We start from the raw sequence: 51,994 nt of genomic DNA on the forward strand, positions 1-51,994 counted from the left end.
GGAGAAGGGAGTGATGGTCAGCTCGGCGTACCGCACCTGCTGCCGGGCCAGGTCCCGGGCCACCTCGTACGTCAGCAGCCGGACGTCCTCCGGGGTGCGGATCAGGTCGACGACGGACAGGTACACCTCGATGAAGTGCGCGAAGTCCGTGAACGTGAAGTAGTCGGCCAGGGCCTCGGGGTCGGTGGGCACCTTGGAGTCGGGGTGACGGGCGGCCAGTTCGGCGACGATCCGGGGAGAGGCGGAGCCGACGTGGTGCACGTGCAGTTCGGCCTTGGGCAGTCCGGCGATGAAGGCGTGCGGGTCGCGGACGCCGGGTACGGCGGATACGGCGGCGTGGTCGGTCAAGGTTCCTCCCCGGGAACGGCGTCCCCGGCCGCGGGTGGCGGCGGGACGCGGGTGATCGGCTGATCGGTGACTCGGGGATCATCGTATGCCGGGCCCACACGGCAGATGCCAGGGCCGTAGCATGCTTCACGGCACGCACGACAGAGGGGACCCCCGCGCATGTCCGACGACAGGCAGCCGCCGACAGCGCCGGAGGTCGGCGCCGCGCCCGCGTCGGCGGGGCGGGACGACGGCGTATCCGGTGCGGCGGCGAGCGGTGGGGCCCCGAGTGGTGCCGTGCCCGGCAGTGCGGCCGCCAGTGGTGCGGTCCCGGGTGGTGCGGTCGCGGACGGCCCGGCGCCCGGCGGTGCAGTGCCCGGTGATGCGGTACCCCGCGACCCGTGGGCGCCGCCGCAGCGGTCGGCGTACGACGGGACGCCCGAGGTCGTGTTGGACAGCGGCGCCATTCCGGAGGTCCAGCAGGACCGGGACACGGCGTTCGGCATATCGCAGGTCGGCGAGACGGTGCCCCTCGTGCCGTCGGACGGGGAGGCCTCGCCATCGCCGCGGACCCCGCACGATGCGGACGCGGCCCGGCAGGGCACGCCGCCGCAGGTCCCCCTCGACAAGCACCCCGCCGCAGCTCCCAGCCCTGAGCCGACCCCCTGGGCACCCCCGGCGAACGACGTCATGGGCGGCCCCGGCGACACGATCGCGTCGAGCGGACCCGTCACCCCGGCCGGCCCCTCCGTCCACGACCAGCAGACGATCACGTCCCTGCCCGCCGCGGACAGCCCCCCGGCAGCCCAGGCCCCGCAGGGATGGGCAGCACCGACCGCCCCGTCGACGGGCGCACCCCAGCAGGCGTGGGCCGCCCCGACCGTGCCGCCCAGCTCAGGCGGCCCGCACGATGCGTTCCCGCCGTCGGCCCCCACCGCCGGCAACCCGTTCGCCGCGCCCACCGCAGGTGTCCTGCACCCCCAGGACGGCGCCGTCCCCCCTCCGCCCATAGCCCCCGACGGCCCCGGCCAGGTTCCGTACGGCTACCCCGGCGGCCACGGCTACCCGGGCGGGCCCGGCTACGGCGGTCCGCCCACGCACGGCGCCCAGGGTTACTACGGTTGGCCCGGTGCACAGGCGATGCCCAGCAACGGGCTCGGCACGGCCGGGCTCGTGGTCGGCATCGTGGCCGCCGCCGGCTTCTGTCTGTGGCCGGTGGCGATCATCCTGGGCATCCTGGGCGTGATCTTCGGAGCGGTCGGCCGCAGCAGGGCGAACCGCGGCGAGGCCACCAATCCCGGCCAGGCCCTGGCCGGGATCATCTGCGGCACCGTGGGCATCCTCCTCGGCGCCGGCTTCGGCATCCTGGTGCTCATGACCCCGTAGGGCTACGACCAGTTACGACCCGGCGCTGCCCGCAGCGCTCCGCAGCCTCTCCCGCGCCTCCATCAACGCGAACCCCAGGAGATTCGGCCCCCGCCACCGCTCCGGATCCGACGCGGCCTCGTCGTCCGCGGCGAGCCCGATGCCCCAGATCCGGTCCACGGGGCTCGCCTCCACCAGTATTCGCTCCCCGGTGTTCAGCAGGTACTCCCGCAGCTCCGCATGCGCGCCGAACTTGTGCACGCTCCCCTCGACCACGATCCCGAAGCGCTCGCGCTCCCATATCGACCCGTCGAAACCGCGCACGAGCCGCCCCGCCTTCTTCGCCTGCGCGGGATGCGCAACCGCCAGCACCCGGCGCTCCGCCTCCGCGTCCTCGAACAGCCGCGCCTTGGCGGCCATCATCCAGTGCTCCGCCGTCGCGTACTCCACGCCGTCCACCGTGAACGGCGACGGCCACCACTGGCTCAGACAGCTCGGACCCACCCGCCCGTCCGACCGTGGCCGGTGCCCCCAGAAGTGCAGATACTTGATGTGCGCCCCCGCGCGGACCTCCCTGACCAGGGCGTCCACGGAATCGATCTTCCCCGTGATCCTCTCCATGCATGCGAGTCTGGCAGGCACCACTGACAGTCCGTCCCTCCTTTTCCATGCCGACTCGACACCTGGTCGACAGATTCCGTCGCGTAACCAAAAGGAAACAACGGAATCACTTGTTGGACGCCCATGGCTCTGTCAGGATCGGCACTCAAATCGAGCTGGAGCTACGCCACCCACCCCGTGAGCAGCGGGGCGACGGCGGAGGAGAGCGACATGCACAAGCCGGGCAGGATCACCCCGGAACGATTCCCCGCCCAGGACCTTTTCGCGGACGGCGCGCAGTACATCGCCGGCCGCCTGACGAAGGGCACGTCCGGTCGTACGCACACGGTCGTCGACCCGGCCACGGGTGAGGACGTGTACACCTACGAGCTGGCCGGCCCGGACGATGTGGACGCGGCCGTCGCCGCCGCGCGCGATGCCTTCCCCGGCTGGTCCGGCGCGACCCCTGGCGAACGTTCCGACGCGCTGCACCGCTTCGCGGCGGTACTCGCCGACCGCGCAGAGGACTTGGCCCGCGCCGAGTCCCTGCAGTGCGGCAAGCCGCTGAAGCTGACCCGGGAGTTCGACGTGCCGGGCACGATCGACAACACCGCCTTCTTCGCGGGTGCCGCACGGCACCTCCAGGGGCAGTCCGCCGGCGAGTACTCCGGCGACCACACCTCGTACGTCCGCCGCGAGCCCATCGGTGTCGTCGGCTCCGTCGCGCCCTGGAACTACCCCCTCCAGATGGCCGCGTGGAAGATCCTCCCGGCGATCGCCGCGGGCAACACGATCGTGCTGAAGCCCGCCGAGCTCACCCCGCTGACCTCCCTCCTCTTCGCCCAGGCCGCCACCGACGCCGGAATCCCCGACGGTGTCATCAACATCGTCACCGGCACCGGCAAGGAGGCCGGCGAGCACCTGGTCGGCCACCCCGACGTGGCCATGACCTCCTTCACCGGCTCCACGGCCGTCGGCAAGCGGGTCGCCGAGATCGCCACCGCCACCGTCAAACGGCTCCACCTGGAGCTGGGCGGCAAGGCACCCTTCGTGGTCTTCGACGACGCCGACCTGGAGGCGGCCGTCCACGGCGCGGTCGCGGGCGCCCTCATCAACACCGGGCAGGACTGCACTGCCGCCACGCGCGCGTACGTACAGAGGCCGCTCTACGAGGCGTTCGTCGAGAAGACCGCCGAACTGATGGAAACCGTCCGGCTGGGCGACCCCTTCGCCCCGGGCACCGACCTGGGCCCCCTCGTCTCCCACGCCCAACGCGACCGCGTCGCCGGGTTCGTGGAGCGGGCACGTGCCTACGCGCGCGTGGTGACGGGCGGCGAGGTACTACAGGGGGACCTCGAGGACGGCGCGTACTATCGCCCCACCCTCGTCGCGGACGCGCCCCAGGACAGCGAGATCGTCCAGTCCGAGATCTTCGGACCGGTCCTCGTCGTCCTGCCGTTCGACACCGACGACGAAGGCATCCGGCTCGCCAACGACACCCCGTACGGGCTGGCCGCGTCCGCCTGGAGCCGGGACGTCTACCGGGCGGGCCGCGCCACCCGCGAGATCAAGGCGGGCTGTGTGTGGATCAACGATCACATCCCGATCATCAGCGAGATGCCGCACGGCGGGTACCGGCAGTCCGGCTTCGGCAAGGACATGTCCGCGTACTCGTTCGAGGAGTACACCCAGATCAAGCACGTCATGTTCGACAACACGGCGGTGGCCCGCAAGGACTGGCACCGCACGATCTTCGGGGACCGATAGCCACAACAGGCCGCCTGACCCGCGGCCGCCGACCCTCCCGAAAGGGCACCACGCGCATGGAGCAGTACGAGCCCGACCGCCTGTCCGCGGCCCAAGCGGCCGCCATACGGCGCAGCCTGCGCAGCGGCAGGGCCTCCCTCACCCGCCGTTCCCTGCTGCGCGCCTCCGCCGGCGGCGCGCTCGCGGTCGGCGGCCTCGGGGCGCTGAGCGCCTGCGGCATCCCCCCGGCGGCGAAGACGTCGGGCGTGTCGTCCGAGGACCACTCGGCGAAGGAGAAGACCGTCAACTTCTCCAACTGGACCGAGTACATGGACGTCGACGAGAGCGAGAAGCGCCACCCGACGCTCGACGAGTTCAAGCGGCGTACCGGTATCACGGTCAAGTACACCGAGGACATCAACGACAACGTCGAGTTCTTCGGCAAGATAAAGCCGCAGCTCGCGGCCGGCCAGGACACCGGCCGCGACCTGATCTGCGTGACCGACTGGCTCGCCGCGCGCCTCATCCGCTTCGGGTGGGTCCAGAAACTGGACCCGTCCAACCTGCCGCACGCGTTCGCCAACCTGTCCCAGCAGTTCCGCAGCCCCGACTGGGACCCGGGACGGGCGTACTCGTACCCCTGGACCGGCATCTCCACGGTCATCGCCTACAACAAGAAGGCGCTGGACGGCGTCGAGGTGAAGTCGGTCTCCGACCTGCTCGACAATCCCAAGCTCAAGGGCCGCGTCGGCTTCCTGTCCGAGATGCGCGACAGCGTCGGGATGACGCTGCTCGACATGGGCAAGGACCCGGGCAAGTTCACCGACGACGACTTCGACGCGGCGATCGCCCGCCTCCAGAAGGCCGTCGACAAGGGTCAGATCCGCCGCTTCACCGGCAACGACTACACCTCGGACCTCACCAAGGGCGACTTCGCGGCCTGTCTCGCCTGGGCCGGTGACGTCGTCCAGCTCAAGGCCGACAGCCCGGACGTCGACTTCCTCATCCCGGACAGCGGATACATGACGTCGACGGACAACCTGCTGGTGCCCAACAAGGCCCGGCACAAGACCAACGCCGAACGTCTCATCGACTACTACTTCGAGCCCAAGCCGGCCGCGCAGCTCGCCGCGTACATCAACTACGTGTGCCCGGTCGACGGGGTGAAGGCGGAACTCGCCAAGATCGACGAGGACGCGGCGAACAACCCGCTGATCCTCCCCGACAAGGAGATGGCCGCCAAGTCTCGCGCCTTCCGCTCCCTCAGCTCGAAGGAAGAGACGGCCTACGAAGAGAAGTTCGCGAAGCTCACAGGGGCGTGACGACGATGACGACGACCAACAGCAGCGGCGACGTCCGCCTCTCCGGAATCAGCAAGACCTACGGCTCCTTCACCGCCGTACACCCACTGGACCTGACCGTGCCGCAGGGCTCCTTCTTCGCCCTGCTCGGCGCGTCCGGCTGCGGCAAGACCACCACCCTGCGCATGATCGCGGGCCTGGAGGAGCCGACGTCGGGCACCGTCTCGCTCGGCGACCAGGACGTGACCCGTCTGCCGCCGTACAAGCGGCCGGTGAACACGGTCTTCCAGTCCTACGCCCTCTTCCCGCACCTCGACATCTTCGAGAACGTCGCCTTCGGCCTGCGCCGGCGCGGCATCAAGTCGGTGAAGAAGCAGGTCGAGGAGATGCTCGACCTGGTCCAGCTGGGCGAGCAGGCCCGCAAGAAGCCGCACCAGCTCTCCGGCGGCCAGCAGCAGCGCGTGGCCGTAGCCCGGGCGCTGATCAACCATCCCGAGGTGCTGCTCCTCGACGAGCCCCTCGGCGCCCTCGACCTGAAGCTGCGCCGCCAGATGCAGCTGGAGCTCAAGCGCATCCAGACCGAGGTCGGCATCACCTTCGTCCATGTCACGCACGACCAGGAGGAGGCCATGACGATGGCCGACACGGTCGCCGTGATGAACGCGGGCCGCGTCGAGCAACTCGGCGCCCCCGCCGACCTGTACGAGAACCCGCGGACGACGTTCGTCGCCAACTTCCTCGGCACCTCCAACCTGATCGAGGCCGAGGTCGACACCAGGAGCGGTGCGGAGATCGTCCTCAAGGCGGGCGGCGGCAAGCTCACCCTGCCGTCGGAGCGCTGCTCGGCGCCCACCACGACCGGCGGCAAGGTGCTGGTCGGCGTACGCCCCGAGAAGATCTCCCTCACGCACGCCGACGACGCCGGCGAGATCCCGGACGGCCGCAACCGCGTCACCGGCAGGATCGCCGACGCCAGCTTCACAGGCGTCTCCACGCAGTACGTCATCGACAGCCCCGCCGGCGCCGAACTCGCCGTCTACGTCCAGAACGTCGACCGCGACACACGCCTCGCCCCCGGCGCCGAGGTCGTCCTGCACTGGAGCCCGGCGCACACCTTCGGCCTGGACGCGTCCCAGGACATCGAGGCGGGCGTCGAGAAGGTCGAGGAGGAGACCTCCTGATGGCCGCTGTCACCGAAGCGCCGCCTCTGGCGCCCGTTCCGGCGAAGAAGCCGCCACGCAAGAGGGGCCGCTGGACGCCGTACCTGCTCCTGCTGCCCGGCATCCTCTGGCTGCTGGTCTTCTTCGCGCTGCCGATGGTCTACCAGGCCTCCACGTCCGTGCAGACGGGCTCCCTGGAGGAGGGCTACGAGGTCACCTGGCACTTCGCCACCTACTGGAACGCGCTGTCCGAGTACTGGCCGCAGTTCCTGCGCTCGGTCCTCTACGCCGGCACCGCCACGATCCTGTGTCTGCTGCTGGGCTATCCGCTGGCGTACCTGATCGCGTTCCGCGCGGGCCGCTGGCGGAACCTGATCATGATCCTGGTGATCGCGCCGTTCTTCACCAGCTTCCTGATCCGTACGCTCGCCTGGAAGACGATCCTCGCCGACGGCGGCCCCGTCGTCGGCGCCCTGAACTCCCTGCACGTCCTGGACGTCACCAGCTGGCTCGGTATCACCGCAGGCGACCGGGTGCTGGCCACCCCGCTGGCGGTGGTGTGCGGTCTGACGTACAACTTCCTGCCGTTCATGATCCTGCCGCTCTACACCTCCCTGGAGCGCATCGACGGCCGGCTGCACGAGGCCGCGGGCGATCTGTACGCGCGCCCCTTCACGACCTTCCGCAAGGTCACCTTCCCGCTGTCGATGCCGGGCGTCGTCTCCGGCACCCTGCTGACGTTCATTCCGGCCACCGGTGACTACGTGAATGCCGATCTGCTCGGCTCCACCGACACCCGCATGATCGGAAACGTCATCCAGTCGCAGTTCCTGCGGATTCTGGACTATCCGACGGCGGCGGCCCTCTCCTTCATCCTGATGTTCGCGATCCTCATCATGGTCACGCTCTACATCCGCAAGTCGGGGACGGAGGACCTGGTTTAAATGGCCTTCGTCAACTGGCTCAAGCGCCATCTCGTCGTCATCGTGGGACTGTTCACGCTCGGATATCTCCTGCTTCCGAACGTCGTCGTCACGGTGTTCTCCTTCAACAACCCGAAGGGCCGTTTCAACTACGAGTGGCAGGAGTTCTCCACGGACGCCTGGACCGATCCGTGCGGGGTCGCCGACCTGTGCGGCTCGCTGTCGCTCAGCCTCCAGATCGCGCTCTGGGCGACACTGGGGGCGACCCTCCTGGGCGCGATGATCGCCTTCGCACTGGTGCGGTACCGCTTCCGCGCGCGCGGGGCCGTCAACTCGCTGATCTTCCTGCCCATGGCGATGCCCGAGGTCGTCATGGCGGCCTCGCTGCTCACCCTCTTCCTCAACATGGGTGTTCAGTTGGGATTCTGGACGATCCTGATCGCCCACATCATGTTCTGCCTCAGCTTCGTCGTGACGGCCGTCAAGGCACGGGTGATGTCGATGGACCCGAGGCTGGAGGAGGCCGCCCGGGATCTGTACGCCGGCCCCCTTCAGACCTTCCTCCGGATCACCCTGCCGATCGCGGCACCCGGAATCGCCGCGGGCGCACTGCTCGCCTTCGCGCTCTCCTTCGACGATTTCATCATCACCAATTTCAACGCGGGCTCGACCGTCACCTTCCCCATGTTCGTATGGGGCTCCGCGCAGCGCGGAACGCCCGTTCAGATCAATGTCATCGGTACGGCCATGTTCCTCATCGCCGTACTGCTCGTACTGGCCTCCATGGTCATCAGCAGCCGGCGCGCCAGGCAAAAGGCATAAACCCTGTAGGGAGTTGAAATCATGGCCCCAAGCGCCATGAGCCCCAGAAACAACTGGACGAAGTCCCTTTCCGAAGCCCAGCCGGTCGCGTACTGGCTGGACGACCCCGGCAGGCCCCACCCCGAGCCCGCGCTCACCGGCGCCGAGACCTGCGACCTGCTGGTCGTCGGCGGTGGATACAGCGGACTGTGGACCGCTCTGGGCGCCAAGGAGCGCGACCCGCAGCGGGACGTGATCCTGCTGGAAGGCCGTGAGGTGGGCTGGGCCGCCTCCGGCCGCAACGGCGGCTTCTGCGCCGCCTCCCTCACCCACGGCCTGCCCAACGGCCTCACCCGCTGGCCCGACGAGATCCACAAGCTTCAGCAGCTGGGCGCCCGCAACCTCGACGAGATCGAGGCGGCGGTCGCCCGGCACGGAATCGACTGCGACTTCGAGCGCACCGGCGAGATCGACGTGGCGACCGAGACGTACCAGGCGTGGGAACTGCGCGACTGGTACGAGGAGATGGAGCGCAGGGGCCTCGCCGAGGACGTGGAGTTCCTGGACGCCGAAGCGGTGCGGGAACAAGTCGACTCACCGACCTTCCAGGCCGGCCTGTGGGACCGCCGCGGCGTGGCCATGCTCCACCCCGCCAAGCTCGCCTGGGGCCTGAAGCGGGCCTGCCGTGACCTCGGCGTACGCATCTACGAGCACACTCCCGCCCTCACCCTGAAGCCGTACGGCGCCGGCATGGCCGTACGCACCCCCTACGGCGAGGTCCGCGCCCGCAGGGTCGCTCTCGGCACGAACATCTTCCCCAGCCTGGTCAGACGGCTGCGGTCGTACACCGTCCCCGTCTACGACTACGCGCTGATGACCGAGCCGCTCACCGCCGGACACCTCGCGTCGATCGGCTGGAAGAACCGGCAGGGCCTCGGCGATTCGGCGAACCAGTTCCACTACTTCCGCCTCTCCGCCGACAACCGCATCCTCTGGGGCGGCTACGACGCCATCTACCCGTACGGCGGCCGGGTGCGCGCCGAGTACGACGACCGCCCGGAGACGTACGCCAAGCTCGCCGGACACTTCTTCACCTGCTTCCCGCAGCTGGAGGGCGTCCGCTTCACCCACGCCTGGGGCGGCGCGATCGACACCTGCTCGCGCTTCTCGGCGTTCTTCGGCACCGCGCACGGCGGGAAGGTCGCGTACGCGGCGGGCTACACGGGCCTCGGTGTGGGCGCCACCCGCTTCGGTGCCGATGTGATGCTGGACCTGCTGGCGGGGGAGCGCACGGAGCGCACCGAGCTGGAAATGGTGCGCAGGAAGCCCCTCCCCTTCCCGCCGGAGCCCTTCGCATGGACCGGTATCGCCCTCACCAAGTGGTCGCTGGCGAGGGCGGACGCCCACGGCGGCCGGCGCAACCTGTGGCTGCGGGCGATGGACCGGCTGGGCCTGGGCTTCGACAGCTGACCTGTGCTCCGGTTCGCCCTCAACCAGGAGTTCCAGCGGACGTTCGACGGCTGCTTCGGCCGACGAACATCACGAACCCGCCGATCAGCAGCGCACCGAGGCACCAACTGGCCACGACGTCCAGTGGCCAGTGGTAGCCGCGCCGGACCAGCCCGTAGCCGACGCCGAGATTGACGGCGAGGCAGCAGAGCACGAGCGCACGTCTGACGTACGTGCCGTGCAGCCGGGGGAGGAGGAGCAGGGCCGCACAGCCGTACGCGACGACTGCGGTCGCGGTGTGACCGGAGGGGTAGTAGCCGGTGCCGGGCGGGACGACCAGGGTGCCCGGGCGGTCGGTCAGCTCCTTGAGCGGGACGACGAACGCCGGGACGAGCGCCATGAGGACGGCGGCTGCGACGCCCGGCAACCACCAGCGCTCCGTCCCCGCCCCCCGCGCCCGCCAGGCGGCGTACACCCCGGCGATCGCGAGAACGGGCACGGCCACCTGCACATTGCCCAGATCGGCGAGGAGTTCGGAGCACCGGTCGGGCTGGACGAGCACCCGACTGAGCCGCTCGTCCAGTCCCACCAACGGCCCGTCGGCGACGACCTGCCAGGTGATCAGCGCGAAGAGCACGACGGGCAGGGCGAGCAGCAGAAGAACAGAGAGCACGGGGAACAGCTTCGCAGGGGGGCCGATCGGATTCAGGAACCGCCGCCCGCCCAGTAGGAGGCGCCGGCTGTCCAGACCACTGGCGTCAGCCGCTCCCCACCCCGGACACGCCGAAGGGCCGGCGCAAAGGGGGGGTGTGCGCCGGCCCTTCAGGGGCGTACCGCTCCCAGGCGGCCGTCCGGACCGGAACGTCGCGCGCCCCGGGGGGTCTGGGGCGGGCGACTGTCCGATCGGTGAGGAGATCCGGAGCCTTCAGGCACCGGTTGTGTGCGCGAGGGCACGACCAGGTCGAAGCTGGGGATGCCCCGGCCTGATGTCACCCACAGTCCCCTGTGGGCGGGGTGTATCTCTCATCTGGGTAGAACCTACGACAGGGGGTGCTGGTGCGACAGACGGAATCCCGTCCCGCCATCCACCTCGCACACGTTCTTCACACGCTCTGCCGTGGGGCCTGTCTTCCGGATCGTCCCTGGACCCCGGCGCCGGAATCGCGCCGGGGCGGAGGGCTCAGATGCGGGCGAAGGCCTGCTCGATGATGTCGAGGCCCTCGTTCAGCAGGTCCTCGCCGATCACCAGCGGCGGCAGGAAGCGCAGCACGTTGCCGTAGGTGCCACAGGTCAGGACCAGCAGTCCCTCGGCGTGGCAGGCCTTGGCGAGCGCGGCGGTGGCCTCCGGGTTGGGCTCCTTGGTCGTACGGTCCTTGACCAGCTCGATGGCGATCATCGCGCCGCGGCCGCGGACGTCGCCGATGATGTCGAACTTCTCGGCCATGGCGGTGAGGCGGGCCTTCATGACGGCCTCGATGTTCTTCGCCCTGGCGTTGAGGTCGAGCTCCTTCATCGTCTCGATCGAGCCGAGTGCGCCGGCGCAGGCGACCGGGTTGCCGCCGTACGTACCACCCAGGCCGCCCGCGTGCGCGGCGTCCATGATCTCGGCGCGACCGGTGACGGCGGCCAGCGGCAGACCGCCCGCGATGCCCTTGGCGGTGGTGATCAGGTCCGGGACGATGCCCTCGTCCTCACAGGCGAACCACTGACCGGTGCGGCAGAACCCGGACTGGATCTCGTCGGCGACGAAGACGATGCCGTTGTCGGCGGCGAACTGGCGGATCGCGGGGAGGAAGCCCTTGGCCGGCTCGATGAAGCCGCCCTCGCCGAGCACCGGCTCGATGATGATCGCGGCGATGTTGTCCGCGCCGACCTGCTTGGACATCTGGTCGATGGCCTGTGCGGCGGCCTCCGGGCCGGCGTTCTCCGGGCCGGTCGGCCAGCGGTAGCCGTACGCCACCGGCACCCGGTAGACCTCGGGCGCGAACGGGCCGAAGCCGTGCTTGTACGGCATGTTCTTCGCGGTCAGCGCCATGGTGAGGTTCGTACGGCCGTGGTAGCCGTGGTCGAAGACGACGACGGCCTGGCGCTTGGTGTAGGCGCGCGCGATCTTGACGGCGTTCTCGACGGCCTCGGCGCCGCTGTTGAACAGCGCGGACTTCTTGGCGTGGTCACCGGGCGTCAGCTCGGCGAGGGCCTCGGCGACCTCGACGTACCCCTCGTACGGCGTGACCATGAAACAGGTGTGGGTGAAGTCGGCCAGCTGCGCGCTCGCCCGGCGTACGACGGCCTCGGCGGACGCGCCCACGGAGGTCACGGCGATGCCGGAACCGAAGTCGATCAGCCGGTTGCCGTCGACGTCCTCGATGATGCCGCCGCCCGCGCGCGCGGTGAACACCGGCAGCACGGAGCCCACACCCTGGGCGACCGCGGCGGTGCGGCGGGCCTGCAGTTCCTGCGACTTCGGGCCGGGGATGGCGGTGACGACGCGGCGCTCCTGCGGGATTGCGGTCATGAGGGCTCCCTGATGATCTTGCGTACCGGGCATTCCGGGTGAACCAGAAATTCCGGGTGGGGATTTTCGGACGCTTGCCTTCTTTCTTCGCAGGCTAGAGCCGCGGATCGGACCTGGGCATGCTCCATGTGGGCGTTGTCGCCGGAACGGGTTGTCCGTGGTGGACATGGCGCGGCGCGAACACATCACCGCAGGCCCGGCCGTGTAAGCGGTGAACTCCCCTTGGGAGGGCGTTAGATTGACTCGCTGATGGTGGACGGAGCGGCTGGTCAGGGGGCAGGAGCGATGGACAGCGACGGGACGCGGGACACACGGGGTACGCATGCGAACCCGGTGCCCCGGCCGGCGATGCCGCCGGATCCGCCAGCGGTACCGCCGCGGCCGGCACGCGCGCCGGCGCAGCCGGACGGGTCGGCCTTCCTCACATGGTTGCGCACCGCGCGGCCGGAGGCGGCGCCCGGAGTGTGGCGGTTCGGGCATCAACCCCGGCCGGAGGAGGAACCTGAGCAGATTCCGGCTCGACAGCTGTTGAGCGGGGCGTTGATCGCGTTTCTGGTCGGCTGGCTCATCTGGTCGCTGCTGTGGAACGGCTACCTCGGCGGCTGGTGGCTGCTGCCCCTTTACGCGATGATCCCCGACTCCTGGGCCGAGCCGCACAGCTTCGGCGCCGTCGTGGCCGTCTACGCGTACTACGTGATCATCGCGCTGATCATCATGACCGGCGTGGGCCGGCTCGGCCGGTGGAGCGAGATCTGGCGGCGCTACGGCCCGCCCGCCTGGCGCCGCACCCCCGACCTGGCGAGTCAGCGGCCGCCCACCCCCGAACAGGACCCCGCCGAGTGGCCCGCCCTGCGCGCCGCCGGTGCCGTCGACGCCGCCGACCGGCTCGCCGCCGACGCCCGCACGGGGCTGATGCGGGACGTCGACCACGCCCGGATCGCCCGCGCCTGGCAGGGCGTACGCAGTGGCCGGCACAGTCTCGCCACCTTCACCGGCGCGGTCCTCAAGGACGGCGCCGCCGCCTGCCTGCACCCCTCCGGCGAACGCGACCTGCCGACCCGGCTCGCCCGCCACGACCTGCTCACCGGCCAGGTCCGGCTGGGTACGACCGCCGACGACGCGCGCAACCCGTACGCCTACCGCGGCACCGGCCTCGCCCTCGGCCCCGACCTGCTCGGCACCTCACTTCTCGCCGTCGGCCCGGCCGGCTCCGGCAAGACCGGCACCGTCGTGCGCCCGCTCGCCGAGTCGCTGTGCCTGCAGGCGCTCGCCGGCCGGGCCGCCGTCGTCGTGGTCGGCGCGGCGGGCGCGGGGCTCGGTCCGGCCGAGGCGTACGACGTCGTCGTACGGATCGGGAACCCGGAGTCCGTGTACGACCTCGACCTGTACGGCGGCACCACCGACCCCGACGAGGCCGCGGCCGTGCTGGCCGAGGCGCTGGTCGGGGACCTCGCCGACCCGCACCCGGGCAGCGACAGCCGCCGCTCCACGACGGTCCTGGCACAGCTCCTCGGACCGTTCCGCGCGGTCCACGACCGCTTCCCCTCCGTACCCGAGCTGCGGCAGCTGCTCGACGGCGCGCCCGGACCGCTCGCCGCACTGCGTACCGCCCTCCAGGACGCCGGGCAGGAGTCGCTGCTGCGGGAACTCGACGCGCGGGAGCGGCAGATGGGCCACCCCGGCGATGTGGGCGGGGTGCTGGCCGACCGGGTGGCGCTGCTCGACCGGCCCGCCTTCGCGGGTTTCTTCGACACGTCCGGACAGTCGCGGCCGTTCTCGCTGAAGGCCCTCGACCACCCCGTGCGGGTGCGCATCGACCTGCCCGAACGGGGCCATGCGGACGCCTCGCGGATGCTGGCGCGGCTGGTGCTGGCGCAGTTCACGGCGAGCGTGCCCGCACGGGAGGACCGGTCGCTGTTCGCCTGCCTGATCCTGGACGACGCGACGGGTGTGGTCACGCCGGAGGCCGTACGGGGCATCCAGCGGCTGCGGTCGGCGGGCGCGGGCGCCGTACTGACCCTGCGCACCCTCGACGACGTACCGCGCCCGCTGCGCGGCCCCCTGCTCGGCGCCACCGGATGCCGGGTGGCGCTGTCCGGCCTCACTCCCTGGGACGGGCAGGACTTCGCCGAGGTGTGGGGCAAGGAGTGGACGGAGACGCGGGACGTCACCGACCGGCAGATCATCGCCGAGACGCCTGCGGGCAAGGCCGTGCACATGCTGCGCCGGGTCATCACCGGGAAGGCGCCGACCGCGCGGGCGGTCACCGTCCGCCAGGTCGAGCGGGAGCGGTGGTCGGCGTCCGAGCTCGCGCACGGGGTGCCGCCGGGGCATGCGGTGCTGTCGCTGACGAACGTGAAGGGGGAGCACGCGCCGCCGCTGCTGGTGGATCTGCGCGACTGAGGTTTTTCACGGGCAGCGGGACCGTACGGTGAGGCAGAATCGACACAGGTCGTTCATACGTGGCGGCCAAAAGATCACAATGATCATCCGATCTCCTGACCACAACCGCAGACCGACCTGAAGGCCCCATGCCCCCGACGCTCGCCTCCCTCGTCCACCACTCCGCGCTCAAACTCACCGTGCGGGCGGGCGAGGACCGCCTCGACGTGCCCGTCCGCTGGGCGCACTCCAGCGAGCTCGCCGACCCCGTCCCCTACATGGAGGGCGGGGAACTGCTGCTGATCACCGCGCTGAAGCTGGACGCGGAGGACCCGGAGACGATGCGCCGCTATGTGAAGCGGCTGGTCGGAGCGGGAGTCGTGGGGCTGGGCTTCGCCGTCGGGGTCAACTACGAGGAGACGCCCAAGGCCCTCGTCGACGCGGCGCAGGAGGAGGGGCTGCCGCTCCTCGAAGTCCCCCGCCGCACCCCCTTCCTCGCCATCACCAAGGCGGTGTCGGCCGCCATCGCCGCCGACCAGTACCGCTCGGTCACCGCGGGGTTCGCAGCCCAGCGGGAGCTCACCCGTCAGGCGCTCACCGACGGTCCGGAGGGGCTGCTCGCCGGGCTCGCCGCCCAGGTCGACGGGTGGGCGGCGCTGTTCGACGCCTCGGGTGCCGTCGTCGCCGCCGCGCCGGAGTGGGCCGCCCGCCGGGCCGCCCGCCTCGCCGCCGACGTGGAACGACTGCGCGAGCGCCCCGCGCCGGCGAGTGCCGTGGTCGGCGGACCCGAGCACGAGGACCGCGTCGAGCTGCACACCATCGGCACCGGCCGCCGCCCCCGCGCCGCCCTCGCCGTCGGCACGGCCGCCGCCCTCGGCACCGCCGAGCGCTACGCCCTCCACTCGGCCATCGCCCTGCTCACCCTGACCACCGAGCGCTCCCGTTCCCTGCAGGCCGCCGAGCAGCGGATCGGCGCGGCCGTGCTGCGCATGCTGCTCGCCGGGCAGCCGGACCACGCCCGTGGCGTCGCCGGTGACCTGTACGGCGGCCTCCTCGACGCCCCGTTCCGGATCGTCGTCGCCGAGTGCCCGTCCGGGCAGGCGGGCCTCGCCGGGATCGCCGAGGCCGTGGAGGCGGCCGCGGCCCGGTCGGGGGAGGCGGTGCTGGTCGTTCCCGAAACCGAGAGGGAGCGGCTGGTGGTGCTGGCCGCGGACGAGGGCGCGGCGGTCGCGGCCTGCGGGGAGTACGCGACGGGGCGGGAAGCGGCGCGGGCGGGGCAGGAACAGGCGGCGATGGAGGAGGACGACCTGGTCGTCGGCCTGTCGGCGCCGGCCGGACCGATCGCCGCGGCGGCCGCGTACAAGCAGGCCGAGCAGGCCCTGTCGGTGGCCCGCCGCCGGGGCCGGGTCCTCGTCGAGCACGAGCAGCTCGCGGCGGGCTCGGTCCTGCCGCTGCTCGCCGACGACGCGGTGCGCGCCTTCGCCGACGGTCTGCTCCGTGCCCTGCACGAGCACGACGCCACCGGCCGCGGCGATCTGGTCGCCTCCCTGCGGGCCTGGCTCTCCCGGCACGGCCAGTGGGACGCGGCCGCCGCCGACCTGGGCGTCCACCGGCACACCCTGCGCTACCGGATGCGGCGCGTGGAGGAGATCCTCGGCCGGTCCCTGGACGATCCGGACGTACGGATGGAGCTGTGGCTGGCACTGAAGGCGACGTCACCCGAATCCTCGTAGCCCCGGATCGGCCAAACCGGCGTACCCACCTCCACCACTGCTACGAATCGGACAAGCACCCCCGCGCCCGTGCCGCCCTACCGTGGACGACGACATACACGAGCACCACCAACCACCATCAACGCGGAAGGGCACGGGCCACATCATGACCTCCACCCACGCCTTCTGGCTCGCCGGCCGTCAGGCCACCGGCGAGGACAGCTTCGACGTCACCTCCCCGTGGGACGGCCGCATCGTCGGCAAGGTCAGCGTGCCGACCGCGGACCAGGTCGAGGAGGCCGTGGCCGCCGCGTACGCCGTACGGGACGCCTTCGCCGCCACCCCCGCCCACGTCCGCGCCGCCGCCCTCGACCATGTCAGCAAGCGACTGGTCGAGCGCACCGAGGAGATCGCCCGGCTGATCTCCGCCGAGAACGGCAAGCCGATGAAGTGGGCCCGCGGCGAGGTCGGCCGCGCCGTGTCGGTCTTCCGGTTCGCGGCCGAGGAGGCCCGCCGCTTCAACGGCGGCGAGGCGCAGCGCCTCGACACCGACGCCGGCGGCCAGGGCCGGCTCGCCCTCACCCGGCGCTTCCCGAAGGGTGTCGTGCTCGGCATCGCGCCGTTCAACTTCCCGCTCAACCTGTGCGCCCACAAGGTCGCCCCGGCCATCGCCGCCGGCGCGCCGATCATCCTGAAGCCGGCGCCCGCCACTCCGCTCTCCGGCCTGATCATCGGCGAGCTGCTCGCCGAGACCGACCTCCCGGCCGGCTCCTGGAGCATCCTGCCGGTTCCCAACGAGGCCATGCCCGCCCTGGTCCAGGACGAGCGCCTCCCGGTCATCTCCTTCACCGGTTCCGAGAAGGTCGGCTACGCGATCATGGACTCGGTGCCGCGCAAGCACTGCACCCTGGAGCTGGGCGGCAACGGTGCGGCCGTCGTCCTCGCCGACTACGCCTCCGACGAGGACCTCGACTGGGCGGCGAACCGCATCGCCACGTTCTCCAACTACCAGGGCGGCCAGTCCTGCATCTCGGTGCAGCGCGTGATCGCCGACGCGTCCGTCCACGACCGTCTGCTGCCGCGCATCGTCGCCGCGGTCGAGGCCCTGGTCACCGGCGACCCCTCCGACGACACGACGGACGTCGGCCCGCTGGTCAGCGAGGACGCCGCGAAGCGCGTGGAGTCCTGGGTCGACGAGGCGGTCCAGGCCGGCGCGAAGCTGCTCACCGGCGGCAAGCGCGACGGCGCCTCCTACGCGCCGACCGTCCTCACCGACGTACCGGCCGACGTCACGATCGCCTGCGAGGAGGTCTTCGGCCCCGTCCTCACCGTGCTGAAGGTGAACGGCGAGACCGAGGCGTTCGCCGCCGCCAACGACTCCAAGTACGGCCTCCAGGCAGGCGTGTTCACCCACGACCTCCAGGCCGCCTTCCGCGCCCACCGCGCCCTCGAGGTCGGCGGCGTGATCATCGGCGACGTCCCCTCCTACCGCGCCGACCAGATGCCGTACGGCGGCGCCAAGCAGTCCGGCGTGGGCCGCGAGGGCGTGAAGTTCGCGATGGACGACTACACGTACGAGCGGGTGCTGGTCCTCACCGGTCTGGCACTCTGACGACATCCACAGTCCGACGGCCGGAGCCTGCTGTGCGGGGGCTCCGGCCGTTGTCGCGGGCGGGCGCCCTGGTCGTCCCTTGTCAACCGGGGTGGCCCGGACGGGGGCGCATCAACCGCAGATCCTCGCCCCAGGCGTCCAGCGTGGACCCATGGCCGGCGTCCCGGGCCACCGCCTCAACCTGTGCGAAGAGCCGTCGCTGCACGTCCACGTCACCCGTGCCCGCGATCTGTCCGATCGTGGCCAGCAACACGCCCGTGTTCCATTCCGGCAGAGGGAACCTTTCCAGTTCCCACTCCAGGTACTTGTTGTAGGGGCGCGGACGACGATCGAGGGCGAACAGCAGCTCCAGCAGGAAGCCGATGCTGTCGGCCGCATCGAGACGTGCGGCGAGCAGGTGGCCGTCGCGGGCGTTCTTGACCGACCGATAGAGGGAGTTGGCATAGGCATCCAGCCAGCCGGCTGCCGCTCGCGACGCCTCACCGACGTCGAGTCGTCCCTGGGCGGCGATGATCTTTGAGATCTCACCGTCAAGCCTGTCGAACAGGACGCGGGCCCGAGCGAGGGCGTACCGCTCCCAGCCGCCGAGCCGACGGAAGCCGTCCACCGTCATGACCATGAGGTCCAGCTCGGCGGAACGATGACCGTCGAGACCGGTGAGGTCGGTGTTCGCGTCGTCGGCGAGGATGACGTAGACATCGTGATCGGAGTGCTTGGTGGCCATGCCGTCGTGGGCATGGGAGCCCTTGAGGACAAGCCCGACGACGTCCGGGTCGGCGACGGCTCGGGCGACGAACGTCTCATAGGTCAGCGGGTGCACGGGGTGATCTCCGGTCGGTTCGACGGGTGGGCATGCCTTGCCGCCTCGCCGTCATGCCGACAGCAGGAGGGCCGTTCCGTCTGCGGCAGCCACTGCGCCGCCGCCCTGAAGATCAACGCACGTCCGGCACCATACCCAGCCGTGGCAGTTACCGGCAGCCTCTTTTCTCCGGACCCCTCTGGCTAATGGGAACCATTTTCATGTACGGTGAGGCCCTGGCGACGCGAGCTCGCCGTCCCCGAAGGGGCCCGGCACCGATGCCTTCCGGTGCCGGGCCCCTTCCCTTCGTCGGCCTGGTCCGGACCCTCAACCGGAGAAGCCGACGTGCGCGAGCCGTAGCGGGCCGCGCAGTCTGAGGTGGACGTCGTGTACGCCCTCGGCGACGATGCCGGCGTCCACGGTGGTGTAGTCGTACGGGCCCGAGGGGGGCGTCTGCAAAGTCGCCAGGGTCGGTCCGCCGTCCAGGGACAGCTCGATCGTGCCCTCGCCCGCCACCTGCGCGGAGAGCTCCGTGACTCCGGTGCCGAAGTCGCAGGCGCGGTAGATCAGTTCGCCGGTTCCGCCTGCCACCGGCGTCACCGCATCGCCGGATGTCTTCGTCCGGTCGACGATCTCGGTGCCGCTCTGCTCGTCGAAGTCGGCCGCGTCCAGGCCGAGTTCGGTGACGGGGCGCGGTGCGGCGGGCTCGCCGGTGAGCGTCACGGTCGTGCGCAGGCGGATGTCCTCGCTGGAGGCGCCGACCAGGATGTCGTACGGGCCGGGCTCCAGGCGCCACCGGCCGTGGGTGACGTCCCAGAACTCGAAGGCGGTCAGCGGCAGTTCGAAGGTCAGGTGCGTCGTCGCACCGGGGGCCAGGGTGATCCGCCGGTGCTCGAGCAGTTCGCGGCGAGGCCGGACCACCGTCGGATCGGCGGCGCGCGCGTACAGCTGGGCGACCTCGTCGGCGGTCACGTCGCCGGTGTTGGTGACGGTGAACGAGATGTGGGCGGTGTCGCCCTCGACGTGGGCCTGTACGTCCGCGTACGAGAAGGACGCGTAGGAGAGGCCGTGACCGAAGGGGAACAGCGGTGTCCCCTCGAAGTACAGGTAGGTCTGCCGGCCGCCGATCACGTCGTAGTCGAGGAGGTCGGGCAGGTCGGCGTCGTCGGCGTACCAGGTCTGCGGCAGGCGTCCGGCGGGGGAGACGTCGCCGGCCAGGACGCGGGCGAGGGCGGTGCCGGCGGCCTGGCCGCCGTGCGCGGTCCACAGCACCGCAGGGAGGGGGCCCGGGTCGATCGCGTACGGGTAGGCGGAGACGAGGGTCAGGACCGTGCGCGGGTTGGCCGTGCGGGCGGCGCGCAGCAGGCGTTCCTGGTGGGCGGGCAGCCGTAGCGTCCTGCGGTCCTCCGTCTCACGGCCGTTGAGGTGCGGGTCGTTGCCCGCGACGACCACGACCACGTCCGCCGCCGCGGCGACCCGCGCCACCGCGTCCTCGCCGCGCTCGACGACGACCAGTTCGAAGATCTCCGGGTTCTCCTCGGCAACCTTCACGCCGTCGGCGGCGACAGAGACGGGGTGGCCCGTGCCCAGGTGCCTGAGGAGGTGACCGTTCTCGTGGGGTTCCAGGCGGAATGTCTCCTGGACGATCCAGCCGCCGGGCTGGTCGGCGGAGGCGCGCAGGTAGCCGTCGTCCGCGACGGAGAGGTAGCGGCCGTCCGGTGCGCGCAGGGTGAGGATGTCCTCGCCCCAGTCGACGAGGGCGAACTCCGTGCCGGTGGCGTCGGTGGTCAGCGGCGGAAGGTCGGTGCGGCCGGCGAGCAGCGCCGGGTCGAGGGCGCCCTCGGCGCCGCGGACCTGGTCGTCGCTCTCCTCGGCGGGCGGCACATGGAGGAAGGTGCCGTCGCCCGTCCTGAGCAGCACCCGGTCCACGCCCTCCGCGAACTGCACACGCTCGGCGCCGAACCGCTCGTACAGGCCCTCCAGAGGTGTGGACCGGTGCAGGAGGGTGCCGCTGTACCAGTCGAGCTTGCACTCGTCGGCGAGCAGACCGACGACCGCGATGCGGGTGTCGGGGGCGAGCGGAAGCAGACCGTCGTTCCGGAGCAGGACGATCGCCTGCTCGGCGGCCTCCTGGGCGAGCGCGCGGTGCTCCGGGGTGTCGAAGGCGCCGGTTTCGTCGTATCCGTCGAACTCGCCGAGCCGGAAACGGACCGAGAGCTGGCGGCGGACGGCGGAATCGATGTCGGCCTCGGTCAACAGTCCCTGAGCCAGGGCGTCTTGGACGCGCGCGACGATCTTCGTGCTGTCCGTGCCGTGGTCGGTGAAGCTGTCCACGCCGGCGAGCAGCGCGGCAGCGGTCGCCTCCTCGTGCGTGTCGAAGTAGTGCTCGAAGTCGACCAGGTTGGAGGGGGCGCCCGCGTCCGAGCAGACCAGCAGGTCCTCGTCGGTCCAGGTGCGCAGGTGCTCGCGCAGATACGGCGAGACGTGGTTCGGGCGGCCGTTGACCAGGTTGTACGCCGGCATCACCCCGGCCACCGCGCCCGCCTCGACGGTCTCGCGGAAGGCCCGCAGGTCGTACTCGTGCAGCACGCGCGGGCGGACGGACGACGACGAAGTGGCCCGGTCCGTCTCGTTGTTGTGCGCGAGCCAGTGCTTGAGGACGGGCGCGGTGCGCCAGTACGTGGGGTGGTCACCGCGCAGACCGCGGGTGTAGGCGGTGGCGATCGCCGAGGTCAGCTTGGGGTCCTCGGAGTAGCCTTCCTCGTTACGGCCCCACAGCGGGTGGCGCAGCAGATTCACCGTCGGCGACCAGACGTTGAGACCGACCCGCTCGTCCCGGGCACGCATCGCGCGCACCTCCCTGGACACCGCGTCGCCGACCCGGCGTACGAGGTCCGGATTCCAGGTCGCGCCCAGGCCCACCGCCTGCGGGAACACCGTCGCCGGGCCCATCCAGGCAACTCCGTGCAGCGCCTCCTGCCCGGTGCGGAAGGCCGCGATGCCGAGCCGCTCGACGGCGGGCGCGAACTGGTGCAGGAAGGAGACCTTTTCGTCGAGGGTGAGCCGCGACAGCAGATCGTCGATGCGCTTCGCGAACGGCAGATGCGGATCGCGGAAAGGCGGCGTAGGCGGCGTTTGTGCGGTCACGTGGGGTTCCCCTTGCGATGGAGCGGCGAGACGCTTTCGAAGCGCTTCGATGCTCATTCGGTGCACGGGTGGGTGTCAAGACACCTCGGGGCAACAACTCCGGCTCCCCGTCGACATTGCATGGCGCATATGAGGCCGGTTCGATACCCCAAACCTCGGAGGAATGTTGGGAGCGGACCCTTGTGCACCCCCGGGTGTTCACTTAACCTCGCAGCAACATCGAAGCGCTTCGACGACGAGGGCCCTGCCGCCGGGAGGTGCGCATTCCTCGGCATTCGTCGGAGCACCGCTTCAGCTCAGCCAGTTCCACTCGAGACACCGCAGCCGACGGCCACCGCCGGGTGTCCTGGTGCGCCACGAAGGGTTGACGCAATGACGCCGAACGCCGCTTCCGCCTCCTCCGCCCCGAGCCGGAGAAACTTCCTCGCCTCCACGGCGGTCGCCGCCGTCGCGGTGGGCGGGGGAATGCCGCTGCTGGCCGCCTGTGGCGGTTCGGGCGGCGGGTCGCGTGAGGGAACCACGTCGGGCAAGGACGCCAAGAAGCTGCTGCCGGCGTACGTGGCCAGCAACGTGGTGGCGCCGGACATCCCGTCGAAGAACGGTTCCGCAGCCGGCTTCATCAGCAAGGTGGACCTCGCGGAGCTGAAGACCTCGGTGCCGAAGAAGCTCGGCAAGGGCGGCAAGGTCACCATCATGTCGCCGTTCTGGGGCTCCCCGCCGAAGGGCGACAACGCCTACTACCGGGCCATGAACGACCTGATCGGCGTCGACGTCCAGTGGCAGAACCAGGACGGCAACACCTACGACCAGAAGCTCGGCGCGGTCCTCGCTTCCAGCGACGTGCCGGACGTTGTGGTCGTCCCCGGCTGGAACATGGGCGGGAAGATACCCAGCGCCATCATCAGCAAGTTCGCCGACCTCGGTCCCCACCTCTCCGGGGACAAGGTCAAGGAGTACCCGAACCTCGCGGCGATCCCGACGGACGCCTGGCAGCGGTGCATCTTCGGCGGCGCGCTGCGCGGCCTGCCCATGCCCTCGTCGTACGTCGCCAACATCGTGCCCTTCTACCGCAAGGACATCTTCGACAAGGAGGGGCACGAGATCCCGCGGTCGGCGGACGAGTTCATGGCCCTGGCCAAGGACATCACCAACGCCAAGGCCAAGCGGTGGGCCTGCAACGACATGAAGTGGACCGCCTTCAACGTCTTCGGTGTGATGTCCGGGAGCGAGAAGGCGCTCGGCTGGAACGTCGTCGACGGCAAGCTGATCTACCGCGCGGAAACCGAGGAGTACCTCGAAGCGCTGGAGTGGACCCGCAAGCTCTTCGCCGCCGGGGTCGTCCACCCCGACGGCCGGCTCGGCAAGAGCCAGGCCGTCGATCCCAGCACCAAGTTTGCGGCCGGCGAGTTCCTGATCTACAACAACGACATCTCCAGCTGGTGGGGTCAGCAGGCCGTCCAGGCCGCGCAGAACCCGGAATTCCAGATCTGGGGCATGGACATCTTCGGCCACGACGGCGGCAACCCCACCCTGTGGGCCACGAACCCGGCGAACATCTTCGCCTTCATCAGCAAGAACGCCTCCGAGGCCGTCATCCGCGACGCACTGGCCGTCGCCAACGCGACCGCGGCCCCGTACGGCACGAAGGAGTACATGCTCACCAACTACGGGGTCGAGGGCACCCATTACACGGTGAAGGACGGCGTGCCCGCCAAGAACGACAAGGGCAACATCGAGGTCGTCAACGCCTACGTCATGGTCGCCAGCCCCGCTCCGACCATCGCGCGCCCGGACTTCCCGGACATCGGCAGGGGCGCCGTCGAGTGGCAGCAGCGGATGGGCGCCTTCACCAAGAAAACCGCCTTCTACGGCATGCAGGTCACCGAGCCCGCCCGTTACACCAACCTCTCCAACGACTTCGAGCAGCTGGAGGACGACATCGTCCGCGGCCGCAAGAAGATCAGCGACATGCAGCAGGCCGTCTCCGACTGGAAGAGCAAGGGCGGCGACAAGCTGCGCGACTGGTACCAGAAGCTGCTCGACGAGAACGGCTCCGCGGCCAACTGACCGGGTACCCAGGCAAGGAGAAGGCCGTGGCCCACAGCACGGTGCCTCGCAGCACGGTCGAGGCCAAGACGAAGACACCGGCGAAGCCCCCGGTGGCGTCCGGTGGCGCCACCGGTCCCGATGAGAGCCGGCGTCCGGGGAAGCTCAGTCTGCGGTTCCGATTCAGACGCGACCGCGTCCTGCTGCTGATGACACTGCCGGCCCTCGTGCTGGTCCTGCTCTTCAACTACGTACCGATCCTTGGGAATGTCGTCGCCTTCCAGGAGTACGACCCCTACATCAGCACCAACGGCGTCGTCTCCATCCTGAACAGCCCCTGGGTCGGACTGGAGAACTTCGAGCGGATCTTCCAGGACTCCGCCTTCTGGCAGGCCGTCCAGAACACGCTGGTGCTGTTCTTCCTCCAGCTCGTGCTGTTCTTCCCGATCCCGATCCTGCTCGCGCTGCTCATCAACAGCGTGGTCAGGCCCCGGGTGCGGGCGGTGGCGCAGGCGGTCCTGTACCTGCCGCACTTCTTCTCCTGGGTGCTCGTCATCGCCGTCTTCCAGCAACTGTTCGGCGGCGCCGGGATCCTCTCCCAGCTGCTGCGGCAGAACGGGTACGACGGCCTCGACATCATGACCAACCCGGACACCTTCCCGTTCCTGCTCACCGCCCAGAGCGTGTGGAAGGACGCCGGCTGGGGGATCATCGTCTTCCTCGCCGCGCTGGCCTCGGTCAGCCCCGACCTGTACGAGGCCGCCGCCATGGACGGCGCCGGACGCTGGCGCCGGATGTGGCACGTCACGCTGCCCGCACTGCGGCCCGTGATCGCCCTGCTGCTGGTACTGCGCGTCGGCGACGCCCTCACCGTCGGCTTCGAGCAGATCCTGCTGCAACGCGACGCCGTCGGACCGGGGGCGGCGGAGGTCCTCGACACCTTCGTGTGGTGGAACGGCGTGCGCAACCAGGACTTCGGTTATGCGGCCGCCGCCGGACTGATCAAGGGCGTCGTCAGCATCGGCCTGGTCCTCGCCGCGAACAAGGTGGCCCATCTCATGGGCGAGCAGGGGGTGTACAGGAAGTGACCGCCGTCATCGACAAACCCGTGCGCAAGCCCGGTCGCTGGGCCGCACCGCCGCGTCCCGTGTGGGAGGAGCCGCCCACCAAGGCCGGCCTCGCCGGCAAGGGTCTCGTGCTCGCCATCGCCTGCCTCGCGATCCTCTTCCCGCTGTGGATCGTGGTCGTCACCAGCCTGTCCACACGCGAGACCATCGACGAGGCCGGCGGCCTGGTGATGGTGCCCAAGGACATCACCTTCGTCGCCTATCAGGAGCTGCTCAGCGGCGGCCAGGTGTCCCGCGCGGCCATCATCAGCGTTCTCGTCACCCTGGTCGGCACGCTCTTCTCGATGACCGTGTCCGTCCTGTGTGCCTACGGGCTGTCCCGGACCGGGTCGCTCGGGCACCGCTGGATCCTGATGACACTGCTGGCGACGATGTTCTTCAGCGCCGGACTCATCCCGACGTATCTGCTGGTGCAGACCCTGGGGCTGACCGACACCTACCTCGCGCTGATCCTGCCGAGTGCGATCAGCGTCTTCAACATCCTGGTGCTGCGGGGCTTCTTCATGGGGATCTCGCAGGAGCTCATCGACAGCGCCCGCATCGACGGGGCCGGGGACTTCCGGATCCTGTGGCAAATCGTCATGCCGCTCTCGCGGGCCGTCATCGCGGTGATCACTCTGTTCTACGCCGTGGGGTACTGGAGCGCGTGGTTCAACGCCTCGCTGTACCTCAACGACCAGGACATGATGCCGCTGCAGAACGTCATGATCCAGTTGGTGCAGAAGCAGGAGGCCCCGGTCGGGCTGGGGCAGGCGATCAAGACCGGTCAGCTGTCGGGGCTGGCCGTGCAGATGGCGGTCATGGTCATGGCTCTGTTGCCGGTGGCTGTGCTGTCGCCCTTCGTCCAGCGGCACTTCAAGAAAGGCATGCTCACCGGAGCGGTCAAGGGCTGAAGCCCGAGCGGGTGGGGTTCGGGGAGCTGCGGTTGTTCTTTGGCCGCGGGTTGTTCGTGGTTGCTCGCGCAGTTCCCCGCGCCCTTAAGGTCTCTCCCCTCCCCCCCCCAACCTGCAGAACGAGGTATGTCATGCGTACGTCCCGCCCCAGCAGACGAACGGTCCTTGCCGGTACCGCGGTCGCCGAGCTCACTACCGTCTGGGTCATCGAGGACCGCGCGCATGTGTCCGGGGCCGAAGCCACGACGGCCCCGGACACATGCGCCTATGGCACGCTGACCTGCCGCTGGCGTAACGCCGTCATCGTCGGCAACGGAACCGGCGTGCTGTTCCACCGTTCCTTGGCGGTGAGCAGGAAGCCCACTCACTGGCACGCCCCGAACGGTCTTGGGCGCACTGGTCGTCCGCTTTCGCATCCCGGGCGGCGACACGGATCGCGTCCGTGGTCCGAGCCGGGTGGGCAGAGTCCCTCACGACCTGGCCATGTGGACGCGGCCAGAGGCGACGGGGAGGCCCTGAACCATCTCGCTGGTGGAGCAGGGGCCCCGCACGCTGACACCGCACCCTGCGTCCCAGATCGCACGGTCACGGTATCCCGAGCCTTGCTTGGCGCCGCAAGGCAGATAGCTGACTGTCACACGATTGAGCGAAGCCGTCCTGAACGAGGCGCCGCCTCAGCAGCCTTGAGCTCCTTTCCGGCCATCCCCAGCGCCACCGGCCGGGGCGTCACCCTCCTCGTCGCCGTCGGCCGCGCCGTCTACGCCGGCTGGGGCGACGGCGACGGCACCACGGGCACCAAGAACCTGTACCGGACCACCGACGGCACCACCTGGCACCCCGTCGCCGGACAGCCCACCGGCACGCACGCCAAGGTCCCGATCCGCGCCGCCCACGACCGCCACACCCGCGCGCTGTACGTGACGTACGCCGACGCCCCCGGCCCCAACGGCCAGTCCGACGGCAGCGTGCACAAGCTGGCCACCGTGACCGGCACGTGGACCGACGTCACGCCGGTGAAGCCGGGCGGCACCGCCCCCGACGGCGCCACCGACACCTTCGGCTACGGCGGCGTCGCCGTCGACGCCCGTCGCCCCGGCACCGTCGTCGTGTCGACCAACAACCGCTGGGCCGCCGTCGACACGCTCTACCGTTCCACGGACGGCGGTCGCACCTGGACGTCCCTCAAGGACTCCGCTGTCTTCGACGTATCCGAGACCCCCTTCCTCAAGGGGGGCGAGGACCAGCCCAAGTTCGGCTGGTGGATCCAGGCCCTCGCCCTCGACCCGTACGACTCCCGCCACATCGTCTACGGCACCGGCGCCACCCTCTACGGCACCCGTGACCTGAGGAACTGGGCCCCGCAGATCCGCGGCCTGGAGGAGACGTCCGTGCGCCAACTGATCTCGCCCCCGGTCGGAGAGGCGCACCTGATCAGCGGCTCCGGGGACATCGGCGTGATGTACCACGAGCGGCTCACGGCGTCTCCGTCCCGCGGCATGGCGACGAACCCCGTGTTCGGGTCGGCGACGGGACTCGCGCAGGCTGCGGGCAGGCCGGCGTACGTCGTGCGCACCGGGTGGGGCGATCACGGCAACGGCGCCTACTCGAACGACGGCGGGCAGACCTGGGCGCCCTTCGCGGCCCAGCCCGACATCGCCAAGAGCGCACCGGGGCCGATCGCCACCAACGCCGACGGCAGTGTGCTGCTGTGGTCCTTCGTGCACTGGGACGGCACGAAGTACGCAGCCCACCGATCCGCCGACAACGGCGCGACCTGGTCCGAGGTCTCCTCCTTCCCGAAGGGCGCCACGCCGGTCGCCGACCCGGCCGACCCGACGCTCTTCTACGCGTACGACACCGACACTGGAACGCTGTACGCCAGCACTGACAGTGGCCGATCCTTCACCGCCCGTACGACCGGACTGCCCTCCGGGGACAGCCAGTTCAAGATCGCCGTTGCTCCTGGGCGCAGGGGCGATCTGTGGCTCTCCACCAAGTCGAACGGTCTGTACCGCTCCACCGACGGGGGCGCCGGCTTCACCAAGGTCGACAGCTGCTGGGCCTCGCACACCCTCGGCTTCGGCAGGGCTGCCGTCGGCGCCGACTACCCCGCGATCTACCAGGTGGGTTCCACCGAGGCCATCACGGCCGTCTACCGCTCCGACGACGAGGCGAAGACCTGGGTGCGGATCAACGACGACGCCCACCAGTGGGGCTGGACCGGTGAGGCCATCACCGGCGACCCGCGCGTCCACGGCCGCGTCTACCTCGCCACCAACGGGCGCGGAATCCAGTACGGGGAGCCCGTCTGATGCCGACTCGAAAAGGCCCCGCCCTCACCGACGCCACCCGCGGCCGCATCATCTTCGGCGGTGACTACAACCCCGAGCAGTGGCCCGAGGAGACCTGGCTCGAGGACGTCCGCCTGATGAAGGACGCCGGCGTCAACTCCGTCACCCTCGGCGTCTTCTCCTGGGCGAAGCTCGAACCCGCCCCCGGACAGCGCGACTTCGCCTGGCTCGACCGCCTGATGGACCTGATGCACGATGCGGGCATCGGCGTCGTCCTCGCCACCCCCACCGCCTCACCGCCCCCCTGGCTGGGCCGCCTCCACCCGGACACCCTGCCCCGCGACGCCGACGGCCGCGTCGAGCACTGGGGCGGCCGTCAGCACTTCTCCCACTCCAGCGCCACCTACCGTCGCCACGCCTCCGCCATCACCGAGGACCTCGCCGCCCGCTACGGCGGCCACCCCGCCCTCACGATGTGGCACATCAACAACGAGTACTGCACCGTCGACTACGGCGACGAGGCCGCCGAACGCTTCCGCCGCTGGCTCCAGGGCAGATACGGCACCCTCGACGCCCTCAACACCGCCTGGGGCACCGCCTTCTGGAGTCAGGGCTACGACACCTGGTCCGGCATCCTGCCCCCGCGCCACGCCCACTACATGAAGAACCCCACCCAGGTGCTCGACTTCCGGCGCTTCACCTCCGACATGCTCCTGGAGTGCTATGCCGCCGAGCGGGACATCGTCCGCCGGCACTCCCCGCACATCCCGGTCACCAGCAACTTCATGCCGCTGTGGATCGGCCAGGACGCCTGGCGCTGGGCAGAGGAGGAGGACGTCGTCTCCGTCGACCTCTACCCCGACCCCCGCGACCCGCTGGGCGCACAACAGGGTGCGCTGGTCCAGGACATGACCCGCTCCCAGGCGCGCGGCCCGTGGATGCTGATGGAGCAGGCGGCCGGTCCGGTCAACTGGCGTGGTGTGAACCATCCCAAGCCGCGTGGCCTCAACCGGCTGTGGTCCCTCCAGGCCGTGGCGCGCGGTGCGGACGCCGTCTGCTACTTCCAGTGGCGGCAGTCCCGGCAGGGCGCGGAGAAGTTCCACTCCGGGATGGTCAGTCACGCGGGGGAGCAGGGCCGTACCTTCCAGGAGGTCAAGCAGCTCGGCGCCGAGCTCGCACAGCTCGGCGAGGTCACCGGCACGCACATCACAGCCGACGTCGCCATCCTGCACGACTGGCACTCCTGGTGGGCCGGCGCCCAGGAGGGCCGCCTGTCCACCGAGGTCGACCACCCGGCCGTCCTGCACGCCTGGCACCGCGCCCTCTGGGAGGCGCACCTCACCACCGACTTCGCCCATCCCGAGCACGACCTGTCCGGCTACCGCCTCGTCGTCGTCCCGCAGCTCTACCTCCTCACCGACCCGGCGATCGAGAACCTCCTGACGTACGTCCGCGGGGGCGGCACCCTCGTCTGCGGCTTCCTGACCGGTGTCGCCGACGAGGACGACCGGGTGCGGCCGGGCGGTATGGACGGCCGGCTGCGCGAGCTGTTCGGCATCCGCACCCTGCACGAGTGGTGGCCGCTGGACGCGGGAGAGACCGTCGAGTGCGACGGCTTCCGCGGCACGCTCTGGTCGGAGGAGATCGAAGCCGGGGCGGACGCCGAGGAGACGATCCCCTACAAGGGCGGCGAACTCGACGGACTGCCCGCCGTCCTGCGCAGGGGCAGCGCCTGGTACGTCTCCACGCTCCCGGAGCCGGACGCACTGAAGGGCCTGCTCACCCGCGCCGCCGCCGAGGCCGGCGTCCGACCGGTCGTCGACGGCCTCCCCGCCGGGGTCGAGGCGGTACGCCGCGGTGAGCTGCTCTTCGTGCTCAACCACGGGCGCGAGCCGGTCACCGTCCCCGTCCCGGGCACCCTGCACGACCTGCTCACCGGCACGTCGGTCACCGGCGAGGTCCGCCTGGACCGCTACGGAGTGGCGGTGCTGAAGCCATGACACGGTCCGGCCCCGTCCACGGCACCTGGGAACCGCACCCGGCCGCCCGCTGGGAGGACGCCTTCCTGAGCGGCAACGGCCACCACGGCGCCCTTGTGTTCGGAGATCCGAACGACGACCGTGTCATCGTCACCCACCACACCCTCGTACGCCCCAACGGCGGCGAACACGCCCGGCCTCCGCACCTGGCCGCCGGACTCTCCGCCCTCCAGGACCGAATGCTCGCCGGTGACCTCACCGCGGCGGAGGGCTTCACGGACGGACGGCCGCTGCAGTGGGTGCAGCCCTTCCATCCCGCCTTCCAGCTACGGCTGCGCAGACCGGCCGGGGACGCGCACGACTACCGGCGACAGGTCGACTTCACCACCGGCGAGGTCACCGCCCGCAGCGCCGACTGGAACAGCCGTGTCTTCGTCTCCCGCGCGGACGACGTGATCGTCCAGCAGGTCGCGGGCCCGGGACTCACGCTCGACATCCACCAGGACCACCAACTCCCGGGCGCACCGGCCGCACTGGCCCTCAGCCACGGCTCCCTCCTCACCCCCGAGGGCGCCGCGCTGACCCTCCGCGCGGGCTACCCGGACAGCGACCGCGCGTACACCGGAGTGACCCTGGTCGCCGTCACGGGCGGCACGGCGACCCTGGTCCCGCCCGGAGTGCTCGTGGAGGGAGCCGAGTCCGTGCTGCTCCTCACCCGGGTGCGCCGGCACACCGGCGAGCTGGACGTCGTGGACGAGACCCGGGCCCTGCGTGAGCTCCTCACCGAGCAGCCGTACGACGATCTCCTCGACCGGCACGCACGCCTGCACCGCACCGCCTACACCCGCGTCACCCTCGACCTGGCCGCCGACCCGGCCGAACGAGCCCTCTCCGGCTCCGAGCTGCTCGAACGCCCGCAGAGCCCGGCCCTCCTCGAACGCCTCTTCGCAGCCGGCCGCTACCACCTGTTCTCCTCCAGCGGTCTGAACCCGCCCCGTCTCACCGGCCTGTGGACCGGCGACTGGAACACCGCCTGGTCCGGCGCCTTCACCACCAACGCCAACCTCAACCTCCAGACCGCGTCCGCAGCCTCCGCCGCGCTCCCCGAAGTGACGGAATCCCTGGCAGCCCTGATCCAGCGTCAGCTCCCCGACTGGCGGGAGAACGCCCGCGCGATCTACGGCGCCCGAGGCGTCGTCGCGCCCACGCACACCGACGGCGAGTCCGGCTTCACGTACCACTACAGCCGCGAATACCCCCTCCATCTGTGGACCGCCGGCGCCGACTGGCTGCTCAAGCCCCTCGTCGACCACGACGAGACCCGCGGCGAACGCGATCCCCGTACCGCCGCAGTCCTCGCCGAAGTCGCCCGGTTCTACGAGGACTTCCTGACCCGGACCGACACCGACGGCCACCTGGTCGTCGTCCCGTCCTACTCGCCGGAGAACCGCCCCGCCAACGCGAGCTGGGGCTCGGTCAACGCCGCCATGGACCTCTCCGCGGCCCGGCACGCGCTCCTCACGGCGGCCGAGTACCACCCCGGACAGGCCGCCCGTTGGCGCGCCCTCGCCGACCGTCTCCCGCCCCATCGCATCAACGCCGACGGCGCCCTCGCCGAATGGGCCCGGCCCGGTCTGGAGGACACCTACGACCACCGTCACCTCAGCCACCTCTACGGCGTCTGGCCGCTCGACGAGATCGACCCGTACGACACCCCCGGCCCGGCGGCCGCCGCCCACCGGGCGCTGGAGCTGCGCGGTGCCGAGAACGACTCGGCGCACGGCCATCTGCACCACGCCCTGATCGCGGCCAGGCTGCGGGACGGCGAGCGGGTCGCGGGGGCGCTCGCGAGCGTCCTGGACGGCGACTTCTTCCACGCCTCCCTGATGAGCGCCCACTACCCCCACCGGAACGTCTACAACGCGGACGCCGCCCATGCCCTCCCGGCGGTGCTCATCGAGATGCTCGTGCAGTCGACCCCCGACCGGCTGGTCCTGCTCCCCGCGCTGCCGGCCGGCCTCCCGGCGGGCGAACTCCGGGGAATCCGCACCCGGTTCGGCGCCGAGCTCGACCTCACCTGGAGCCCGGACGACGCCACCGCCGTCCTGCGGCCCACCCGCACCCACCGCATCGAAGTCAGGACTTCCTCCGGCGCACAGCCGCTCGACCTCGTCGCCGGAGAGGCCTGCGTCCTCACCCTGGGGGCGCAGGAGACCCCGTAATCCCCCCACCCATGGAAGGGACACCATGGCATCAAGCACGCTCGGCAAGGTCACCAAGGCCCTGCTGGCCCCGGCCCTCGCGCTCGGCGCCACCGTCGGCCTCGCCTCCGCCCCCGCCCACGCCGCCGTCTGGAACTCCTGCGACCAGTGGGGCAACACGAACCTGAACGGCTACACGCTCTACAACAACATCTGGGGCAGCGGCGCCGGCAGCCAGTGCATCTGGGCCAACTCCGGCACCAACTGGGGAGTCTGGGCCGACCACCCCAACACCGGCGGCATCAAGTCCTACCCCAACTCCAAGAAGGTGATCAACAAGACGATCACCTCCCTCGGCTCCCTCACCAGCAACTACAACGTCACCGTCCCGTCCTCGGGCGCGTACAACACCTCGTACGACATCTGGGACACCGACTACGACTACGAGATCATGCTCTGGGTGAACTACAACGGAGCCGTCGGCCCGCTCGGCACCTCGCAGGGCAGCGTCACCCTCGGCGGCCACACCTGGAACGTCTACAAGGGCAACAACGGCGCCAACGAGGTCTTCTCGTTCCTGCGGACCTCCGACTCCACCTCCGGCTCCGTCAACATCCTCCCGATCCTGAAGTGGATCAAGGACACCAAGGGCTGGATGGGCAACGAGACCATCGGTGACGTGCAGTTCGGCTACGAGGTCACCTCGTCGTCCGGCGGCCTGGACTTCATCACCAACAACCTGATGGTCAGCAGCAGTTGACCGAGTGTCCGGGCCGGTCTCACGCCTCGGAGGCCGGCCCGGGCCGAGAACACCGGATCAGCAGCGCCGCGGGCGTGCGCGGCAGCGACACCCGCAGCGCGTCCGTCTCCGTCACGACCGTCCAGCCGGTGGGGGTGACGGACGGGTGAAGGACCTCCGTACGAATGTCATGTCCCGCCAAGTGGCCCAGGGGCAAGCGAACTTCGGAAGTGCCCCCGCCACGCCTCCACACCGAGAGATACGACGGACCGCCCGGCACCCGCATCCCCAAGGCCACCCACTCGTCCGTCCACCCGGGCAGACCGAGCGGCCAGAACGGCACGGCCCGCGCCAGGTCCCCGCGGATCGTCCTGTACGTCGCCACGGCGTCCCGTACGAGTGCGAACTGGTGCTCCGACATCCGGTTCAGATGGCCGGACAGGTGGATGCGGCCGAGCAGTGCCCCGCCCAGCGTGAAGGTGATCAGGTCGTCGTCGAACTCGGGCTGCGGGTAGGCCCAGACGGCGCTCTGCTCGGGCGGGACCGCCGTCGGAGCCGCGGCGGCGATCGGCGGGTAGCGCAGGGGATCCTGCTGGTCGCTGGTGGACTGGAGCTGGGTGACGGCCAGCGTGGCCCCGTCCATCCGCATCCCGCCCGAGGCGCAGTTCTCGATCACCAGCCCCGGGTGCCGGTCCAGCACCTCGGACAGCCAGTCGAGGTACGCGTGGGCGTGGCCGAGCAGCCCCGCGCCGGGTGCGAGGTCTCCGGCGGCCCGGGTGCCCGGGTCGACCACGATGTTGTAGTCCAGCTTCAGGTAGCCCACCCCCCAGTCGCCGACGATCCGGTCCACCGTCTTGTCGAGATGCGCGCGGGCGGCGGGATGCCGCAGGTCCAGCTGGTGGCGGCCCTGTTCGGCGATGCGCACACCGTCCCGCTGGAAGAACGCCTCGGGCGGGAGCGCGGACGCGACCGGGCTGCGCACCCCGACGACCTCCGGCTCCAGCCACAGCCCGGGCACCATGCCACGCTCCCGGATCCGGTCCAGGACCGCCGCGAGCCCGCCGTCGGGGAAGCGGCGCGAGGAGGGCAGCCACTCGCCGACGGCGTCCCACCAGCCCTGTGTGTCGTCGTCGTACCAGCCGGAGTCGATGCAGAAGTACTCCGCGCCGGCCTCGGCGGCCGCGTCGATCAGCGGCAGCAGCTTCTCGGTCGTCGGGTCGCCCATCAGCGTGTTCATGTAGTCGTTGAAGACGACGGGCAGCGCGGTGTGGTCCGGGTGGGGGCGGCGTACGGCGCGGCGGTACGAGGTCAGGGCGCCCAGCGCCGCGTCGAAGCCGTCGCCGAGGGCCAGCGCTCCCGGCACGGTCGTGAACTCCTCACCCGGCGTCAGCCGGACCCGCCACTGGTGCTCGGCGTCCGTGGGGCCGTTCAGCGCCAGATACGTCCCATGCGCGCGTTCGCCCAGGTCCCAGCGCCAGCCGGCCGGCGACTCCACCTGCCACAGCCAGGTCCGGCCACCGCTCCGTTCCGTCAGCGCCCCCATCGCCAGATGGCCGTCGGTGGGCCAGCTGCCGCGCCCGGCGAGGACGAGGGCGGCCCGGCTGTCGTGCTGGTGGGCGGCGACGTTGATGTCGGTGACCGTGTCGCGCAGCGGCTCGGTGTACCAACGGCACTCCGCCAGCCAGTCGTTGCGGGCCCGGTGCACATCCAGCGTGTCGGGGGACGGCAGCCCGCCGAGCAGCAGGCTGCTGACGGACTGGACGACGAGAGCTTCCGTGCCGTCGTTGCGGAGCCGGACGCGGGAGCGGAGTACGGGCACTCCGGTGGGTGAGGACAGCTCGGCGAAGGCCGTCAGCCCGGTCGCCGGGTCGTGGAGTTCGACGGTCAGCCGGTCCCAGCCTCCACGGGTGCCACTGCGGTGATCCCGGTGACGCAGCCGCGTACCGAAGGCGGTACCGGTGAAGCGGGGTCCGGACCACCCACTCCCATGGCCCAGGGCGGTCAACTCGACCAGCGGCAGAGCGGATTCGGGGTCAGCCGGCCCGGCGCCACCGGGAACTGCCAGTCGGACCAACCGCAGTGTCCCGTCGGAGGCGGTCGCGAACTCGGCCTCCAGGCCCGAATGCCCCCAGGAGAACCCGTTCCGCGTCGCATCCGCCGTACCGGTCACGATGCTGCCCCCTCCCGACCTCGCTCGCCGGCGCGGCCCGCTTCCGTCGCGTGAATCCATCGTTACGGTCTCTTGACGCCCCATGTGTGACCGGTCACAATCCTGGCATGAATGTGACCGGTCACACAAGCCGCCCGGCGAGCATCAGGGATGTCGCCGGCGCCGCGGGTGTCTCGTACCAGACGGTCTCCCGGGTGATCAACGGCCATCCCAGCGTCAAGCCGTCCACCCGGGAACGCGTCCTCGCGGCCATCGAGGAACTGGGCTTCCGGCGCAACGCCACCGCCCTCGCCCTGGCCAGCGGTCGCAGCCGGGCCGTGACCGTGCTCACCGCCAACACCACCCACCACGGCTACGCCTCCATCCTCCAGGGCATCGAGGAGTCCGCCCGCGCCGCGTCCTACACGATGGCGATCGGCGTCCTCGAATCGGCGGAGGAACCGGCCGTCGCCGCCGCCGTGCAGCGCGCGGCGGACGCGGGCGGCGGGCTGATCGTGATCGCCTACGATCCCGCCGGCGTACGGGCCCTGGGTGCCGTCCCCGCCGGACTGCCGGTCGTCGGTGTGGTGGAGACCCCCGCAGGCCGGCCCGACGACGACCGCCCCTGGGTGTGGACCGACGACCGCGAGGCCGCCTACGAGGCGACCCGGCATCTGCTCTCCCTCGGCCACGACACCGTGCACTACGTCGCCATACCGTCCAGCACCCGGCGCACCAGCGCCCGCACCACCGGCTGGCGGCAGGCGCTCAGGGAGGCCGGAGCGCCCGAACCGCGCCCCGTGCAGGGCAGTTGGGGCCCGGCCGGCGGCTACAAGGCGGGCCTGCGGCTCGCCAAGGCCCCCGACGTCACCGCGATCCTGTGCGGCAACGACGACCTCGCGCTCGGGGTGCTGCGCGCCCTGCACGAAAGCGGCCGCCCGGTGCCGGACGAGGTCAGTGTGGCCGGGTTCGACGACGCCCCGCACTCCGCCTATCTGACCCCGTCGCTGACGACCGTACGCCTGGACTTCACGGGCCTCGGGCGGGCCGCCTTCCACCTGCTGCACCGGGTGCTGGAGGAGTCCGCCCCGATCGCCCCGCATCCCGTCTCCGTACCGCAGCTGGTGGTGCGGGAGAGCTCGGGGCCGCCGCCCGTCCGCGACTGACAGCCCGGTACCGCCCGTCCTGAACCACTGTTCGCGAAAGGCACTCGAGGTACGTGATGACGAGAAGAGCCCTCCCCGCACTGGCACTCATATGCATCTCCGCCCTGGCCGCCACCGCGTGCAGCGACCCCACCGCCGGCGACTCCGGCACGGAGGGGAAGCAGACGGCGGTCGACCCCACCGCCCGCCTGGACGGCGTGAAGCTGACCATGTGGACCGCGCAGAACACGGTCAACGCGCCCAAGCAGGTCATCGACGCCTTCGAGAAGGCCACCGGCGCCCAGGTGGAGACGCAGGCGATCCCGGACCTGTACGAGCAGAACGTGCCGACCAAGCTCGCCTCCGGCGACCGGCCGGACCTGATGTTCTGGCAGCCGTCCATCTCGACGCTGCCGTTCGTCCAGCCCCAGCAGAACCTGCTCACCCTCGACGGGGAGGAGTGGGTCTCCCGGCTCGGCGACACCGAGAAGTCGCTCGGCGTCATCGACGGCAAGCGGTACGCGGCGATCGTCACCAGCCCCGCCATGCTCGGCGTCTACTACAACAAGGACGTCTTCCGGGAAGCCGGGCTGAGCGAGAAGGACTTCCCCCAGTCGTACGACGACCTGCTGCAACTCGCCCACACCGTCAAGGACAAGACCGACGCCGCCGCCTTCTACGAGGCCGGCGGCGACAAGTGGCCGATGCAGTGGCAGATGCAGGTCCAGCTCACCGACCTCGACCAGCAGTGGTGGGCGGGGCTGAACCAGAACAAGGAGAAGTGGACCGACCCGGTCGTCGTCGGCGCGATCAAGAAGTACAAGGAGAAGCTGCTCGACGCCGGACTCGCGCAGAAGAACTACCGGACCGGCACCTTCACCGGGCAGGCCGACGCGCTGTGGAAGGGCGAGGCCGGCATGGTCCTCAACGTCACCTCCTTCCAGACCCAGCTCCAGGCCAAGTACTCCACCGCAGAGATCGACAAGAAGATCGGCTGGTTCCCGGTCTCCCACTCCTCCGCCACCGGCATGTACTCGCCCGACCAGACCAACGGTGTGGTCGCCTTCAAGACCGGCGACGAGAAGCGGCAGAACGCGGCCCGGCAGTTCCTGGCCTTCTGGCTCGGCCCCGACTACGCCGACTACATCAAGGCGATGAAGATCCCGTCCGTCCAGCCGTCCGTGCCCACCCCCGACGGACTGCCGCAGACCTCCAAGGCCCAGGTCGCCGCCCTGCCGACCGCCATCGGCGTCTTCCAGGCCAAGGCGATCGTCGCCCCGGACACGCATCTCCACCTCGCCGACATGATCTACGGCAAGAAGAGCCCGCAGCAGGTCGCCCAGGCCATCCAGGACCAGTTCGCGCAGGTGGCCAAGGCCCAGGGCGCGCCCGGGTTCTGACCATGGCGGACACGGTCGTACGTACCGAGCCCGCGCCGATGACGGGCGCGCCGAAAAAGGTGGGCCGGCTGCCGCGCGCAGCCGTCCACCACCCCTGGTGGTTCGCGCTCCCCGCGATCGCCGTCTTCGCGGGGTTCTTCCTGGTGCCGAACCTGCTCAACTTCTACTACCCGTTCACCAACTGGTCCTCGTACCACGCGGACATCGCCTTCACCGGCCTCGACAACTTCCGGACCATCGCCGAGGACGGCTCACTGCTGCGAGCGATCCGCACGACCCTGATCTACGCCCTGCTGGCAGCGCTGTTCCAAAACGGCTTCGGGCTCGGGCTGGCCCTGCTGCTGGAGGCGGACACCCGCTTCAACCGGTTCTTCCGCGCCGTGTTCTTCCTGCCCGTGCTCATCTCGGCGCTCGCCACCGGCTATGTCTTCCAGGCCCTGCTCGACCAGGACGGCGCCGTCAACTCCGGCCTCGGTACGGACATTCCCTGGCTGGGCTCGACCACCTGGACGCTGGTGCTGGTCACCGTCATCCACGGCTGGAAGTGGATGGGCCTGTCCATGCTGATCTATCTCGCCGGGCTCAAGGGCATCCCCGGGGACATGCTGGAGGCCGCGAAGTGCGACGGCGCCGGTCCCTGGCGGACCTTCCGGTCGGTGCGCTGGCCGATGCTCGCCCCGGCCGTCACCTTCAACGTCACCACGGCGCTGATCGGCTCGATGAACACCTTCGACATCGTGCAGGCCACGACGGGCGGCGGACCCGCGGCCTCCACCGAGGTCTTCAACATCTACATGTTCCGGATCTTCGGCCAGGGCCTGTACGCGCAGGCCTCCGCGATGAGCCTCGTCCTCTTCCTGGTCGTCGTCGCTGTCGCGATTCCGCTGGTCATCGGCCTGCGTCGAAGGGAGCAGATGCTATGACCCCGGTGCTGTGGCGGTACGGCCGGCCGGCCCTGGTCGTTCTGCTCGCCGGGCTCGCCGTCGGCGTACCGCTGTGGCTGGTCCTCGTCACCTCGGCCAAGCCGCAGGCCGAGGCGATCAAACCGAACCTCGACCCGCCGGAGCAGTGGCAGCCCGGCAGCAACTACCAGGACGCCGTCGCCCAGGGCGAGATGCTGCGCGGCTTCCTCAACTCCCTGCTCGTCGTGGTCCCTTCGGTCGTCCTCGTCCTGATCCTCGGCGCGGGCGCGGCCTGGGTCTTCGCCCGCCGCAGATCGAAGCTGGTCTCGGCGGCGTACGCGCTGTGCATCAGCGGACTGCTGCTGCCGCCCGCCGTCATCACCATCGTGATGGAGCTGCGGCAGTTCGGACTGGCCAACACCCGCCCCGGGATGATCGCCGTCTACACCGGCATGTACCTCTCCACGTCGATCTTCTTCATGACCGGCTTCATCCGCGCCATCCCCATGGAGCTGGAGGAGGCCGCACGGATGGACGGGGCAAAGCCGCTGCGGATCTTCCTCCGCATCATCCTGCCGCTGCTCAGGCCGGTGATCGCCACCGCGACGATCATGGTGATGCTCTACGCCTGGAGCGACATCTTCTACGCGTTCTTCGTCCTCGGCGGCGGAGAGCGGGCGACCCTCCCACTGAACCTCTACAAGGTCGCCAGCGCCCAGCTCTACCTGAACAACTGGCATCTCGTCTTCGCGTACGTGGTGGTGATGAGCCTGCCCATGGTCGCCGTGTTCCTGGTGGCCCAGCGAAAGATCGTGTCCGGAATCACCAGTGGAGCCGTCAAATGACCGGAGGTCCAGCAGCGTGAGCACCCGTACCGGATCCCGCACCAGAACCGCCCTGGTCACCGCCCTCCTTGGAGTCGCCACCATGGCAGGCACCCTCCCCGCCGCAGCCCCCGCGGCCGCCTCCCCCACTCTCGGCTTCGCTCGAGCGGGAGGTGCCCCCATCCCGCAACGCCTCACCGTCGACCTCACCGCCTCCGAGGGCCCGGTGATGCGCGGCGCCAACGGCGCGCTCTACGGCCTCAGCGACGACGGTGTGCCGAGCGACGCGGCCCTGGAACCCCTGAAGATCACCAGCATCTCGCAGAAGCCGGAGGGCGGTGCCCAGCACCCCAACGGCGACGCGCTCACCGTCTCCAAGTCGTTCTTCCGCAACGGCGGCGGCGAGATCAACGTGATGATGCAGGACATCTACGCGAAGTGGCCCTACGAGGACCTCGGCATCGACGACTACCTCCCCAAGGTCGACAAGATCGTCAAGGAGATCTCGGCCGACCCGAACAGCGACCGCTTCATCTACATCCCGTTCAACGAACCCGACCAGATCTGGTACAAACTGGGCGTCTCCGACCAGGCGCAGTACGAGGCCAACCGCGACCGTTTCTTCAGGGACTGGAAGACGGTCTACCAGCGCATCCGCGCCATCGACCCCGACGCGAAGATCGCCGGCCCCAACGAGGCGGCGTACCACACCCGCCTGCTGACCGACTTCCTCACCTTCGCCCAGCGTGAGAACGTCATGCCCCAGGTGATGACCTGGCACGAGCTGGGCTCCGGCTCACTACGCGACTTCCAGGCCCACTACGACGACTACCGCGCCATCGAACGCCGGCTCGGCATCGCACCCCTGAAGATCAACATCGACGAGTACGCCAACCGCCGCGACCTGTCCGTCCCCGGCCAGCTCGTCCAGTGGGTCTCGATGTTCGAGCGGAACAAGGTGTACGCCAACCAGGCCTACTGGGACGCCGCCGGCAACATGGACGGCAACGTGGTCCGCTCGAACATCCCCAACGGCGGCTGGTGGTTCTTCCGCTGGTACGCGGGCCTGACCGGCGACACCGTCAAGGTGACCCCGCCGCAGCCCCACACCATCGACACGCTCCAGGGCCTGGCCTCCCTCGACACCACCCGCCGCCAGGCCCAGGTCCTGCTCGGCGGCTCCGCCGGCGACTCCGACGTGGTGGTGCGGAACGTCTCCCGGAACCTCTTCGGCCGTACGGTCACCGCGACCGTCGCCGAGGCCGCCTGGTCCGGCTACGAGGGTCAGCACGCCACACCCCGCGTCCTCGCGCGGACGAAGCTGACGGTGGCGGCCGACGGCACGGTGACCGTCCCGCTGCGCGGCATGCACAAGATGTCCGCCTACCGGATCGTGCTCACGCCCGGAGGCTCCGGCACCCCGTCCGCCGCCACCGTCCCGTGGTCGGCGTCGTACGAGGCCGAGGACGCGGCCATCACCGGCGGCCAGGTCTACACCCAGGGCACGGTCAGCAACGCCAACGGCTACGCGGCCTCCGGCACCAAGGACGTCGGCTCGCTCAGCACCGCTGCCAGCAAGGTCGACTTCACGGTGACCGTGCCCGAGACCGGCACGTACGACCTGGCGATCCTCTACGGCAACCAGTCGGGCGCACCCGCCACCCAGCAGCTGTCCGTCGACGGCGGGGAGCCTGTGACGGTCAGCTACCCCTCCACCGAGAACTGGACCTACCGCGCCAAGAAGGACGTCACCGTCCGCCTCACGGCCGGAACCCATGTGCTCACCCTGGCCAAGGGCGACGCCGAGGTCACCCTCGACCGCATCGACCTGACCGCCCGGACCGGCGAACCCTCGGCGTCGTACGAGGCCACCCTCGCGGACATCAGCGGCAGGCCGTCCTACGACTACTCCTCCTCGGCCGGCGTCGGCACCGGCGCCCTGGTCCTGCGCTCCGGCGACAAGGCGGTCTTCGACGTCTACGCCCCGCGCGACGCCTACTACACGGTGGTGCCGAGGTCGTCGGCGGCGGTGCAGCTCACCCTGCACGGAGAGACGGTGACGGCGGCACCCGGCCGGCCCCTGCGGCTGTACCTCGTCGCGGGCAACAACCGCATCGCGACGACCGCCCAGAACGCCTCCGTCCGCTCCCTCGACGTCTCCGGCGCCGGCTCCACCACCGGCACACTCTCCTACGAGGGCGCCTCGGCCGGCCTCGCGGGCGGCGCCCGGCTCGTCGACTCCGCGCACGCCTCGGCCGGGTCGTACATCGGATGGCTGGGCAACAGCCCCGAAAGCACCGCCGAGTTCACCGTGGACGCGCCCGGGCCGGGCCGCTATCTGCTGGTCGTCCACTACGCGCACAACGACCGGCGCGACAACGGCCACGCCTACAACACCGACATCATGTCCCGTACGGCGGACATCACGGTCGGCGCCGACGCTCCCCGCCGGGTCACCTTCAAGAACACCTGGAGCTGGGACGACTACTGGACGCTGGGCGTCCCCGTCGACCTGAAGCAGGGCGCCAACAAGGTGACGTTCGGCAACGCGAGCGCATGGGCACCGGACATCGACCGGATCGAACTGGGCCGGATCGTCGGCTGAGAGACGTCCGCAGGGCCTCGGCCACCGCATCGCCGGTGGCCGAGGCCTCCCCTCCTGCGTGCCCCCACTACTCGGCGACCGGCAGCGCGGCCCCGTCCCGCAGGAACAGCGGGATCCGGTCCAGCGGGGCGTCGACCGTCACGGCCGCACCGCCCTCGTACGTCTCACCGGTCCACGCGTCCGTCCAGGTCGCGCCCGCCGGGAGATAGGCCGTGCGGGCCGTGGCGCCCGCCGTCAGCACCGGCGCGACCAGCAGATCGCGGCCGAAGAGATACGCGTCGTCGACCGCCCAGGCCGCCTGGTCCTCGGGGAACTCCAGGAACAGGGGCCGCATCACCGGCAGGCCCTCCTCATGGGCCTCGCGCATGACGTCCAGGATGTACGGCTTCAGACGCTCACGCAGCCGCAGGTACTGCTCCAGGATCGCCCCGGCCTCCTCGCCGTACGACCACACCTCGTTCGGGCCGCCGGTCATCTCCGGGCCGAGCGGCATGCCCGGCTCGCGGAAGCCGTGCAGACGCATCAGCGGGGACAGCGCGCCGAACTGGAACCAGCGGACCATCACCTCGCGGTACTCCTTCTCGTCCGGGTCGCCGCCGTGGAAGCCGCCGATGTCGGTGTTCCACCACGGGATGCCGGAGAGCGCGGTGTTCAGGCCGGCCGCGATCTGGCGGCGCAGGGTCGCGAAGTCGGTGCCGATGTCGCCGGACCACAGGGCGGCGCCGTAGCGCTGACTGCCCGCCCACGCCGAGCGGTTGAGGGTGATGATGTCGGACTCGCCCTCGGCGAGCAGGCCCTCGTAGAAGGTGCGGGCGTTCTCGGCCGGGTACATGTTCCCGACCTCCAGGCCCGGGCCCGCCCAGTAGCGCAGGTTCTCCTGGAAGCCGGGCTTCAGCTCCGGCTCGCAGGCGTCCAGCCAGAAGGCATCGATGCCGTACGGGGCAAGGTAGTTGTCGCGCACCTTCGACCACACGAACTCCCGGGCGTCCGGGTTCGTGGCGTCGTAGAAGGCGACCTGGACGGTGGAGGCGACCTCCTTGTCCGGCCAGTCGGCGTGCGCCATCGGGCCGTACTGGGTGCCGATGAAGTAGCCGCGCTGCTCCATGACCGGGTGGTTCTCGCTCAGCGGGGACACCGACGGCCACACCGACACGACCAGCTTGATGCCGAGTTCGTCCAGCTCCCGCACCATCGCCGCCGGGTCGGGCCACTCCTTCGGGTCGAACTTCCACTCGCCCAGGTGCGTCCAGTGGAAGAAGTCGCAGACGATGACGTCGATGGGCAGGCCACGGCGCTTGTACTCCCGTGCCACGGCGAGGAGTTCGTCCTGGGTGCGGTAGCGCAGCTTGCACTGCCAGAAGCCCGCCGCCCACTCGGGCAGCATCGGCGTACGGCCCGTGGCCGCGCTGTAGCGGCGCTGGGCGTCGGCCGGGGCGCCGGCGGTGATCCAGTAGTCGATCTGGCGGGCGGAGTCGGCGACCCAGCGGGTGCCGTTGTGCGCGAGCTCCACGCGGCCGATCGCCGGGTTGTTCCACAGCAGGGTGTAGCCGCGGCTGGAGGTCAGCACCGGGATGCCGACCTCGGCGTTGCGCTGGACCAGGTCGAGGACCAGGCCCTTCTGGTCCAGCCGCCCGTGCTGGTGCTGGCCGAGGCCGTACAGCTTCTCGCCCTCGTAGGCGGCGAACCGCTGCTCCAGGCGGTGGTGGCCGTTGCCGACGGCGGTGTAGAGGCGTGGGCCGGGCCACCAGAAGTGGGCGCGTTCCTCGGCGAGCAGCTCGTCCCCGCCGGCGGTGTCGAGGAACCGGATCAGGCCCTCGGCGTCGACGTGCACGGTCAGCGCACCGACGGTCAGCCGGCCCTCCCCGTCCACGATCTTGACGGTGCTCTCGGTCGGCGGGGCCTCGTCCAGGAGCGCGCCCGGCAGTCCCTCGAGGACCGGACCGCCGAGCCGCGCCCGCACCCGGACCGCGTCCGGACCCCACGGCTCGATGCGTACGGTCTCCTGGCGGCCGCTCCACTCCAGACCGCCGTCCCGCTCACGGAACGTGCCGACGGTGGGGGAGGACTGGGCCAGGCTGACCTTGGGCTGGTTCTCGGCAGGCTGATTCACTTGGGGGCTCCTGTGAGGAGTGCAGACAGGGAGGTGCCTTGAAAGGGGGTGGTGCGACCGGTGTCAGGGCCGTCAGGATCCGGACGGAACCGGTCCCGAGCTCGCCCGGACCGTCAACTCGGGGGCGATCAGCACGACCTCGTCACTGCCCCGCCCGTCCAGCTTCGCGACCAGGTGTTCCACGGCGTGCCGGCCCATCTCCTGCGCCGGGATGGCGACCGACGTCAGCCGCACCGACGCCTGGGTGGCGACCTGGTCCGGGCAGATCGCGACCACCGACACGTCCTCCGGCACGGCCCGGCCCTGCTGGCGCAGCAGCGCGAGCAGCGGCTCGACCGCCGACTCGTTCTGCACGACGAACCCGGTCGTCGCCGGACGCTCGTCGAAGACCCGGGCGAGCGTCACCGCCATCGCGTCGTACCCGCCCTCACAGGGGCGGTGCAGCACCCGCAGCCCCAACTCCCGCGCACGGGAGCGGAGTCCGTCGAGGGTGCGCTCGGCGAAACCGGTGTGCCGCTCGTACACCGCGGGCGCCTCGCCGATGACAGCGATGTCGCGGTGACCCAGCTCGGCGAGATGCTCGACGCAGAGCGCGCCCGTGGCCGCGAAGTCCAGGTCGACGCAGGTGAGCCCGGTGGTGTCGGCGGGCAGTCCGATCAGGACGGACGGCTGGTCGGTGCCGCGCAGCAACGGCAGCCGGTCGTCGTCCAGCTCGACGTCCATCAGGATCATGGCGTCGGCCAGCCCGCTGCCGGTGACCCGGCGCACCGCGTCGGGGCCCTCCTCGCCGGTGAGCAGCAGGACGTCGTAGCCGTGCGTCCGGGCGGTGGTGGCCACGGCGATGGCGATCTCCATCATCACCGGCACGTACATGTCCGTGCGCAGTGGAATCATCAGGGCGATGATGTTCGACCGGCTGCTCGCCAGGGCGCGGGCGCCGGCGTTCGGGTGGTAGCCCAGCTCCCGGATGCTCTGCTCGACCCGGTGCCGGGTGGTCGCGGAGATGGACCGCTTGCCGCTGAGGACATAGCTCACCGTGCTCGCCGACACTCCGGCGTGCTGGGCGACCTCGGCGAGGGTGACCATCCAGCTCTCCAAGCTTTGTGAAGCGCTTCGACAGTGCGCATTGCGAACAACGGCGGGTGAGGGTGGTTCGACAGTAGCCCCAGCCGGGGTGGGTGTCCATAGTGTGTCGAAGCGCTTCGACAATGATTTTCGGCCGGTACGGCAACCTTGGCGCGCCCGGCGGCCACCGAAGGGACGTAACACGGAACCGTCCCCCGGAAGGACCCCCCATGCAACACCGCAGACCGCGCCTGTCCCGGAAGGTGAAGACGCTCGTCGCGGCGGCGGTTACGCCCCCGCCGGGGGCGTAACCGCCGCCCACGCGGGCGAGAGCAGCTTGCGGGGCCTTCGACGCTCGGCAAGTACTACGTCACCTTCTCGGCCGTGAACGGCTGAACCCAGCTATTCACACCTCGTCGCGCTCCCGACTGCCCCCTACGACAGGACGGTCACGGGTCGCATCCACCCCCGAGTCGAAGGTGCGGGTACGGTGACAGGCACCCACATCGGGCAGCGCCCGATGACGACAGTCCGGTCGGCGCCACGTACAACCGTGTCCCCGGCTTCGCCGGTTCGTGCCTTCAAGGGCTCGCGGACTGACACGGCAACGCTAGTCCCCGCCAGGCCTCTCCTGTAGGCGTTGTAGTCAACTTCAGTGACCAGTGGGACGTATGTTCGTGCGCTGATGTTCCGTCCCGGCGTAAGCGTCGGCGGCGCCGGCCCGCTGGGCACCAGTACGGCAGCGTCAGCCTGGGTGGCGCGATGTGGGACATCCACCAGGGCGACATCGGCTGGAACGTCTACTCCTTCGTCCGCCGCACCAACACCACCAAGGCCACCCTCAACCTCGACGACTTCACCCAGGCACTCGTTCGGCGCAAGCTGATCGGCAACGACAAGTACGTCTCCGGGATCGAGGCCGGCACCGAGGTTTTCCAGGGCAAGGGCCGCCTTGACACCAAGGCGTACTCCGTCGACATCGGCTGAAGGTTTGCGCGCGGGGTGGTGGCCGGGCCCGGGATCGGGTACATACGATCGAGTAGCACCCGTCGGTAACCAAAACGGACCTTGATCCCTATTCGCGGCGAGGTGAGCCTCATGTCCGCAGCTCCCACCCGACCCACCGTCACCGAACGTGAGGCCCGCCAGGTGGCGGAGGCGGCCCGTGAACAGGACTGGCGCAAGCCCAGCTTCGCCAAGGAACTGTTCCTCGGCCGCTTCCGCCTCGACCTCATCCATCCCCACCCCCTGCCCGCCGACGACGACGTCCAGCGGGGCGAGGAGTTCCTCGCCAAGCTGCGCGACTTCTGCGAGACGAAGATCGACTCCGCCCGCATCGAGCGGGACGCCCAGATCCCCGACGAGGTGATCGACGGGCTCAAGGAGATCGGCGCCCTCGGCATGAAGATCGACACCAAGTACGGTGGGCTCGGCCTCACGCAGGTGTACTACAACAAGGCGCTCGCGCTGGCGGGCTCGGCCTGCCCCGCGGTCGGCGTACTGCTCTCGGCGCACCAGTCGATCGGCGTGCCGCAGCCGCTGAAACTGTTCGGCACACAGGAGCAGAAGGAACGGTTCCTGCCCCGCTGCGCCCGCACCGACATCAGCGCCTTTCTGCTGACCGAGCCCGACGTCGGCTCCGACCCCGCCCGGCTGGCCACGACCGCGGTGCCGGACGGGGACGACTACGTCCTCGACGGGGTGAAGCTGTGGACCACCAACGGGGTGGTCGCCGACCTGCTGGTGGTCATGGCCCGGGTGCCGAAGAGCGAGGACCACAAGGGCGGCATCACCGCCTTCGTCGTGGAGACCAACTCGCCCGGCATCACCGTGGAGAACCGCAACGCCTTCATGGGCCTGCGCGGCATCGAGAACGGCGTCACCCGCTTCCACCAGGTCCGCGTCCCCGCCGCCAACCGCATCGGGCCGGAAGGCGCCGGCCTGAAGATCGCGCTGACCACACTCAACACCGGGCGGCTCTCCCTGCCCGCGTCGTGCGTCGGCGCCGGCAAGTGGTGTCTGAAGATCGCCCGGGAGTGGTCGGCGGCGCGTGAACAGTGGGGCAAGCCGATCGCCGAGCACGAGGCGGTCGGGGCGAAGATCTCCTTCATCGCGGCCACCACCTTCGCCCTGGAGGCCGTGACCGACCTTGCCTCGCAGATGGCCGACGAGGACCGCAACGACATCCGCATCGAAGGGGCGCTCGCCAAGCTGTACGCCTCCGAGATGGCCTGGCAGATGGCCGACGAACTCGTCCAGATCCGCGGCGGCCGCGGCTTCGAGACGGCCGAGTCCCTGCGGGCGCGCGGCGAGCGCGGGGTGCCGGCCGAACAGGTCCTGCGGGACCTGCGGATCAACCGCATCTTCGAGGGCTCGACCGAGATCATGCACCTGCTGATCGCCCGCGAGGCGGTCGACGCCCACCTGTCGGTCGCCGGAGACCTGATCGACCCCGACAAGACCCTGCAGGACAAGGCGAAGGCGGGCGCGAACGCCGGTGTCTTCTACGCCAAGTGGCTGCCGAAGCTCGTCGCGGGACCGGGCCAGCTCCCCTCGTCCTACGGCGAGTTCAAGCACGGGATCGACCTCTCCCCGCATCTGCGCTTCGTCGAGCGGCACGCCCGCAAGCTCGCCCGCTCCACCTTCTACGCCATGTCCCGCTGGCAGGGCCGGATGGAGACCAAGCAGGGCTTCCTGGGCCGGGTCGTCGACATCGGTGCCGAACTGTTCGCGATGAGCGCGGCCTGCGTACGTGCCGAGCTCCTGCGTCGCCGGGGCGAGAACGGCCGCGAGGCCTACCAGCTGGCCGACGCCTTCTGCCGCCAGGCCCGCATCCGCGTCGACGAACTCTTCGGCCGCCTGTGGACCAACACCGACGACCTCGACCGGCAGGTCGTCAAGGGCGTCCTGGCAGGCCGCTACGAATGGCTGGAGCACGGCGTCATCGACCCCTCGAGCGAGGGCCCGTGGATCGCGGACGCGACCCCCGGACCCTCACAGAGGGAGAACGTGCACCGACCCGTCAGGTGAGATCGGCCCCGCGCCCTGAGGGCAGCGCCTTCAGGGGCGCGGGGAACTGCGCGACCAGCCACAACGGCGCCGCAGACGATCGACGGCACATCACCGCGCACCCTGCGGAGCGCTCAGCACCACTTGTCGCTCGGATCCCGCGTCGTCCAGGAGCAGGAGTCGACCTTCGCGCCGCTCGCCTTGGTGAGCGTGGCGGTGTCGCTGGTGTTGTTCCACACGTACCAGCCGCGGTCCTGGTACTTGTTCGACGCGGTGTCCCTGCCGACCCCGGTCTTCACCTTCATCGTCTTGCCCGCGCCGATCTTGACGTTGGGGAAGACGTACTTGTGGTTCGCCTTGTCCTTCAGGACCCAGCCCTTCAGCGAGATCGCCGAGCGGCCGGTGTTCTTGATCTCCACCCACTCGCCGTTGAGGCTGGTGTTGGAGCCGGTGTCCGAGCCGGGGCTGTCGAACCAGACATGGTGGATGACCACACCGCCGGCCGCCTGGGCCGGAGTGCTGAGCACGGTGCCGGTGAGCGCCATCGCGCCCGCGAGCGCGGGCAGGGCAAGAGCAGCGCGTATGCGCATGGAGAGATCCCCCCCAAGGATGTCGTCCGAAGTCATGCGACGGCCGGGCCCCCGCCCGGCGTGACCGAGGTCTTATCACGCGATCTTCACGCGAGTTTCACAAACCCCGAACCTGTTCGCTTCGGCGACAAGCCCGACAAGGCACCCGCCGCACCCACCCGAGGGACACCCTGTCCTGGCGGACATCCGTTGCGGCAACAATGGGGGGATGAGCGACAGTCCAGCCCCACTCGCCGACCCGCACCTCGTCTACGACCCGGTGACGGCAGACGGCCCGAAGGACGTGGTGATCCTCGGCTCCACCGGGTCGATCGGCACCCAGGCCATCGACCTCGTGCTGCGCAACCCCGACCGGTTCCGGGTCACCGGACTCTCCGCCAACGGCGGCCGGGTCGCCCTCCTCGCCGAGCAGGCGTTCCGGCTGCGGGTCCGGACCGTCGCGGTCGCCCGCGAGGACGTCGTACCGGCGCTGCGCGAAGCCCTGAGCGCCCAGTACGGCACCGGGGAGCCGCTCCCCGAGATCCTGGCCGGCCCCGACGCGGCCACCCACCTCGCCGCCTCCGACTGCCACACCGTCCTCAACGGCATCACCGGCTCCATCGGCCTCGCTCCGACCCTCGCCGCCCTGGAGGCGGGCCGCACCCTCGCGCTCGCCAACAAGGAGTCGCTCATCGTGGGCGGCCCGCTGGTCAAGGCCCTCGCCAAGCCCGGCCAGATCATTCCCGTCGACTCCGAGCACGCCGCCCTCTTCCAGGCGCTGGCGGCCGGCACCCGGACCGACGTACGCAAGCTCGTCGTCACGGCGTCCGGCGGCCCCTTCCGCGGCCGCACGAAGGCGGAGCTGGCGAACGTCACCGTCGAGGACGCCCTGGCCCACCCCACCTGGGCCATGGGCCCGGTGATCACGATCAACTCCGCGACCCTGGTCAACAAGGGCCTGGAGGTCATCGAGGCGCACCTGCTGTACGACATTCCCTTCGACCGCATTGAGGTGGTCGTGCACCCGCAGTCGTATGTCCACTCGATGGTTGAGTTCACGGACGGATCCACGATCGCCCAGGCGACGCCCCCCGACATGCGCGGGCCCATCGCCATCGGCCTCGGCTGGCCGGAACGCGTCCCCGACGCGGCCCCCGCCTTCGACTGGAGCAAGGCGTCGACCTGGGAGTTCTTCCCGCTCGACAACGACGCCTTCCCGTCCGTCGACCTCGCCCGGCACGTCGGCGAGCTCGCAGGCACGGCCCCGGCGGTGTTCAATGCCGCCAACGAGGAGTGCGTGGAGGCGTTCCGCAGCGGAGCGCTGCCGTTCAGTGGGATCATGGAAACCGTCACGCGGATCGTCGACGAACACGGCGTCCCGCGCACGGGAACCTCACTGACCGTGTCGGACGTCCTCGAAGCGGAGACCTGGGCGCGTGCCCGGGCCCGGGAACTGACAGCACAGACGGCCACCGCGGAGGCGCGTGCATGACGACCCTGATGATGATCCTCGGCATAGTCGTCTTCGCGGTCGGCCTGCTGTTCTCGATCGCGTGGCACGAGCTGGGGCACCTGTCCACGGCCAAGCTCTTCGGCATCCGCGTTCCGCAGTACATGGTCGGTTTCGGCCCGACCATCTTCTCGCGCAGGAAGGGCGAGACCGAGTACGGCATCAAGGCCATCCCGCTCGGCGGCTACATCCGCATGATCGGCATGTTCCCGCCCGGCCCCGACGGCAGGCTGGAGGCCCGCTCCACCTCGCCGTGGCGCGGCATGATCGAGGACGCCCGCTCGGCGGCCTTCGAGGAGCTCAGGCCCGGCGACGAGAACCGCATGTTCTACACGCGCAAGCCGTGGAAGCGGGTCATCGTGATGTTCGCGGGCCCCTTCATGAACCTGATCCTGGCGGTGGTGCTGTTCCTCACCGTCCTGATGGGCTTCGGCATCTCCCAGCAGACCACCAGCGTCAGCTCGGTCTCCCAGTGCGTCATCGCCCAGAGCGAGAACCGCGACGACTGCCAGAAGTCCGACCCCGCCTCCCCGGCCGCGGCGGCCGGCCTCAAGGCGGGCGACAAGATCGTCGCCTTCAACGGTGTGCGCACGGACGACTGGAACGAGCTCTCCGACCTGATCCGCGCCAACCCCGGCAAGGAGGTGCCGATCGTCGTCGAGCGGGGGAGCGAGGAAGTCACCCTGCAGGCGAAGATCGCCACCAACCAGGTCGCCAAGAAGGACTCCAGCGGCCAGATCGTCCAGGGCGAGTACGTCACCGCCGGCTTCCTCGGCTTCAGCGCCGCCACCGGCATCGTCCGGCAGGACTTCGACGATTCCCTGGTGTGGATGGGCGACCGGGTCGACGAGGCCGTCGACTCACTCGCCGCCCTGCCCGGGAAGATCCCGGCCCTGTGGAACGCGGCCTTCGACGGCGCCGAGCGCGAACCCGACTCCCCGATGGGCGTGGTCGGCGCGGCCCGCGTGGGCGGCGAGATCTTCACCCTCGACATCCCGCCCACCCAGCAACTGGCCATGGCCCTGATGCTGGTCGCAGGCTTCAACCTCTCCCTGTTCCTCTTCAACATGCTCCCGCTGCTGCCGTTGGACGGCGGGCACATCGCGGGGGCGCTGTGGGAGTCGCTGCGTCGGAACGTGGCGAGGGTGCTGCGCAGGCCGGACCCCGGTCCGTTCGACGTGGCGAAGCTGATGCCGGTGGCCTATGTGGTGGCCGGGATCTTCATCTGCTTCACCCTCCTCGTCCTCATCGCGGACGTGGTTAACCCGGTGAGAATCTCCTAGTCACCCGGCGTTGAAGGCGGCCCGGCATGCTGTGCGCCGGGCCGCCTTCCATCGAGTGGGTTTCGACGGGCGTGGTGTGCCGGCGCACAAGCCCGTGCCGTAATCTCGAAGCCTGGAGCCCGCTGCTGACGGGACCGGACCTTGATCCACGACTTGGGGTTGCACAGCAGATGACTGCGATTTCTCTCGGCATGCCGTCCGTTCCGACCAGGCTCGCCGAGCGCCGGAAGAGCCGGCAGATCCAGGTCGGGTCCGTGGCGGTGGGCGGAGACGCCCCGGTGTCGGTGCAGTCCATGACCACGACCCGT

34 protein-coding genes and 3 pseudogenes (1 of these 37 only partly in view) are annotated in these 51,994 nt (G+C 70.3%); 27 read left to right on the forward strand and 10 right to left on the reverse strand.

What is annotated here, in order from left to right; translation table 11 throughout:
* Positions 1–446 (reverse strand): annotated as a pseudogene (locus tag ACFV7R_RS19290) (adenosine deaminase) (it extends 720 nt beyond the left edge of the window).
* Between the two features lie 61 nt (positions 447–507).
* On the opposite strand from ACFV7R_RS19290, the gene ACFV7R_RS19295 reads away from it, so the two are divergent.
* A complete protein-coding gene (locus ACFV7R_RS19295; protein ID WP_385264705.1) occupies positions 508–1,713 on the forward strand; it encodes a DUF4190 domain-containing protein in 1,206 nt (401 codons plus the stop codon).
* A 12-nt stretch (positions 1,714–1,725) separates the two neighbouring features.
* On the opposite strand, the gene ACFV7R_RS19300 is transcribed toward ACFV7R_RS19295, so the two are convergent.
* The gene (locus ACFV7R_RS19300) at positions 1,726–2,313 is read right to left on the reverse strand and encodes an NADAR family protein (protein WP_385264707.1); all 588 of its coding nucleotides are present in this window, start codon (positions 2,311–2,313) and stop codon (positions 1,726–1,728) included.
* Between the two features lie 210 nt (positions 2,314–2,523).
* On the opposite strand from ACFV7R_RS19300, the gene ACFV7R_RS19305 reads away from it, so the two are divergent.
* The 6 genes from ACFV7R_RS19305 to ACFV7R_RS19330 are packed head-to-tail and all read left to right on the forward strand — an operon-like array spanning position 2,524 to position 9,693.
* Positions 2,524–4,059: a gamma-aminobutyraldehyde dehydrogenase gene (locus tag ACFV7R_RS19305; protein ID WP_385264709.1), complete on the forward strand. Its 1,536-nt coding sequence runs from the start codon at positions 2,524–2,526 to the stop codon at positions 4,057–4,059.
* A 56-nt stretch (positions 4,060–4,115) separates the two neighbouring features.
* Positions 4,116–5,360 (forward strand): spermidine/putrescine ABC transporter substrate-binding protein, encoded by a 1,245-nt coding sequence (locus ACFV7R_RS19310; protein WP_385264710.1) that lies wholly within the window; start codon positions 4,116–4,118, stop codon positions 5,358–5,360.
* Between the two features lie 5 nt (positions 5,361–5,365).
* Positions 5,366–6,520: an ABC transporter ATP-binding protein gene (locus ACFV7R_RS19315; RefSeq protein ID WP_206306999.1), complete on the forward strand. Its 1,155-nt coding sequence runs from the start codon at positions 5,366–5,368 to the stop codon at positions 6,518–6,520.
* Positions 6,520–7,443, forward strand: coding sequence for an ABC transporter permease (locus ACFV7R_RS19320; RefSeq protein WP_385264713.1), 924 nt, complete (start codon positions 6,520–6,522; stop codon positions 7,441–7,443). The genes ACFV7R_RS19315 and ACFV7R_RS19320 overlap by 1 nt, the downstream gene beginning before the upstream one ends.
* Positions 7,444–8,244: an ABC transporter permease gene (locus tag ACFV7R_RS19325; RefSeq protein ID WP_385264716.1), complete on the forward strand. Its 801-nt coding sequence runs from the start codon at positions 7,444–7,446 to the stop codon at positions 8,242–8,244.
* 21 nt (positions 8,245–8,265) lie between these two features.
* Positions 8,266–9,693: an NAD(P)/FAD-dependent oxidoreductase gene (locus tag ACFV7R_RS19330; RefSeq protein WP_385264718.1), complete on the forward strand. Its 1,428-nt coding sequence runs from the start codon at positions 8,266–8,268 to the stop codon at positions 9,691–9,693.
* Between the two features lie 19 nt (positions 9,694–9,712).
* Here the strand turns inward: ACFV7R_RS19330 and ACFV7R_RS19335 are convergent, their stop codons facing one another.
* Together ACFV7R_RS19335 and gabT are read right to left on the reverse strand one after the other, a co-directional pair.
* Positions 9,713–10,345 (reverse strand): phosphatase PAP2 family protein, encoded by a 633-nt coding sequence (locus ACFV7R_RS19335; RefSeq protein ID WP_385264721.1) that lies wholly within the window; start codon positions 10,343–10,345, stop codon positions 9,713–9,715.
* A 507-nt stretch (positions 10,346–10,852) separates the two neighbouring features.
* A complete protein-coding gene (gene gabT / locus ACFV7R_RS19340; protein WP_385264723.1) occupies positions 10,853–12,187 on the reverse strand; it encodes a 4-aminobutyrate--2-oxoglutarate transaminase in 1,335 nt (444 codons plus the stop codon).
* Between the two features lie 285 nt (positions 12,188–12,472).
* Here gabT and ACFV7R_RS19345 point away from each other — a divergent pair, with 285 nt between their 5' ends.
* The 3 genes from ACFV7R_RS19345 to ACFV7R_RS19355 all read left to right on the forward strand — a co-directional run bounded on the left by ACFV7R_RS19345 (position 12,473) and on the right by ACFV7R_RS19355 (position 17,893).
* Positions 12,473–14,590, forward strand: coding sequence for an ATP-binding protein (locus ACFV7R_RS19345; RefSeq protein ID WP_385264725.1), 2,118 nt, complete (start codon positions 12,473–12,475; stop codon positions 14,588–14,590).
* A gap of 128 nt (positions 14,591–14,718) precedes the next feature.
* Positions 14,719–16,302: a PucR family transcriptional regulator gene (locus tag ACFV7R_RS19350; RefSeq protein ID WP_385264728.1), complete on the forward strand. Its 1,584-nt coding sequence runs from the start codon at positions 14,719–14,721 to the stop codon at positions 16,300–16,302.
* A gap of 145 nt (positions 16,303–16,447) precedes the next feature.
* Positions 16,448–17,893 carry an aldehyde dehydrogenase family protein gene (locus ACFV7R_RS19355; protein ID WP_385264730.1) on the forward strand — a complete coding sequence of 482 codons (1,446 nt, stop codon included), beginning with the start codon at positions 16,448–16,450 and terminating at the stop codon, positions 17,891–17,893.
* 82 nt (positions 17,894–17,975) lie between these two features.
* Here ACFV7R_RS19355 and ACFV7R_RS19360 read toward each other — a convergent pair whose 3' ends face one another.
* Entirely contained in the window at positions 17,976–18,713 is a 738-nt protein-coding gene (locus ACFV7R_RS19360; RefSeq protein ID WP_385264732.1) for a hypothetical protein, read from the reverse strand.
* A 306-nt stretch (positions 18,714–19,019) separates the two neighbouring features.
* On the reverse strand, positions 19,020–21,839 hold the full coding sequence (locus tag ACFV7R_RS19365) for a glycoside hydrolase family 3 C-terminal domain-containing protein (RefSeq protein ID WP_385264735.1): 2,820 nt from the start codon (positions 21,837–21,839) through the stop codon (positions 19,020–19,022).
* 372 nt (positions 21,840–22,211) lie between these two features.
* Between ACFV7R_RS19365 and ACFV7R_RS19370 the strand changes: the two genes are divergently transcribed.
* The 7 genes and pseudogenes from ACFV7R_RS19370 (at position 22,212) to ACFV7R_RS19400 (ending at position 33,136) form a co-directional block, all read left to right on the forward strand.
* The gene (locus tag ACFV7R_RS19370; RefSeq protein WP_385264737.1) at positions 22,212–23,906 is read left to right on the forward strand and encodes an extracellular solute-binding protein; all 1,695 of its coding nucleotides are present in this window, start codon (positions 22,212–22,214) and stop codon (positions 23,904–23,906) included.
* 26 nt (positions 23,907–23,932) lie between these two features.
* Positions 23,933–24,973 carry an ABC transporter permease gene (locus ACFV7R_RS19375; RefSeq protein ID WP_385264739.1) on the forward strand — a complete coding sequence of 347 codons (1,041 nt, stop codon included), beginning with the start codon at positions 23,933–23,935 and terminating at the stop codon, positions 24,971–24,973.
* Positions 24,970–25,905, forward strand: coding sequence for a carbohydrate ABC transporter permease (locus ACFV7R_RS19380; protein WP_385264742.1), 936 nt, complete (start codon positions 24,970–24,972; stop codon positions 25,903–25,905). Before ACFV7R_RS19375 ends, ACFV7R_RS19380 begins: the two co-directional genes overlap by 4 nt.
* 659 nt (positions 25,906–26,564) lie before the next feature.
* Positions 26,565–28,217 (forward strand): annotated as a pseudogene (locus tag ACFV7R_RS19385) (1,4-beta-glucanase); the annotation flags it as partial.
* The gene (locus tag ACFV7R_RS19390; protein WP_385264745.1) at positions 28,217–30,196 is read left to right on the forward strand and encodes a beta-galactosidase; all 1,980 of its coding nucleotides are present in this window, start codon (positions 28,217–28,219) and stop codon (positions 30,194–30,196) included. The pseudogene ACFV7R_RS19385 and the gene ACFV7R_RS19390, both read left to right, overlap by 1 nt.
* A complete protein-coding gene (locus ACFV7R_RS19395; protein WP_385264747.1) occupies positions 30,193–32,397 on the forward strand; it encodes a glycoside hydrolase N-terminal domain-containing protein in 2,205 nt (734 codons plus the stop codon). Before ACFV7R_RS19390 ends, ACFV7R_RS19395 begins: the two co-directional genes overlap by 4 nt.
* Positions 32,398–32,422: 25 nt before the next feature.
* Positions 32,423–33,136 (forward strand): hypothetical protein, encoded by a 714-nt coding sequence (locus ACFV7R_RS19400; protein WP_385264750.1) that lies wholly within the window; start codon positions 32,423–32,425, stop codon positions 33,134–33,136.
* A gap of 19 nt (positions 33,137–33,155) precedes the next feature.
* Here the strand turns inward: ACFV7R_RS19400 and ACFV7R_RS19405 are convergent, their stop codons facing one another.
* The gene (locus ACFV7R_RS19405) at positions 33,156–35,285 is read right to left on the reverse strand and encodes a glycoside hydrolase family 36 protein (RefSeq protein ID WP_385264753.1); all 2,130 of its coding nucleotides are present in this window, start codon (positions 35,283–35,285) and stop codon (positions 33,156–33,158) included.
* Positions 35,286–35,392: 107 nt separating this feature from the next.
* Here ACFV7R_RS19405 and ACFV7R_RS19410 point away from each other — a divergent pair, with 107 nt between their 5' ends.
* From ACFV7R_RS19410 to ACFV7R_RS19430, 5 genes are all read left to right on the forward strand, one after another.
* A complete protein-coding gene (locus tag ACFV7R_RS19410; RefSeq protein WP_385264755.1) occupies positions 35,393–36,430 on the forward strand; it encodes a LacI family DNA-binding transcriptional regulator in 1,038 nt (345 codons plus the stop codon).
* A gap of 56 nt (positions 36,431–36,486) precedes the next feature.
* Positions 36,487–37,809 (forward strand): ABC transporter substrate-binding protein, encoded by a 1,323-nt coding sequence (locus ACFV7R_RS19415; RefSeq protein ID WP_385264758.1) that lies wholly within the window; start codon positions 36,487–36,489, stop codon positions 37,807–37,809.
* Between the two features lie 2 nt (positions 37,810–37,811).
* A complete protein-coding gene (locus ACFV7R_RS19420) occupies positions 37,812–38,732 on the forward strand; it encodes a carbohydrate ABC transporter permease (protein ID WP_385264760.1) in 921 nt (306 codons plus the stop codon).
* Positions 38,729–39,556, forward strand: coding sequence for a carbohydrate ABC transporter permease (locus ACFV7R_RS19425; protein ID WP_385264762.1), 828 nt, complete (start codon positions 38,729–38,731; stop codon positions 39,554–39,556). The genes ACFV7R_RS19420 and ACFV7R_RS19425 overlap by 4 nt, the downstream gene beginning before the upstream one ends.
* 82 nt (positions 39,557–39,638) lie before the next feature.
* Positions 39,639–42,140, forward strand: a complete 2,502-nt coding sequence (locus ACFV7R_RS19430; RefSeq protein ID WP_385264795.1) for a CBM35 domain-containing protein — start codon at positions 39,639–39,641, stop codon at positions 42,138–42,140.
* A 67-nt stretch (positions 42,141–42,207) separates the two neighbouring features.
* On the opposite strand, the gene ACFV7R_RS19435 is transcribed toward ACFV7R_RS19430, so the two are convergent.
* Complete coding sequence (locus ACFV7R_RS19435) at positions 42,208–44,250, reverse strand: TIM-barrel domain-containing protein (protein WP_385264765.1); 2,043 nt, start codon at positions 44,248–44,250, stop codon at positions 42,208–42,210.
* Between the two features lie 72 nt (positions 44,251–44,322).
* Positions 44,323–45,336, reverse strand: a complete 1,014-nt coding sequence (locus ACFV7R_RS19440; RefSeq protein ID WP_385264767.1) for a LacI family DNA-binding transcriptional regulator — start codon at positions 45,334–45,336, stop codon at positions 44,323–44,325.
* 741 nt (positions 45,337–46,077) lie between these two features.
* Here ACFV7R_RS19440 and ACFV7R_RS19445 point away from each other — a divergent pair.
* Positions 46,078–46,302, forward strand: a complete 225-nt coding sequence (locus ACFV7R_RS19445; RefSeq protein WP_385264768.1) for a hypothetical protein — start codon at positions 46,078–46,080, stop codon at positions 46,300–46,302.
* 111 nt (positions 46,303–46,413) lie between these two features.
* Positions 46,414–48,345, forward strand: a complete 1,932-nt coding sequence (locus tag ACFV7R_RS19450; protein ID WP_385264771.1) for an acyl-CoA dehydrogenase family protein — start codon at positions 46,414–46,416, stop codon at positions 48,343–48,345.
* 113 nt (positions 48,346–48,458) lie between these two features.
* On the opposite strand, the gene ACFV7R_RS19455 is transcribed toward ACFV7R_RS19450, so the two are convergent.
* The gene (locus ACFV7R_RS19455; RefSeq protein ID WP_385264773.1) at positions 48,459–48,914 is read right to left on the reverse strand and encodes a lamin tail domain-containing protein; all 456 of its coding nucleotides are present in this window, start codon (positions 48,912–48,914) and stop codon (positions 48,459–48,461) included.
* A gap of 208 nt (positions 48,915–49,122) precedes the next feature.
* Between ACFV7R_RS19455 and dxr the strand changes: the two genes are divergently transcribed.
* The 3 genes and pseudogenes from dxr to ACFV7R_RS19470 form a co-directional block, all read left to right on the forward strand.
* On the forward strand, positions 49,123–50,385 hold the full coding sequence (gene dxr, locus ACFV7R_RS19460; RefSeq protein ID WP_385264776.1) for a 1-deoxy-D-xylulose-5-phosphate reductoisomerase: 1,263 nt from the start codon (positions 49,123–49,125) through the stop codon (positions 50,383–50,385).
* 8 nt (positions 50,386–50,393) lie between these two features.
* A complete protein-coding gene (locus ACFV7R_RS19465) occupies positions 50,394–51,686 on the forward strand; it encodes a M50 family metallopeptidase (protein WP_385264798.1) in 1,293 nt (430 codons plus the stop codon).
* A gap of 170 nt (positions 51,687–51,856) precedes the next feature.
* Positions 51,857–51,994 (forward strand): annotated as a pseudogene (locus tag ACFV7R_RS19470) (4-hydroxy-3-methylbut-2-en-1-yl diphosphate synthase); the annotation flags it as partial.

The organism is Streptomyces sp. NPDC059866 (assembly GCF_042731325.1).
GTDB lineage: Bacteria > Actinomycetota > Actinomycetes > Streptomycetales > Streptomycetaceae > Streptomyces > Streptomyces flavusporus.

What these genes read in the sequence shown, in the direction of transcription:
- ACFV7R_RS19455 (WP_385264773.1), bottom strand. Translation starts at nt 48,914, where the DNA reads ATGCGCATACGCGCTGCTCTTGCCCTGCCCGCGCTCGCGGGCGCGATG.
- ACFV7R_RS19395 (WP_385264747.1), top strand. Translation starts at nt 30,193, where the DNA reads ATGACACGGTCCGGCCCCGTCCACGGCACCTGGGAACCGCACCCGGCC.
- gabT (WP_385264723.1), bottom strand. Translation starts at nt 12,187, where the DNA reads ATGACCGCAATCCCGCAGGAGCGCCGCGTCGTCACCGCCATCCCCGGC.
- ACFV7R_RS19355 (WP_385264730.1), top strand. Translation starts at nt 16,448, where the DNA reads ATGACCTCCACCCACGCCTTCTGGCTCGCCGGCCGTCAGGCCACCGGC.
- ACFV7R_RS19305 (WP_385264709.1), top strand. Translation starts at nt 2,524, where the DNA reads ATGCACAAGCCGGGCAGGATCACCCCGGAACGATTCCCCGCCCAGGAC.
- ACFV7R_RS19445 (WP_385264768.1), top strand. Translation starts at nt 46,078, where the DNA reads ATGTGGGACATCCACCAGGGCGACATCGGCTGGAACGTCTACTCCTTC.
- ACFV7R_RS19325 (WP_385264716.1), top strand. Translation starts at nt 7,444, where the DNA reads ATGGCCTTCGTCAACTGGCTCAAGCGCCATCTCGTCGTCATCGTGGGA.
- ACFV7R_RS19350 (WP_385264728.1), top strand. Translation starts at nt 14,719, where the DNA reads ATGCCCCCGACGCTCGCCTCCCTCGTCCACCACTCCGCGCTCAAACTC.
- ACFV7R_RS19400 (WP_385264750.1), top strand. Translation starts at nt 32,423, where the DNA reads ATGGCATCAAGCACGCTCGGCAAGGTCACCAAGGCCCTGCTGGCCCCG.
- ACFV7R_RS19370 (WP_385264737.1), top strand. Translation starts at nt 22,212, where the DNA reads ATGACGCCGAACGCCGCTTCCGCCTCCTCCGCCCCGAGCCGGAGAAAC.
- ACFV7R_RS19295 (WP_385264705.1), top strand. Translation starts at nt 508, where the DNA reads ATGTCCGACGACAGGCAGCCGCCGACAGCGCCGGAGGTCGGCGCCGCG.
- ACFV7R_RS19440 (WP_385264767.1), bottom strand. Translation starts at nt 45,336, where the DNA reads ATGGTCACCCTCGCCGAGGTCGCCCAGCACGCCGGAGTGTCGGCGAGC.
- dxr (WP_385264776.1), top strand. Translation starts at nt 49,123, where the DNA reads ATGAGCGACAGTCCAGCCCCACTCGCCGACCCGCACCTCGTCTACGAC.
- ACFV7R_RS19420 (WP_385264760.1), top strand. Translation starts at nt 37,812, where the DNA reads ATGGCGGACACGGTCGTACGTACCGAGCCCGCGCCGATGACGGGCGCG.
- ACFV7R_RS19320 (WP_385264713.1), top strand. Translation starts at nt 6,520, where the DNA reads ATGGCCGCTGTCACCGAAGCGCCGCCTCTGGCGCCCGTTCCGGCGAAG.
- ACFV7R_RS19410 (WP_385264755.1), top strand. Translation starts at nt 35,393, where the DNA reads ATGAATGTGACCGGTCACACAAGCCGCCCGGCGAGCATCAGGGATGTC.
- ACFV7R_RS19425 (WP_385264762.1), top strand. Translation starts at nt 38,729, where the DNA reads ATGACCCCGGTGCTGTGGCGGTACGGCCGGCCGGCCCTGGTCGTTCTG.
- ACFV7R_RS19310 (WP_385264710.1), top strand. Translation starts at nt 4,116, where the DNA reads ATGGAGCAGTACGAGCCCGACCGCCTGTCCGCGGCCCAAGCGGCCGCC.
- ACFV7R_RS19430 (WP_385264795.1), top strand. Translation starts at nt 39,639, where the DNA reads ATGGCAGGCACCCTCCCCGCCGCAGCCCCCGCGGCCGCCTCCCCCACT.
- ACFV7R_RS19345 (WP_385264725.1), top strand. Translation starts at nt 12,473, where the DNA reads ATGGACAGCGACGGGACGCGGGACACACGGGGTACGCATGCGAACCCG.
- ACFV7R_RS19450 (WP_385264771.1), top strand. Translation starts at nt 46,414, where the DNA reads ATGTCCGCAGCTCCCACCCGACCCACCGTCACCGAACGTGAGGCCCGC.
- ACFV7R_RS19465 (WP_385264798.1), top strand. Translation starts at nt 50,394, where the DNA reads ATGATGATCCTCGGCATAGTCGTCTTCGCGGTCGGCCTGCTGTTCTCG.
- ACFV7R_RS19315 (WP_206306999.1), top strand. Translation starts at nt 5,366, where the DNA reads ATGACGACGACCAACAGCAGCGGCGACGTCCGCCTCTCCGGAATCAGC.
- ACFV7R_RS19300 (WP_385264707.1), bottom strand. Translation starts at nt 2,313, where the DNA reads ATGGAGAGGATCACGGGGAAGATCGATTCCGTGGACGCCCTGGTCAGG.
- ACFV7R_RS19390 (WP_385264745.1), top strand. Translation starts at nt 28,217, where the DNA reads ATGCCGACTCGAAAAGGCCCCGCCCTCACCGACGCCACCCGCGGCCGC.
- ACFV7R_RS19415 (WP_385264758.1), top strand. Translation starts at nt 36,487, where the DNA reads ATGACGAGAAGAGCCCTCCCCGCACTGGCACTCATATGCATCTCCGCC.
- ACFV7R_RS19330 (WP_385264718.1), top strand. Translation starts at nt 8,266, where the DNA reads ATGGCCCCAAGCGCCATGAGCCCCAGAAACAACTGGACGAAGTCCCTT.